The 57,671-nt window shown below is 55.1% G+C and carries 49 protein-coding genes (2 of these 49 cut by a window edge); 30 read left to right on the top strand and 19 right to left on the bottom strand.

The features are described from left to right. On the bottom strand, positions 1-609 hold the 5' portion of the coding sequence (locus M9H61_RS07555; protein WP_101247393.1) for a type III PLP-dependent enzyme. The gene continues 525 nt to the left of window position 1, outside the view; only the first 609 of its 1,134 coding nucleotides appear in the window; it begins with the start codon at positions 607-609; the stop codon falls past the left edge of the window. Between the two features lie 597 nt (positions 610-1,206). On the opposite strand from M9H61_RS07555, the gene M9H61_RS07550 reads away from it, so the two are divergent. From M9H61_RS07550 to M9H61_RS07540, 3 genes are all read left to right on the top strand, one after another. Further along, a complete protein-coding gene (locus tag M9H61_RS07550) occupies positions 1,207-2,433 on the top strand; it encodes an SLC13 family permease (protein WP_250284253.1) in 1,227 nt (408 codons plus the stop codon). A gap of 8 nt (positions 2,434-2,441) precedes the next feature. Next, on the top strand, positions 2,442-2,855 hold the full coding sequence (locus tag M9H61_RS07545; RefSeq protein ID WP_250284250.1) for a DUF3830 family protein: 414 nt from the start codon (positions 2,442-2,444) through the stop codon (positions 2,853-2,855). Between the two features lie 85 nt (positions 2,856-2,940). Next, complete coding sequence (locus tag M9H61_RS07540; RefSeq protein ID WP_068517960.1) at positions 2,941-3,534, top strand: DedA family protein; 594 nt, start codon at positions 2,941-2,943, stop codon at positions 3,532-3,534. Positions 3,535-3,595: 61 nt separating this feature from the next. On the opposite strand, the gene M9H61_RS07535 is transcribed toward M9H61_RS07540, so the two are convergent. Beyond that, entirely contained in the window at positions 3,596-5,242 is a 1,647-nt protein-coding gene (locus M9H61_RS07535) for a U32 family peptidase C-terminal domain-containing protein (protein ID WP_250284247.1), read from the bottom strand. A gap of 245 nt (positions 5,243-5,487) precedes the next feature. Here M9H61_RS07535 and M9H61_RS07530 point away from each other — a divergent pair, with 245 nt between their 5' ends. From M9H61_RS07530 to M9H61_RS07520, 3 genes are all read left to right on the top strand, one after another. Next, positions 5,488-6,039, top strand: coding sequence for a MarR family winged helix-turn-helix transcriptional regulator (locus M9H61_RS07530; RefSeq protein WP_250284245.1), 552 nt, complete (start codon positions 5,488-5,490; stop codon positions 6,037-6,039). Positions 6,040-6,108: 69 nt separating this feature from the next. After that, entirely contained in the window at positions 6,109-7,239 is a 1,131-nt protein-coding gene (locus tag M9H61_RS07525) for an HlyD family secretion protein (RefSeq protein WP_305879853.1), read from the top strand. After that, a complete protein-coding gene (locus tag M9H61_RS07520; RefSeq protein WP_250284240.1) occupies positions 7,236-8,789 on the top strand; it encodes a DHA2 family efflux MFS transporter permease subunit in 1,554 nt (517 codons plus the stop codon). The genes M9H61_RS07525 and M9H61_RS07520 overlap by 4 nt, the downstream gene beginning before the upstream one ends. Before the next feature lie 70 nt (positions 8,790-8,859). Here the strand turns inward: M9H61_RS07520 and M9H61_RS07515 are convergent, their stop codons facing one another. Continuing rightward, positions 8,860-9,279 (bottom strand): acyl-CoA thioesterase, encoded by a 420-nt coding sequence (locus tag M9H61_RS07515; RefSeq protein WP_250284239.1) that lies wholly within the window; start codon positions 9,277-9,279, stop codon positions 8,860-8,862. A 530-nt stretch (positions 9,280-9,809) separates the two neighbouring features. Between M9H61_RS07515 and M9H61_RS07510 the strand changes: the two genes are divergently transcribed. The 3 genes from M9H61_RS07510 to M9H61_RS07500 are packed head-to-tail and all read left to right on the top strand — an operon-like array spanning position 9,810 to position 13,778. Beyond that, positions 9,810-11,174, top strand: a complete 1,365-nt coding sequence (locus tag M9H61_RS07510; protein ID WP_250284237.1) for an NAD(P)-dependent oxidoreductase — start codon at positions 9,810-9,812, stop codon at positions 11,172-11,174. A gap of 24 nt (positions 11,175-11,198) precedes the next feature. Continuing rightward, the gene (gene preA, locus M9H61_RS07505; protein ID WP_250284235.1) at positions 11,199-12,476 is read left to right on the top strand and encodes an NAD-dependent dihydropyrimidine dehydrogenase subunit PreA; all 1,278 of its coding nucleotides are present in this window, start codon (positions 11,199-11,201) and stop codon (positions 12,474-12,476) included. A gap of 24 nt (positions 12,477-12,500) precedes the next feature. Next, positions 12,501-13,778 (top strand): Zn-dependent hydrolase, encoded by a 1,278-nt coding sequence (locus M9H61_RS07500; protein ID WP_250284234.1) that lies wholly within the window; start codon positions 12,501-12,503, stop codon positions 13,776-13,778. Between the two features lie 174 nt (positions 13,779-13,952). Here M9H61_RS07500 and M9H61_RS07495 read toward each other — a convergent pair whose 3' ends face one another. Both M9H61_RS07495 and M9H61_RS07490 read right to left on the bottom strand, forming a co-directional pair. Continuing rightward, on the bottom strand, positions 13,953-14,792 hold the full coding sequence (locus M9H61_RS07495) for an ABC transporter substrate-binding protein (RefSeq protein ID WP_250284232.1): 840 nt from the start codon (positions 14,790-14,792) through the stop codon (positions 13,953-13,955). 86 nt (positions 14,793-14,878) lie between these two features. After that, a complete protein-coding gene (locus M9H61_RS07490) occupies positions 14,879-15,556 on the bottom strand; it encodes a TetR/AcrR family transcriptional regulator (protein WP_101247382.1) in 678 nt (225 codons plus the stop codon). A gap of 455 nt (positions 15,557-16,011) precedes the next feature. On the opposite strand from M9H61_RS07490, the gene M9H61_RS07485 reads away from it, so the two are divergent. The 7 genes from M9H61_RS07485 to hydA all read left to right on the top strand — a co-directional run bounded on the left by M9H61_RS07485 (position 16,012) and on the right by hydA (position 24,227). Continuing rightward, the gene (locus M9H61_RS07485) at positions 16,012-17,343 is read left to right on the top strand and encodes an aspartate aminotransferase family protein (protein WP_068517971.1); all 1,332 of its coding nucleotides are present in this window, start codon (positions 16,012-16,014) and stop codon (positions 17,341-17,343) included. Between the two features lie 242 nt (positions 17,344-17,585). Continuing rightward, on the top strand, positions 17,586-18,452 hold the full coding sequence (locus M9H61_RS07480) for a nitrilase-related carbon-nitrogen hydrolase (protein ID WP_068517972.1): 867 nt from the start codon (positions 17,586-17,588) through the stop codon (positions 18,450-18,452). Between the two features lie 259 nt (positions 18,453-18,711). Further along, a complete protein-coding gene (locus M9H61_RS07475; RefSeq protein WP_250285037.1) occupies positions 18,712-19,503 on the top strand; it encodes an ABC transporter ATP-binding protein in 792 nt (263 codons plus the stop codon). Further along, positions 19,493-20,422, top strand: a complete 930-nt coding sequence (locus M9H61_RS07470) for an ABC transporter permease (RefSeq protein ID WP_250284230.1) — start codon at positions 19,493-19,495, stop codon at positions 20,420-20,422. Before M9H61_RS07475 ends, M9H61_RS07470 begins: the two co-directional genes overlap by 11 nt. Continuing rightward, positions 20,419-21,576: an ABC transporter permease gene (locus tag M9H61_RS07465; protein ID WP_068517974.1), complete on the top strand. Its 1,158-nt coding sequence runs from the start codon at positions 20,419-20,421 to the stop codon at positions 21,574-21,576. Before M9H61_RS07470 ends, M9H61_RS07465 begins: the two co-directional genes overlap by 4 nt. 61 nt (positions 21,577-21,637) lie before the next feature. Further along, positions 21,638-22,624 carry an ABC transporter substrate-binding protein gene (locus M9H61_RS07460; RefSeq protein ID WP_068517975.1) on the top strand — a complete coding sequence of 329 codons (987 nt, stop codon included), beginning with the start codon at positions 21,638-21,640 and terminating at the stop codon, positions 22,622-22,624. A gap of 151 nt (positions 22,625-22,775) precedes the next feature. Continuing rightward, a complete protein-coding gene (hydA, locus tag M9H61_RS07455; protein ID WP_068517998.1) occupies positions 22,776-24,227 on the top strand; it encodes a dihydropyrimidinase in 1,452 nt (483 codons plus the stop codon). 93 nt (positions 24,228-24,320) lie between these two features. Here hydA and sugE read toward each other — a convergent pair whose 3' ends face one another. Continuing rightward, positions 24,321-24,641, bottom strand: a complete 321-nt coding sequence (sugE, locus tag M9H61_RS07450; protein ID WP_068517976.1) for a quaternary ammonium compound efflux SMR transporter SugE — start codon at positions 24,639-24,641, stop codon at positions 24,321-24,323. A gap of 291 nt (positions 24,642-24,932) precedes the next feature. On the opposite strand from sugE, the gene M9H61_RS07445 reads away from it, so the two are divergent. Next, positions 24,933-25,550, top strand: a complete 618-nt coding sequence (locus M9H61_RS07445) for a molybdenum cofactor guanylyltransferase (RefSeq protein WP_250284228.1) — start codon at positions 24,933-24,935, stop codon at positions 25,548-25,550. Positions 25,551-25,552: 2 nt separating this feature from the next. Here M9H61_RS07445 and M9H61_RS07440 read toward each other — a convergent pair whose 3' ends face one another. The 9 genes from M9H61_RS07440 to glpD form a co-directional block, all read right to left on the bottom strand. Beyond that, the gene (locus M9H61_RS07440) at positions 25,553-26,404 is read right to left on the bottom strand and encodes a transporter substrate-binding domain-containing protein (RefSeq protein WP_250284226.1); all 852 of its coding nucleotides are present in this window, start codon (positions 26,402-26,404) and stop codon (positions 25,553-25,555) included. 85 nt (positions 26,405-26,489) lie between these two features. After that, on the bottom strand, positions 26,490-27,374 hold the full coding sequence (locus M9H61_RS07435) for a tetratricopeptide repeat protein (protein WP_250284224.1): 885 nt from the start codon (positions 27,372-27,374) through the stop codon (positions 26,490-26,492). A gap of 232 nt (positions 27,375-27,606) precedes the next feature. Then, complete coding sequence (locus M9H61_RS07430) at positions 27,607-29,361, bottom strand: ABC transporter substrate-binding protein (protein ID WP_250284223.1); 1,755 nt, start codon at positions 29,359-29,361, stop codon at positions 27,607-27,609. A gap of 139 nt (positions 29,362-29,500) precedes the next feature. Further along, positions 29,501-29,773 (bottom strand): DUF2160 domain-containing protein, encoded by a 273-nt coding sequence (locus tag M9H61_RS07425; protein ID WP_068517979.1) that lies wholly within the window; start codon positions 29,771-29,773, stop codon positions 29,501-29,503. Positions 29,774-29,797: 24 nt separating this feature from the next. Beyond that, positions 29,798-30,601 carry a carbohydrate ABC transporter permease gene (locus M9H61_RS07420; RefSeq protein WP_068517980.1) on the bottom strand — a complete coding sequence of 268 codons (804 nt, stop codon included), beginning with the start codon at positions 30,599-30,601 and terminating at the stop codon, positions 29,798-29,800. A gap of 1 nt (position 30,602) precedes the next feature. Then, positions 30,603-31,475: a carbohydrate ABC transporter permease gene (locus tag M9H61_RS07415; protein WP_250284219.1), complete on the bottom strand. Its 873-nt coding sequence runs from the start codon at positions 31,473-31,475 to the stop codon at positions 30,603-30,605. Positions 31,476-31,489: 14 nt separating this feature from the next. Beyond that, a complete protein-coding gene (locus M9H61_RS07410; RefSeq protein ID WP_250284217.1) occupies positions 31,490-32,584 on the bottom strand; it encodes an ABC transporter ATP-binding protein in 1,095 nt (364 codons plus the stop codon). A 14-nt stretch (positions 32,585-32,598) separates the two neighbouring features. Further along, positions 32,599-33,699, bottom strand: coding sequence for an ABC transporter ATP-binding protein (locus M9H61_RS07405; RefSeq protein ID WP_250284216.1), 1,101 nt, complete (start codon positions 33,697-33,699; stop codon positions 32,599-32,601). Continuing rightward, entirely contained in the window at positions 33,696-35,252 is a 1,557-nt protein-coding gene (glpD, locus tag M9H61_RS07400; RefSeq protein ID WP_250284214.1) for a glycerol-3-phosphate dehydrogenase, read from the bottom strand. Before glpD ends, M9H61_RS07405 begins: the two co-directional genes overlap by 4 nt. 472 nt (positions 35,253-35,724) lie before the next feature. Between glpD and M9H61_RS07395 the strand changes: the two genes are divergently transcribed. The 6 genes from M9H61_RS07395 to M9H61_RS07370 all read left to right on the top strand — a co-directional run bounded on the left by M9H61_RS07395 (position 35,725) and on the right by M9H61_RS07370 (position 44,129). Then, positions 35,725-36,276: an RNA polymerase sigma factor gene (locus M9H61_RS07395; RefSeq protein ID WP_250284212.1), complete on the top strand. Its 552-nt coding sequence runs from the start codon at positions 35,725-35,727 to the stop codon at positions 36,274-36,276. A gap of 195 nt (positions 36,277-36,471) precedes the next feature. Continuing rightward, positions 36,472-37,362 (top strand): FecR family protein, encoded by an 891-nt coding sequence (locus M9H61_RS07390; protein ID WP_250284209.1) that lies wholly within the window; start codon positions 36,472-36,474, stop codon positions 37,360-37,362. A 186-nt stretch (positions 37,363-37,548) separates the two neighbouring features. Continuing rightward, positions 37,549-39,960, top strand: coding sequence for a TonB-dependent siderophore receptor (locus tag M9H61_RS07385; RefSeq protein ID WP_228194115.1), 2,412 nt, complete (start codon positions 37,549-37,551; stop codon positions 39,958-39,960). Position 39,961: 1 nt separating this feature from the next. Beyond that, positions 39,962-41,185: an MFS transporter gene (locus M9H61_RS07380; RefSeq protein ID WP_250284207.1), complete on the top strand. Its 1,224-nt coding sequence runs from the start codon at positions 39,962-39,964 to the stop codon at positions 41,183-41,185. A 1-nt stretch (position 41,186) separates the two neighbouring features. Continuing rightward, complete coding sequence (locus M9H61_RS07375) at positions 41,187-42,317, top strand: ABC transporter substrate-binding protein (RefSeq protein ID WP_250284205.1); 1,131 nt, start codon at positions 41,187-41,189, stop codon at positions 42,315-42,317. A 351-nt stretch (positions 42,318-42,668) separates the two neighbouring features. After that, a complete protein-coding gene (locus tag M9H61_RS07370; RefSeq protein ID WP_068517985.1) occupies positions 42,669-44,129 on the top strand; it encodes an NAD-dependent succinate-semialdehyde dehydrogenase in 1,461 nt (486 codons plus the stop codon). 86 nt (positions 44,130-44,215) lie between these two features. Here M9H61_RS07370 and M9H61_RS07365 read toward each other — a convergent pair whose 3' ends face one another. Both M9H61_RS07365 and M9H61_RS07360 read right to left on the bottom strand, forming a co-directional pair. Then, positions 44,216-44,758 carry a hypothetical protein gene (locus tag M9H61_RS07365; RefSeq protein WP_068517986.1) on the bottom strand — a complete coding sequence of 181 codons (543 nt, stop codon included), beginning with the start codon at positions 44,756-44,758 and terminating at the stop codon, positions 44,216-44,218. Between the two features lie 36 nt (positions 44,759-44,794). Next, the gene (locus M9H61_RS07360; protein WP_250284203.1) at positions 44,795-45,001 is read right to left on the bottom strand and encodes a hypothetical protein; all 207 of its coding nucleotides are present in this window, start codon (positions 44,999-45,001) and stop codon (positions 44,795-44,797) included. A gap of 55 nt (positions 45,002-45,056) precedes the next feature. Here M9H61_RS07360 and glpK point away from each other — a divergent pair, with 55 nt between their 5' ends. Continuing rightward, positions 45,057-46,553: a glycerol kinase GlpK gene (gene glpK / locus M9H61_RS07355; RefSeq protein WP_068517987.1), complete on the top strand. Its 1,497-nt coding sequence runs from the start codon at positions 45,057-45,059 to the stop codon at positions 46,551-46,553. A gap of 166 nt (positions 46,554-46,719) precedes the next feature. Next, positions 46,720-47,664, top strand: a complete 945-nt coding sequence (locus M9H61_RS07350) for an AEC family transporter (protein WP_068518001.1) — start codon at positions 46,720-46,722, stop codon at positions 47,662-47,664. Here M9H61_RS07350 and M9H61_RS07345 read toward each other — a convergent pair whose 3' ends face one another. Continuing rightward, complete coding sequence (locus tag M9H61_RS07345) at positions 47,665-49,809, bottom strand: bi-domain-containing oxidoreductase (protein ID WP_250284202.1); 2,145 nt, start codon at positions 49,807-49,809, stop codon at positions 47,665-47,667. A gap of 138 nt (positions 49,810-49,947) precedes the next feature. On the opposite strand from M9H61_RS07345, the gene M9H61_RS07340 reads away from it, so the two are divergent. The 5 genes from M9H61_RS07340 to M9H61_RS07320 all read left to right on the top strand — a co-directional run bounded on the left by M9H61_RS07340 (position 49,948) and on the right by M9H61_RS07320 (position 56,818). Next, positions 49,948-52,362 carry a glycosyltransferase gene (locus tag M9H61_RS07340; protein WP_250284200.1) on the top strand — a complete coding sequence of 805 codons (2,415 nt, stop codon included), beginning with the start codon at positions 49,948-49,950 and terminating at the stop codon, positions 52,360-52,362. A 195-nt stretch (positions 52,363-52,557) separates the two neighbouring features. Beyond that, entirely contained in the window at positions 52,558-53,454 is an 897-nt protein-coding gene (locus M9H61_RS07335; protein ID WP_068518479.1) for a dihydrodipicolinate synthase family protein, read from the top strand. 190 nt (positions 53,455-53,644) lie between these two features. After that, positions 53,645-54,928: an FAD-binding oxidoreductase gene (locus M9H61_RS07330; RefSeq protein ID WP_250284198.1), complete on the top strand. Its 1,284-nt coding sequence runs from the start codon at positions 53,645-53,647 to the stop codon at positions 54,926-54,928. Positions 54,929-54,942: 14 nt separating this feature from the next. Then, positions 54,943-55,944: a 4-hydroxyproline epimerase gene (locus M9H61_RS07325; RefSeq protein ID WP_250284195.1), complete on the top strand. Its 1,002-nt coding sequence runs from the start codon at positions 54,943-54,945 to the stop codon at positions 55,942-55,944. A 205-nt stretch (positions 55,945-56,149) separates the two neighbouring features. Beyond that, entirely contained in the window at positions 56,150-56,818 is a 669-nt protein-coding gene (locus tag M9H61_RS07320; protein WP_068518476.1) for a GntR family transcriptional regulator, read from the top strand. Between the two features lie 113 nt (positions 56,819-56,931). Here the strand turns inward: M9H61_RS07320 and M9H61_RS07315 are convergent, their stop codons facing one another. Further along, positions 56,932-57,671 carry the 3' portion of a proline racemase family protein gene (locus tag M9H61_RS07315; protein ID WP_250284194.1) on the bottom strand. 331 nt of this gene lie beyond the right edge of the window, so only the last 740 of its 1,071 coding nucleotides appear in the window; the start codon falls outside the window, past its right edge; its stop codon occupies positions 56,932-56,934.

Below are 57,671 nucleotides of genomic sequence, written 5' to 3'. Positions count from 1 at the left end.
GTCAGCCAGGGTACGGAAGATCATCGAGGCTTCTGCAAGGGCAGTGTTCCAGGCATCAAGGTTGCACTGCTGCGAACCGACATGGAACGACACGCCATAGGCATCCAGACCCATGTGATGGGCATGTTCAAGAACTTCGAGCGCCATCGAAGGCGCGCAACCGAATTTGCGCGACAGCGGCCATTCTGCGCCAACGCCATCGGTCAGGATGCGGCAGAACACACGCGATGCCGGTGCAACACGGGCAATTTTTTCGACTTCTTCGACGCAATCAACGGCGAACAGGCGAACACCCATTTCATAAGCGCGCGCAATGTCGCGTTCTTTTTTGATGGTGTTGCCAAACGAAATACGGTCCGGGGTGGCACCAGCGGCCATCGCCATTTCGATTTCGGGCACGGATGCGGTGTCGAAGTTGCTGCCAAGATCGGCAAGCAGGCTCAGAACTTCCGGGGCCGGGTTTGCTTTGACCGCATAGAAAATGCGGGAGTCAGGAAGCGCACGGGTAAAGGTCTCGTAGTTGCGCTGAACAACATCAAGATCCACAACAAGGCACGGGCCTTCCGGTCGGTTCTGTGCGAGAAAATCAATAATACGCTGAGTTGCCATTGGGGCGTTCTCCCATTCCACGAATATGGCAGCGTGCGGGTACCTGATGCGTATGGGCGCGGTGGAGGCGCGTGACGCGGACTACCTGCGTGCTGATAAGCTCCGGGGCCAACCGGAACTGCGAAGTTAAGTCTGCCTCGCTATGGAATGGGATTTCCCGTTCCGCACGTGGGCAATGATGGTGTGCCTCTTTAGTGTCGGTGGATTTGGACGCCACCTGAGACCAAAAAAGCCCTACACCGTCGTTGCTTTAAGTAAGTCCTACGGGTTCCAGTAAGCAGGACCACCACAGGCACGTGCGACTTTGGGCAAGGCGGGATTTACGCCTGTTGCTTTCCCGGCGCAAGTGAAATTTTCATCCCTTTTGTCCTGAAACAATCGCAGGATCGTCGAAGAACATATGCCGCAACGCAAAAAATGGCTCAAAAGGCCGTGTTTTTACCGGGCCGGGGCATGAGTTAACGCATTTTGGTATGGGGCATTGCAATTTGTGCATATCCTGTCACCCGATTGATCGTGTCCCCGGACCGGTTTGACGATACATATCGCTTTGAATTGCGCACGCGTCGCGCATCAATTTGAACAGGACGGCCTGGTGTGGACTGGTTGATTGTTGCTGTATTCGGGGGAGTCTATTTCGGCATGGCGCTGGGGCGCTGGCCGGGACTTGCGATCAATCGTACCGGCATTGCCGTGATCGGGGCGCTGATCCTGTTGCTGGCCGGGGCGATTGATGGTGATCAGGCCCTTGCCGCGGTGGATTTCGCCACCCTGTCGGTTTTGCTGACCCTGATGGTGTTGTCATCGCAATATGCCGCCAGCGGCTTTTTTGACTGGATCGGGGATCGCATCATTCATCTTGATCTGACACCGCGCGGGTTGCTTGCCGGGGTGATCATGGTGTGTGGCGGCCTGTCAGCCGTGATGACCAATGATGTGGTGGTCTGGGCGGTCACACCGATTCTGATTGCCGGGGTGGTGGCACGCGGTCTTGATCCCAAACCGTTTGTGATTGCGGTTGCCTGTGCGGCCAATGCCGGATCGGCCGCGACCCTGATCGGCAATCCGCAAAACCTGATGATTGCCGAATTCGGCCAGCTTGATTTCATGGCCTTTCTGCTGGCCTGCGGGGTGCCGGCGCTGATCGGGCTTGTGGTGGTTTATCTGGTGCTGGTTTACGGGCCGGCCACGCGCGACCTGTTGCGCTTTGCCAATCCCGGGCCCCGTATCGATGCGGACCAATCAATTACCCTGGATCGTGCCATGCTGACCAAGGCGGTGGTGGCAACGATTGCGGTGATCCTGATCTTTGTCTTTGTCGAAGAACGCGCACTTTGGTGTTTGCTGATTGTTGCGATGCTGTTGCTCAGTCGCAAGCTGGGCACCGATCAGGTGTTGGGACGTGTTGACTGGCATTTGCTGGCGCTGTTTTGCGGCCTGTTCATTGTCACCGGCGCGATGTCGGGCGATGATGTGATTGCCGCATTCTTTCGCGATCTGCTGATTGGTCTTCGCATTGATCAACCCGCCGTCCTGCTTGGCGTGTCGCTGGCGGGATCCAATACCATCGGCAATGTGCCGCTTGTGATGATGTTGCTTTCCCTTGGGCCGGACTGGTCGCAAAGCATGTTGCATGCCTTGGCGGTTTTCAGCACATTGTCGGGTAATTTTCTGATTGTCGGCTCGGTTGCCAATATCATTGCCGTTGAACAGGCCGCCAAGGCCGGCACGGTAATTTCCTTTGCCGATTACGCCCGCATCGGCGTGCCCGTCACCCTGATCAGTCTGGGGATGGCGCTGGGCTGGATATTATTGATTGCGTAGGACCAAACATGACCAAGATTAAAATCACCGCCGGCCCGTTTACCTTTGACGGTGTGCTTGAAACCGCCAAGGCCCCTGAAACCTGCAAGGCGTTTCTTGAACGCATGCCGTTTGAAAGCAAAGCCGTCCATGTGCGCTGGAGTGGCGAGGGTGTGTGGATGCCGCTGGGCGATTATCAGTTTGGTGTTGGCTATGAAAACCACACCAGCTTCCCTGCACCGGGCCAGATCATCCTCTATCCCGGCGGGATCAGCGAAACCGAAATCCTGCTGGCCTATGGCGGGGTCCATTTCGCCTCCAAGGTCGGCCAGCTTGCCGGCAACCATTTCATCACCGTGACCAGCAATCTTGAAGACCTTGAAAAGCTCGGCAAGATGACGCTCTGGGAAGGGGCGCAACCGATCCGGTTTGAACTGGCCTGAAGATATACTGTGAACCGGCACACTCGCCTCTTGAGGTCGATTGACCTAGAAGGCTTGCAATCTTCATCATTCAGGCGGGAAAGCCGTGTTCGAGACAATCAATCTGTGGATTCAGGATCACCAGCAGCTGGTCTATAGCCTGATCTTTACCTATTGCGTGAGCAAGGCCAGCATCCTGCCGGTTTTCGTCGGTGTGTTTGTGGTGTCTGAAAGCCTGCTTTTGGGGCCATCCATGATCGCGATGATTTCCGGGTCTGTGGCCGGTGATCTTTTGCGGTTCTGGCTGGGGCGCAAATATGGCGATGCGATTGTCCGCAAAATGCCCGACGCCCTTTCGAAATGGATGGGCAAGACATTGCGCCTGTTCGAACATTATGGCGTCGCCTATATCCTTTTGTGTCGGTATCCCAACACCATCCGATCGATCAGCGTATTTCCGGTCGGCATGAGTTCGATGTCATTCATGCGGTTCCTGCCGCTTAGCATCGCATCGATCCTGATCTGGATCGGGATCTATTTTGCGCTGGGGTATGTTCTGGGCGAAGGGATGTCGGAACTGCTTGAACGCAATCTGACGCTGTTAAGCCCGGTCTTGCTGATTGTGTTCCTCGGGCTTGGCTGGTTCGGGCTTAAACGCATCGACAAGCTTGAACAGCAGGCCGAAAAGGCAATCAAATAATCAAACAAAAACGGCAGCCCCATGGGACTGCCGTTTTTTCATGTTTGGACAAGTGGGCTGCTTATTCAGCGGCAATCGTCTTGCCGTCTTTTTCCAGCATCTCGCCCTGTTTGCGTTTGGCAAGGATTTCACGCGCCTTGGCATAGGTCGGGTCGTGCCAGAAGATCAGGCAACCGTTACAGCCTCGGCCACAGCACCCCTTGGTCCCAACGCGCGGGGTGCGGAACGAACGTTCCTTCTGGCGGTCATCAAGGGCGGTCTGAAGCGCTTCGCGTTTGGCGTCATAGCGGTCTTCGTTGCCTTTGCCCATTTCGATCTTGTGGCCTTCCTGATCAAGTTTCAGGCGTTGCCATTCATCCTCAGACAGGGCCTTTTCCTTGCGCACGATGGTCATCGGAAGCACTTCACGACGCAGGAATTCCGGGTCTTCCTGTTCAAACAGGCTGAACGGAAGACGGATGCGCGGATGGGTATTGGCATGGACCGCTTCGCCGACCTTGCCGGTTTTGGCGTCGATGAATTCATACATGCGGATGAAAATGGTCTGGCGCGACCGCGGCGGGACGATTTCAATCACGTCACCGGGCAGCATGCGGTTTTTGACCGACATGATAAAGGCGTCGTCTTCGACTTTCTCGATCATTCCGGCAAATTCCCAGTCCGACACGTTGGTGTTGCTGTCATAGCCGTGCGCATAATTGGTCAGACGGCCATCATGGAAGGCCAGGGTGTAACCCCGGTTCGGAATGGTCGCCAGTTCCTTCATATATTCTTCGGCTGACCAGTTTTCCGGGTCTTCATACCAGTCATCAATTGCCATGCGGTACGCACGGGCAACAAGGCCCGCGTAATAGGGGCTTTTGCCACGGCCTTCGACTTTGAGGCTGTCGACACCGATTTTCAAATAGTCCTCAAGCTTCGGCATGATGCAAAGATCGCGCGAATTGAGGATATAGGACCCGCGCTCGTCTTCCTGAATTTCCATCAGCTCGCCCGGACGCATGTCTTCTTCAAGGAAGAAATCGAACATCTCAAGGTTTTCTTCGGTCAGTTTGAGTTCCTTGACCGTACCGTCCTTAAGCTTCATGTGGACCTTGTATTTCCAGCGGCACGAGTTTGCGCACGCCCCCTGGTTCGCACCGCGTTCGGCCATGAAGTTCGACAAAAGGCAACGACCGGAATAGGTCATGCACATCGACCCATGCACGAATGCCTCGATCTTGATATCGGGGCATTTTTCGCGGATCTCGGTCAGTTCGGCATAGGAAACCTCGCGGCCCAAGACCACAAGCTTGGCGCCGATGCTTTGCCAGAATTTGACCGACTGCCATGAACAGACATTGGCCTGGGTCGATACATGCAAATCAAGTTCCGGCGCATGTTCGCGCACAAACATGAAAACACCCGGATCGGCCACGATCAGGCCATCGGGCATGCATTTGCGCACCGTATCGACATATTCCGGCAGCTTGTCGATATCCTTGTTATGCGAAAACAGGTTCAGCGTCAGATAAACGCGAACACCGTGGCTGTGGGCAAATTCAATGCCTTCGACCACGTCTTCAAGCGACATCTGGCTTTTGACCCGCAATGACAGGTCCGGCGTGCCCATGTAAACGGCGTCTGCACCGTACAGCACAGCCACTTTCAGTTTTTCGAGCGAACCTGCTGGCATCAGCAATTCGGAACGGCGCGATTGATCACTCATCACTTGCGGGTCTTTTCTATTTGGTCGTCTGCGGGAAATCTCTCTGGCGCGGCTTCTATCACAGCCTGCTGCCTGTGCCGATTAAAATCGCATATTTGCCCCTGCTTGCATAGAGACCCGTGATGATCAGCAGCCATGTCATTGCCGCAGGGCGGGGATGATGGCAACTGACTTGAAGTCACCAAGGTGATATAGTATATATTGCTTATTATATATCAACCATGCGACTTTGACAGAGTTGGCAGATGCCAAAATTCACCGACCCCAAACAGAATATCGGCTTTTTGATGAAGGACGTGACCCGTCTGATGCGGCGCAATTTCATGCGTCACGCGGACGAGTTCGGCCTGACCCAGGCCCAGATGCAGGCACTTGTCTATGTCGCGCGTGGCGAAGGCATGCGTCAGGTTGCCTTGGCGGAAATGCTTGAAATCCAGCCGATTACAGCCGCACGCCTGATTGACAAGCTTGTCGAGGAAGGGCTGGTCGAACGCCGGCCCGATCCCGATGACCGGCGCGCCTTTCAGCTTTACGTGACCGATGCGGCCAAACCGCTGCTTGATCGCATTTATGTGGTTGCGGCTGCGGCGCGCGAAGATGCCATGACCGGGATCACCCCGGATATGCAGCAGATGCTGATTTCTGTTCTGGGCCGGATGCATGACAACCTGACCGCTGTCGAACAGGGCAGCAAGTATACCGACACCGACGCGCCAACCGACCCAAAGCCAGCCAGCTCAAAGCCAGCCAGCTCAAAGCCAGCCAGCTCAAAGCCAGACAGCTCAAAGACCGCATAAATCAAGGCCCCGAAAATCATGTCAGATCAAAATCAGAATGCTGCCCCGTCGGCAGCGAACGAAAATCCTGTGTCAAAACCAAGAAAACGCTGGTTGCGTCCGGTGCTGTTGCTGGCCGGGCCGCTTGCCGTGGTGGTGGGCGGGGCCTACTGGTATTATACCGGCGGGCGGTTTGTCAGCACCGAGAATGCCTATGTCCATGCCGACATGGTGGCCATCGCCCCGGAAATTGACGGACCGGTCAGTGAAATTCTGGTCGACGAAAACCAGCAGGTTCACAAGGGCGACGTGCTGTTTCGCATTGATCCGCGCCCCTATCAGATCGCGGTTGAACGCGCCCATGCCAATCTGAATGCGATCAAGCAGGAAGTCGACGCCCTGCGTCACAGCTATGACGAACTGGCAGGCAGTCTTGAACTGGCCAAGATCAATCTGGATTACGCCCAGAAGAAATTTGATAGGCAGCAGGCGCTGCGCAAAAGCAATGTGGCATCACAAGCAGCCCTTGACGAAGCTCAGAACACCCTTCTGGCCGCCAAGCAGCGCATTGTCCTTAATCAGCGGGCGATGAAAACCACCCTGTCAAAGCTGGGTGGGGATGCCGATACCCCGATTGAAAATCTGCCGCAATATCAGCAGGCAAAATTTGATCTGGCCCGGGCCGAGCTTGATCTGAAACACACCGAAATCATTGCACCGTTTAATGGTGTGCTGAGCAACAAGCCCGAAGAAGGCGCCTATGTCAAAGCCGGTTCGGCGATGGCAAGTCTGGTTTCAAGTGACGTTCAATGGATTGACGCCAATTTCAAGGAAGTCGAACTGACCCATCTTGAGCCCGGACAGGAAGCCGATATCAAGGTGGATGCCTATCCCGATCATGTCTGGCACGGGGTTGTGCATTCCGTGGCACCGGCGACCGGGGCGGAATTTTCCGTGATCCCGGCCCAGAATGCGACCGGCAACTGGGTCAAGGTGGTGCAGCGCGTTCCGGTGCGCATCGCAATCAATCGTGCTGATGATTTGCCGCCGCTGCGCGCCGGCATGAGCACCGAAGTCGAAATAGACACCCATCACCAGCGCGAAGTCCCGGCATTTGCCGCCACCATGATGTCATGGATTGGCATCAATCAGGCCGAAGCCGGAACTGAAACCGTAACCGGAACTGGAACCGGTCATACGATGCCCGGGGCCGCACAATGAGTGCTGCCGCCACGGCGGCCAGCGAGACAACGCCGCTTGAACGCGGTCTGACCACCGTTTCGATCATGCTTGCAACCATCATGCAGGCACTCGACACCACCATTGCCAACGTTGCCTTGCCCCATATGCAGGGCAGCATGGCCGCGACCCAGGATCAGATTTCCTGGGTGCTGACATCCTATATCGTGGCGGCTGCGATCATGACGCCGCCGACCGGTTTTCTGGCCGCGCGCTTTGGCCGCAAGAAGCTGTTTCTGGTCTCTGTTACCGGCTTTACCATTGCCTCCATGCTGTGCGGGGCGGCGGTATCGCTTGAAGAAATGGTGGCGTTCCGTTTGTTGCAGGGCGCGTTTGGGGCGGGGCTTGTGCCGCTGTCACAGGCGGTGTTGCTTGATACCTACCCCAAGGAAAAGCATGGCTCGGCCATGGCGATGTGGGGGATGGGGGTGATGTTGGGGCCGATTTTGGGTCCGACACTGGGCGGTTATCTGACCGAATTTTATAACTGGCGCTGGGTGTTTTACATCAACCTTCCCATCGGGTTGATGGCGCTGTTTGGCATTATGGCCTTTGTGCCCGAAACCGATAAAAGACCCGGTTTGTCCTTTGACTGGTTCGGCTTTGCATTGCTGAGCCTGTCGATCGGGGCGCTTCAGATGATGCTGGATCGCGGTGAAAGCCAGAACTGGTTTTCATCGTGGGAAATCATCATTGAAACGGCACTGGCGGCGGTGTGTCTTTATATGTTCATCGTCCATATGTTCACCGCAAGAAACCCGTTTCTGGAACCGGGACTGTTTGCCGACCGGAACTTTGTCGTCGGGCTGTTTTTCATCTTTGTGGTTGGCGTGGTGTTGCTGGCGACTTTGGCATTGTTGCCGCCATTTTTGCAAAACCTGATGGGATATCCGGTGGTGACCGCGGGTATGTTGCTGGCCCCGCGCGGGGTGGGCACCATGATTGCCATGATGATGGTCGGGCGACTGGTCGGGCGGATTGATACCCGGCTTCTGATCCTGTTTGGTCTGTTTATGACGGCCTTGTCACTATATGAGATGATCGGATTTACCACCGATGTCAGCGAGTTCGTGATTATCCGGACCGGCATCATTCAGGGGATCGGGCTTGGTTTCATTTTCGTGCCGCTCAGCACGATTACCTTTGCGACCCTGAACCCGCATTACCGGACCGAAGGTACGGCGATGTTCAGCCTGATGCGCAATATCGGATCAAGCATCGGCATTTCGGTGATGACCACCATGCTGACCCAGAATACCCAGGTGGTGCATGCAAGTCTGGCCGAAAAGCTGACACCGTTCCGCATGGCGCTGCAAAGCCCGTGGTTGCCCGATCTTTGGGACTGGCACACACAGTCCGGGGCGGTGATGCTCAATAAGGTTGTCACCGCACAGGCCAGCACGATTGCCTATCTCAATGATTTTCAGGCGATGATGTGGATCGTGATCGGGGTCGTGCCGTTGCTGTTGCTGATGCAGGGGCCAAAACGGGCCAAGCCATCCGATGACGAACATATGGAAGTCATGGAATAGCGTTCCCGATATTCCAAAGCAAAACGCCCGCAAGCAATGATTTGCGGGCGTTTTTATTGTTCGGACAGGCTCAGGCGATTGGTGTTTCGGCCTCCGGATCAATCGGGCGCGGCCGACCCTCGTCATCAAGTGCGACAAAGGTAAAGACGCCTTCGGTGACTTTTTCCGATGTTTCTTCAAACCGGGTCTGGCGCCAGGCTTCGACATTGATGCGAAGCGACGTACGGCCTTCATGGATGATTTCGGTAAAGAATGAAACTTCATCCCCGACATGGACCGGGCGCAGGAACGACATGGTATCGACAAAGACCGTGGCGGTTCTGCCCTTGGCGCGGCGTGCCGCCGCGGTCCCGGCCGCCAGATCCATCTGCGACATCAGCCAGCCGCCAAAGATATCGCCGCTCGGATTGGTGTCCGATGGCATGGCAACGGCCCGAACCGATGGTTGACGATCGGGAAGGGTGTCCGTGGCAGTTTCGTTTGATGTCATCACGCGCGATCCGAAATGGGCTTATGACATAACGTTACTTTAGTTCATCGGATTAAAGCCAGCGTAAAATATCGCCAAATCAATGTGATGGCGGATGTTTCAGAGCAGTAAGAAATCCAAGTGCCAGCCGGTTGCAGATGGCGGTTTCCGTGGGGAAATCAGCCGATTTGACGCAGGAATAACAATTCGGATTTTTAATCTTGACCAAATGATCAGGATTGGACATGCTGTAACCGTCAGAGAGAGGCATCTGTACGTGTAATCAACCGGGGATAACCCCGAAATCATAACCGCACGACAGATTAGATACTGGGAAACAGTTCAGCATTTGCTGAACGGATACGCCAAGAATGTTCAGAACAGAAAGACCCAGAGTTGGTCGGGCCCGCCCCGTCCGCGCACGCCATAATTCCATCTTCAATCCCGATACGGGATTACCGTGCCGATAACGGTCAGACTGTTTTTGCATTCTTGTTTTGTCTCTCGACGACATCAGGAGAGGACGCCTTTTTGGCAGGGAGACAAAACCAATGACCACCTTGCAGGCCAAGCAAGTTTCCAAATCCGGTGCCCATCATGGCGGCATCGGCCACAATGACGCAGATGACGGTTTTTCCGATCTGCATCCGCCATATTCCACCCTTCAGGCAATGGCAGAAAGCAACCGCTGTCTTTATTGCTATGACGCCCCTTGTGTCACCGCATGCCCGACATCGATTGATATCCCGACCTTCATCCGCAAAATCAGCACCGGCAACCCGGATGGTGCGGCAAAGACCATTTTGTCAGCCAATATCATGGGCGGCACCTGTGCCCGTGCCTGTCCGACCGAAGTGCTGTGCGAAGAGGCCTGCGTACGTAACGTCGCCGAAGACACGGCTGTTGAAATCGGAAGTTTGCAACGTTTTGCCGTTGATCATTTGATGGCGCGCGATCTGCCCCATCCGTTCAAACGTGCGCCGGAAACCGGTAAATCGATTGCCGTGATCGGGGCCGGACCGGCGGGGCTTTCATGTGCGCATCGCGCGGCGATGCTGGGCCACAATGTCACGGTGTTTGAGGCCAAGGCAAAACCGGGCGGTCTGAACGAATATGGTTTGGCCGCCTATAAGATGACCAATGACTTTGCCCAGCGCGAAGTTGAACTCCTGCTTGGCATCGGTGGTATTCGCATCGAATACAACAAGGCACTTGGCCGCGATATCAGCATCGAGGCGCTGAAAGATTCCTATGACGCCGTGTTTGTCGGTGTCGGTCTTGGATCGACCAACAATCTCGGCCTTAAGGGCGAAGAATTCCCCGGCATTGATGACGCCATCAGCTTTATCGAAAAGCTCCGTCAGACCGAACCCAAAACCGACATGCCGGTTGGTGACAAGGTGATTGTCATTGGCGGTGGTAACACCGCAATCGACGCCGCGGTTCAGGCCAAGCGCCTTGGGGCAGATGAAGTAACCCTGGTGTATCGCCGTGGTGCCGAACATATGTCGGCGACCGAATTCGAACAGGATCTGGCGAAAACCAATGGTGTGGTTGTCCGCTATTGGGCAAAGCCGGTTGCGATCAAGGCCAATGGCAAGCTGATTGGCATGGAGTTCGAAAAAACCGAACTTGATGCCAGTGGCAAGCTGGTTGGCACCGGCGAAACCTTTGAAGTGCGCGCCGATCAGATTTTGAAAGCCATCGGACAAAAAATCAAAACCGATGACCTTGCCGGAATGGAGATCGCCGGCGGCAAAATCGTGGTCGATGAAAACTATCAGACAACAGCCCCGGGCGTGTTCGCCGGTGGGGACTGCATCAAAAGCGGCGAAGACCTGACGGTTCAGTCGGTCGAGGACGGCAAACAGGCCGCCATTGCCATTGATGCATTCCTGAAATCTGCCAGCGCATAACCGCCAGTCAAAGGGAGAGAGAAAATGGCTGATCTAAGTTGCAAAATCGCCGGGATTGATTCGCTAAACCCGTTCTGGCTGGCATCTGCACCGCCGACCGATAAAAAATACAACGTCGTTCGTGCCTTTGAGGCAGGCTGGGGCGGGGTTGTCTGGAAGACGCTGGGCATTGATCCGCCCGTAGTCAACGTATCGTCGCGCTATGGTGCCCATCATGACCAGAACCGTCGTTTGCTTGGCATCAACAATATCGAACTGATTTCCGATCGTCCGTTGTCCGTGAACCTTCAGGAAATCCGCGAATGCCGTGCGGAATATCCCGATCACGTCATTATCGGATCGATGATGGCCCCGATCGAAGAACGCGCCTGGAAGGACCTTGCCCAGCAGATCGCCGAAAGCGGCGTGCATGGCATCGAGCTTAACCTTGGTTGTCCGCATGGCATGTGCGAACGCGGCATGGGATCGGCGATCGGGCAGGTGCCGGAAATGGTCGAACAGGTCACGCGCTGGGTCAAGGATGCGGTCGATATCCCGGTCTTTACCAAGCTGACACCGAACATCACCAATATCCTGTGGTCGGCCGAGGCCGCCTATAAGGGCGGGGCGGATGCGGTATCGCTGATTAACACCGTTAACTCGATCATTTCGGTCGATATCGATCAGATGGTCCCAGAACCGATGGTCGATGGCAAGGGAACGCATGGCGGGTATTGCGGATCGGCGGTCAAGCCGATTGCACTGAACATGGTGGCTGAAATTGCCCGCACGCCGGAAACGAAGAACCTTCACATTTCTGGTATTGGCGGCATCACCACCTGGAAAGATGCGGTTGAATTCATGGCGCTGGGCTCCAACGCGGTTCAGGTTTGTACCGCTGCCATGATCTATGGCTTCCGTGTGGTTGATGATCTGATCGACGGCATGAGCCAGTGGATGGATGACAAGGGTTACACCAGTGTCGAACAGTTTACCCGTGCTGCCGTGCCGCAGGTGGCGAACTGGAACGAGTTGAACATGAACTTTGACACCAAAGCCGTGATCAACCCCGATAACTGCATCGAGTGCGGTCGTTGCCACATCGCATGTGAGGATACCTCACATCAGGCGATCACCATGACAGCCAAGCCCGAAGGCGGCCGCCTGTTTGAAGTGGTCGACGAGGAATGTGTTGGCTGCAACCTTTGCTATCACATTTGTCCGGTGCCCGATTGCATCACCATGGAACCGGTCAAAACCGACAAGCCGCCCATGACCTGGCCGGAACATCCGTTGAACCCGATGCGCCTTGCTGCGGAATAAGCCACCAACCAAAAGGACTGAATAATGACTCTTCAACCCAGTGTCCGAAATCTGTCAATTGATGGTGACCGCCTTTGGGACAGCCTGATGGAAATGGCCAAGATCGGCAAAACCTCAAAGGATGGCGTGTGCCGTCTGGCGCTGACCGATCTTGACCGCGAAAGCCGCGATCTGTTCATCAAATGGTGCAAGGCCGAGGGATGCTCGATCCGGATCGACAAGATGGGCAATATCTTTGCCCGTCGCGAAGGCCGCAATCCCGATCTTCCGCCAGTGGTGATGGGAAGCCATCTTGATAGCCAGCCGACCGGCGGCAAATATGATGGTGTTTATGGCGTGCTTTCGGGACTTGAAGTGATCCGGGCGCTTAATGAAGCCAAATACGAAACCGAAGCCCCGCTTGAAGTCGTGTGCTGGACAAATGAGGAAGGCTCACGTTTTGCCCCGGCGATGGTTTCCTCGGGCGTTTTTGCCAAGGTGTTTGACCTTGAATACGGTCATTCACGGGCTGACGTCGATGGCAAAACCATGGGCGAGGAACTGAAACGGATCGGCTATATGGGCCCGGACGAGCCGACCATTGATGCCCATCCGATGGGGGCCTATTTCGAAGCCCATATCGAACAGGGCCCGATCCTTGAAGATGAAGGCAAGGATATCGGTATTGTCACCGATGCCCAGGGGCAGCGCTGGTACGAAATCAAATTCACCGGTGTCGAAGCCCATGCCGGTCCGACCCCGATGAAAACACGCAAGGATGCGCTTCTTGGGGCGGCCCGTGTGATCGATCTGGTCAACAAGATCGGTCTGGATCGATCGCCGTTGGCCTGTGCCACGGTGGGCATGATGCAGATCCATCCGAATTCCCGCAATGTCATCCCGGGCGAGGTCTTCTTTACCGTTGATTTCCGCCATCCCGATGATGCGGTTCTGGCCGATATGGACAAGGCCCTTCGTGCCGGTGTTGAAAAGATCGCCGATGACATCGGCCTGAAAACCGAGTTGGAGCAGATTTTCTATTACGCCCCGGTGCCGTTTGATCCGTCCTGTGTCGATGCGGTGCGCAAGGGCGCGGAACTTGGCGGGTTCTCGGCCCGTGAAATCGTATCGGGGGCGGGGCATGATGCCTGCTATCTCGCACAGGTCTGCCCGACTGCGATGATCTTTATCCCGTGCGTGGACGGGATTTCGCATAACGAAATCGAAGAAGTCCACAAACACTGGTCGGATGCCGGTGGTCAGGTTTTGCTGCATGCGGTTCTGGCCAAGGCCGATGAAACCGTGATGCAGAAATCGGACTAGGCATCGATCCGTTACAAACGATCACACACAATCAAAGCGGGCACTGACCATGCAGTGTTCCGGGGCGGGGCAGGGTATCTTGCCCCGCTTTTTTGTTTGTGGCGCTTTCGGGAAGTTTGGTTGTTGCGGTTCGCGGGTACTGCCGTGATTGCGGCGGGCGTTTGCCAAACTGCGTCAGGTCCCGCTTTCCTTGTCACTGGCAAGTTTGTGCAAATGTGCCGATGTCATGCTGGCAAGGGTGCCGCTTTCTTCAAGTTCGGTAATCAGCAGATTGATGGCGGCAATATCGTCAAGGCACGGGGTTGTGCGCGAAAACATCAGTCTTACGTCATTGCGCACCAGCGGCGGTTCGACGGCAAAAACCTCGTTTTCAAGTTTGTCGCGATAGATATTGGTTAATCCGTCATAGCGCCCCAGCAACACATAGGTCACCCGTTCGGTCAAAAGAACATCAAAAATCTTGTTGCCGGTCGGTGAATAGATCATGTCGAGATGATCGCGCGCATAGGTGTCGACAAAGTCACCATAACTGCCCCCCTGCGGGCGGGCACCACGCCGATTTACCAGATCCTCAATCCCGGAAAAGGCAAATTGCCGGTCCTTGTGCTGAAAGACCATGACCTCGTCATAGGCAAACGGGATGCTGTATCGGAAAAGATCATTGCGTTCTTCGGTGAAATAGGCCCCGGCAATGACATCAAGTTCGCCTTTTTCAAGCATCTGCAAGGACCGGGTCCAGGGAATATCAAGATGCAATTCAAGACGAAAGCCATGCTTGCGGGCATATTCCTGAAGGATGTCGATCCCAAGCCCGACCTGTCGCCCGTCCTTGTCGATATAGGTAACGGGTTCCCAGCCATCCGCCCCGCCGACCGATATGCTTTTGCATTCATCGCTGGCAGACACGCCTTGTGCATTGGCGCGATCATCGACCGACGCAAGCAGTAATCCAGATGTCAGCAATGCAGCAAACACGTTAGAGACGATGCGCACGCTGTGCGTGATGCGTATCATTTCCGGCCTCAGGCGATAACAGTGACCCAGTTTCTTAAGGTTTGATTTTATATTAGGGAATGCAACTATCCGAAGGAAGGGGAATATCAGTTAAGTCCGACGCCCTTTAGAATAATTCTAACAACATTTTCCTTGGCCTCGGCGAATTGTTGTTCGCTAAGCGGCTGGTTGTCGTTGAATATCTCGATCTGGCGACCAAAGTCCGCATAATGCTGCGTGGTGGCAAAGATCATATACATCAGCGAATAGGGCTCGATGTCATCCATCTTGCCTTCGGCAATCCAGCCGCGGATCACGCCGACACGGGTATCCAGCCAGTCCTTGACCGTGGTGGAAATATAGTCCGACGAAAATTTGGCACCACGAATGATTTCATGGGCCCAAAGCCGCGACCCATAAGGCCGGGCACGCGACAGATCCATCTTGGCTTCGATATAGCCGCGCAGGATGACTGCCGGGTCGGCACTGTTGTCAAAGGTCATTGCCGCTTCAAGCCAGTGGTCACAGACATCTTCCATGATCCGGCGATAAAGGGCTTCCTTGGTGCTGAAATAATAATGCACGTTGGCTTTTGGAACTTTGGCGATTTCGGCGATGCGGGCGGTGGTCGCCCCCTTGAAGCCGTAATCGGCAAAAACCCGTTCGGCAGCGGCCAGAATTTGTTCTTCGTTTTCCTGCCGGATTGCGGCCTTGTGTGCCCCGTTTGCTGCGGGTTTCGCACCAAACTGATTGTCCTGTTTAGAGCCGCTTTTAACTGAGGTCATTCATGCTCTCTGATTTGTGTCATTTATCTTGACCGTTTGGTCAGGTTAAAATAACCTCTACCATAAATATGCAAAAGAAACTTTTTTATGCGCGTCGTTCTTGATTGCGGTCAAGAGTCGGTTTTGTCCGAAATATCGAACAGCACCGGTGAAAGATAAACAGAAAATAGACGCCGTAAATAAAAATCAGGGTCGCTGAAATGGTGTTTGACGGTCGAATATTCGAAACAATTCCCCGGTGGTGTTAAAGCTCTAGTGCATGGGCGTGTCTCATGCTAACGATTTTTGCGTGCCTGTGAAACGGGCCGTTCCGGGTGTTGAATGTGCGACATATTGGTCACTTGATCGGACCTGCCAGACGATGCCGGAATGAAAGATGTCAGATGCCGGAAATAGGGGTGCCCGCCACCCGGCCGGTGTCAGGGAAGCAATAAAAAAGGTACGGGAGACCTTTTATGACAGCCACCACGAAAATTAGCCGTCCAAACGATCTTTCGGCGTTCTGGATGCCGTTTACGGCCAATCGCCAGTTCAAGCAGACCCCACGCATGCTGGTTTCTGCCGATGGCATGTATTACAAAACCGATGATAATCGCGACATTCTTGATGGGACTGCGGGGCTTTGGTGCTGCAATGCCGGTCACAAGCGTCCGAAAATCGTCGAAGCCGTCAAGGCACAGATGGACGAACTGGATTATGCTCCGGCATTCCAGATGGGCCATCCCAAGGCGTTCGAGCTTGCAAGCCGTCTGGCGCAGCTCATGCCCGGCGACCTGAACCATGTTTTCTATACCAATTCGGGTTCTGAATCGGTTGAAACCGCCCTTAAGATCGCGCTTGCCTATCACCGTGCACGCGGCGATGGCCAGCGCACCCGCCTGATCGGTCGCGAACGCGGCTATCACGGTGTTAACTTTGGCGGCATTTCGGTCGGTGGTATTTCGGGCAACCGCAAAACATTTGGCCAGATGCTGGGTGGTGTTGATCATATCCGTCATACCTATTTGCCGGAAGAAAACGGTGTTACCCGTGGCATGCCCGAACATGGTGCGTTCTTGGCCGATGATCTTGAACGCATTTGCGCATTGCATGATCCGTCAACCATTGCAGCCGTGATTGTTGAACCGGTTGCCGGTTCGACCGGCGTTCTGATCCCGCCAAAGGGCTATCTTGAACGTCTGCGCGAAATTTGCACCAAGCACGGCATTCTTCTGATCTTTGATGAAGTCATCACCGGTTTCGGTCGTCTTGGCGCCCCGTTTGCAGTCGATTATTTCGGTGTTCAGCCCGATCTGGTCACGACGGCCAAGGGCCTTACCAACGGGACGATCCCGATGGGGGCAGTGTTCGCGACCGATGCAATCCATGATACCTTCATGACCGGTCCTGAAAACATGATCGAGCTGTTCCATGGCTATACCTATTCGGGCAACCCGGTTGCCTGTGCGGCCGGCCTTGCGACCCTTGAGACCTATGAAGAAGAAGGTCTTTATGAAAAGGGCAAGGAGCTTGGCCAGTATTGGGAAGATGCGGTTCACAGCCTGATTGATCTGCCGCGTGTGAAGGATATCCGTAACCTTGGCCTGATCGGTGCGATCGAGCTCGAAGGGATCGAAGGTTTCCCGACCAAACGTGCGTTCAGTGCCTTCCTCAAGGCATTTGAAAAAGGCATCCTGATCCGTACAACCGGCGACATCATTGCGCTTTCTCCGCCGCTGATCATTGAAAAATCACATATCGATCAGCTGTTCGGAACTTTGCGCGAAGTGCTTAAAGAGATCGACTAACATCGATGACTGATACCCCTTCGCCCGTGCGGGCGAAGGGCGGCTTGCCGGACTGATAAAAACCAAATGGTTCGGCAACGCCACGGAGGAAACATCTGTTTCGCGATTTTTTCGATCGCGTCGCTTCTGGGAATAGACCCGCATAAAACAAAACAGGGTCTTTGGGGGCGCGTTCGGACATAAGTCCGTCAGACCACAAAAGTGGCAAGGACATAAAATATCAGATCAAGGAGGTATCTCGGATGTCGATGCTGAGAGGCGGCCTGATTCAAATGAGCCTTAAAGGTTCAACCGATCAGACGCCTGAAGAAATCCGCAAGGCCATGATCGAGGCACATCTGCCCCTTATTGAAGAGGCGGGCAAAAAAGGTGTGCAGGTCCTGTGTTTTCAGGAAGTTTTCACACAGCCCTATTTCTGTCCAAGCCAGGACAAGAAATGGTACGCCGCGGCGGAAAAAATCCCCGATGGTCCGACCACACAGCTGATGTGCGAACTGGCAGCCAAATATAAAATGGTGATCGTTGTTCCGATCTATGAGGAAGACATTACCGGGGTGTATTACAACACCGCTGCCGTGATTGACGCCGACGGTACCTATCTTGGGAAATACCGCAAAACCCATATCCCCCATGTCGCCGGATTCTGGGAGAAATTCTTCTTCAAGCCGGGGGCTTCGGACTGGCCGGTCTTTGAGACCCAGTATTGCAAGCTTGGCGTCTATATCTGTTATGACCGCCACTTCCCGGAAGGCTGGCGTGCGCTGGCACTCAATGGGGCGGAATATATCGTCAACCCGTCTGCCACGGTTGCCGGGGTTTCGGAATATATCTGGAAACTCGAACAGCCCGCATCGGCGGTGGCCAATGGCTGCTTTATCGGGGCGATCAACCGGGTCGGGCGTGAACAGCCATGGGATATTGGCGAATTTTACGGCCAAAGCTATTTCGTCAATCCGCGCGGCGAAATCGAGGCCCAGGCATCCCGCGACAAGGATGAATTGCTGGTCCATGACATGGACATGTCGATGGTGCGCGAAATTCGCAATAACTGGCAATTTTTCCGGGACCGTCGGCCGTCGACCTATACGCGCCTGACGGACGGAAACTGATTTCATGATACCGGCGAGCGGGCAAAGGCCTGCTCGCCGTTTTGCTTTGACCGACCGGCGGGCAATGCCCCGCAATCCCGGCAATGACCGGGCAGACGCAACACATCCGTCTGATCAGATGTCGGCAAGGTTCAGGGCAACGTCCCTGAGGGAGGCTTCCGTAAAGTTGTTCCAGAAGAGACATTTCTGGTTCCGAGAGAGACATACGATCAGGGGAAACCCCATGACGCTAAAACAAGTCGTCAATAATGTTGCCGAGATGCCCGCATCAAAGGACGCCGTTGTTGATATCAAAAATCTGTCGCTGACATTCCAGACGGCCGATGGTCCGGTTTATGCGCTTTCCGATGTTGATCTGACGATCAATGAAGGCGATTTCGTTTCCTTTATCGGCCCGTCGGGCTGTGGCAAGACCACGCTGTTGCGCGTGATTGCCGATCTGGAAAAGCCGACCGGCGGCGATATTTCCATCAATGGTGTTTCGCCCGAACAGGCGCGTGAAAACCGGGCTTATGGCTATGTGTTTCAGGCCCCGGCACTTTTGCCGTGGCGTTCGATTGAACGCAATGTGACCCTGCCGCTGGAAATCATGGAGATTTCCAAGGAAGAGCGCATCAAGCGCGCCCATGACGCGCTTAAACTTGTTGAATTGAACGGCTTTGAAAAGAAATTCCCCTGGCAGCTTTCCGGCGGGATGCAGCAACGTGCATCGATTGCGCGCGCGTTGTCATTTGATGCCGATCTGCTGTTGATGGATGAACCGTTTGGCGCGCTTGATGAAATCGTGCGTGACCATTTGAACGAACAGCTTCTGAAATTGTGGGCGCGCACCAACAAGACGGTGGCCTTTGTGACCCACTCGATCCCCGAGGCGGTCTATCTGTCGACCAAGATTGTCGTCATGTCGCCGCGCCCGGGGCGGATCATTGATGTGATCGAAACCGATTTCCCGCGTGAACGTAATCTCGATATCCGCGAAACGGCGGAATTCCTCGAAATTGCACATCGGGTTCGCGAAGGTTTGCGCGCGGGGCACAGCAATGACGAGTAACACCGCCACCATGACCGGGGCCCTTGCCGGACCGTCGATCTGGTCGCGCATGATGGCGGGACAGACCGGTCCGGTCTGTGTTGTTCTGATTGCGCTGTTTGTTCTTTGGTATATCGGGGCGGTCTTCATGAATGCGCCGACCCAGATCGACAAATATAACCGTGCCGATCAGACCTGGACCACCAGCCAGCTGATCGAAGATACCCTGGCACAGGAACGCCCGATCCTGCCGGCCCCCCATCAGGTGGCCCAGGAAATGTATAAAACCATCTTCGCTACCAAGATCACGTCAAAGCGTTCACTGGTCTATCACAGCTGGGTAACGCTTTCCTCGACCCTGCTTGGCTTTGGCATTGGCACCATTCTTGGCATCGTTCTGGCGGTGGGCATTGTCCATGTCATGACGCTTGAAAAAAGCCTGATGCCATGGGTGATTTCATCGCAAACCATCCCGATCCTTGCCATTGCCCCGATGATCATCGTGGTTCTGGGCGCCATCGGGATCAAGGGCGTGGTGCCCAAGGCGGTGATTTCGACCTATTTGTGCTTTTTCCCGGTGACCATCAGCATGGTAAAGGGCCTGCGGTCACCACAAGTCATCCAGCTTGATCTGATGCGGACCTATAATGCCTCGAAATGGCAGACCTTCTGGCAGCTTCGTCTGCCATCGGCGATGCCATACCTGTTTGCCAGCCTGAAAGTGGCGATTGCCATCAGTCTGGTCGGGGCCATCGTCGGTGAATTGCCGACCGGCGCACAGGCGGGGCTTGGGGCGCGTTTGCTTGCCGGCTCCTATTACGGACAAACCATTCAGATCTGGTCGGCCCTTCTGACCGCGGCCTTTGTTGCGGCGATGATGGTGGTGATTGTCGGGTGGTTTGAACGCCGGGTTCTGGCCCGCATGGGGGTAAAGTCATGACCCCGATGAAACTTGACAAATTCTGTCTGGTCGGCGCGATTGCAGCCCTTCTGGCGCTGATCTTTCCGCTGGCCGGGATTGATCCCGATACCGGTAAACAGGTTGCCTTTGTCGGCGATATTCCCGGCCTTGCCATTGCCATGGCGCTGTGTGTGATTGCCGGTGCGGCTTTCACATGGCTTGGCGTGCGCACCGTCATCAGCGGGGCAGTCATTCTGGCAGTGGCGGTATTTGGATGCAGCCAGGCGATCGCGACCCTGTATGATTACGGGGTGGCCGGATATGCCGGAACCGGGTTCTGGTTGTTCATCATTTCGCTGTGGGCTTTTGTCTGGCGCGGGATTGATGTGATTGCCAATTACCGTTCGCTTGAAATGGCCAAACAGCAGGCGGCCAATGTGATTGTGCCGGTGGCCTTCGGGGTCTGGTTGCTGTTTGTCTGGGAAGTTGTGGTATCGGGCTTTGGCGTGCCACAGGTTCTGTTGCCCCCGCCCAGCATGATCGGGGTCCGGTTTGTGACCTCGACCGATATCATGGCGGCGGACTTCTATCAGACCTTTGTGAAGGCGGTGCTAAGCGGCTATGTGCTTGGTTGCGGGTCGGCCTTTGTCATGGCGATTGCCGTTGACCGTGTGCCGTTCCTCAAACGCGGTCTGTTGCCGCTGGGCAATATGGTTTCGGCCCTTCCGATCATCGGGGTCGCCCCGATCATGGTGATGTGGTTCGGCTTTGACTGGCAATCAAAGGCAGCGGTCATTGTGATCATGACCTTCTTCCCGATGCTGGTGAATACGGTGACCGGGCTGAATGCGGCGGGGAAACTTGAACGCGACCTGATGGCGACCTACGCGTCGGGCTATTGGTCGACCCTGTTCCGGTTACGCTTGCCCGCGGCCATGCCGTTTGTGTTCAACGCACTTAAAATCAATTCCACGCTTGCGCTGATTGGCGCAATCGTCGCCGAATTTTTCGGCACCCCGATTGTGGGGATGGGCTTCCGTATTTCGACCGAGGTCGGGCGGATGAACATCGACATGGTCTGGGCAGAGATCGCTTTGGCGGCCCTTGCGGGGACCGCCTTCTATGGGGCCGTGGCTTATATTGAGAGAAAAGCGACGTCATGGCATCCATCATTCCGGGTACGTCGCCATTAAAGGCACAATCAAAGACGACCCGCCGGGAGGACTTGACTACAACCTGAGGAGACATCGACGAATGAAGAAATTGTTTGCGACTGCATTAGGGTTGAGTTTCGGTCTGACATCGTTTTCGGCGATGGCAGCAGATGAAGTAACCTTGCAGCTTAAATGGGTCACACAGGCCCAGTTTGCCGGGTATTACGTGGCCCTTGATAAAGGTTTCTACGAAGAAGCTGATCTGGACGTGACCATCAATCCGGGCGGCCCGGACATCGCCCCGCCACAGGTGATTGCCGGTGGTGGTGCCGATGTGATCATTGACTGGATGCCATCCGCACTTGCATCGCGTGAAAAGGGTGTGCCGCTGGTCAATATTGCACAGCCTTTCGCCAAATCTGGCATGATGCTGACCTGTCTTAAGGAAACCGGTGTCGAAAGCCCCGATGACTTCCCGGGGCGTACCCTTGGTGTCTGGTTCTTTGGCAACGAATATCCGTTCCTGAGCTGGATGTCGAAACTTGGCATTCCGACCGATGGCGGAGATAAGGGCGTTACCGTCCTGAAACAGGGCTTTAACGTTGATCCGCTGCTTCAGAAGCAGGCCGATTGCATTTCGACCATGACCTATAACGAATACTGGCAGGTGATTGATGCCGGTATTTCGGCAGACGATCTTAAGGTCTTCAAATACGAAGACCAGGGCGTCGCCACCCTTGAAGACGGCCTTTATGTTCTTGAAGACAATCTCAAGGACCCGGCATTTGTCGACAAGATGGCGCGTTTCGTTGAAGCCAGCATGAAGGGCTGGATGTATGCGAAAGAAAACCCGGAAGAAGCAGCCGGCATCGTTCTGGACAATGATGCAACCGGTGCACAGACCGAAAAACATCAGGTCCGCATGATGACGGAAATTGCCAAGCTTCTGGGCGACAGTGCTGCCCTTGACGAAGCTGCCTATCAGCGCACCGTCGACAGCCTGCTGTCGGGTGGGTCTGACCCGGTCATCACCAAGGAACCGGAAGGTGCCTGGACCCATGTCGTGACCGACAAGGCGTCGATGTAATCCGATCATGATCGGCCCGGCGGCGATGTGTGACCCGCCGGGCTGACCTCCCGATTTTGTGTTTGAACAAGGCCCGGACCCGTCCGGGAGAAGGGTGAAATGCCGGGATGGCCCGCAACTTTTCGCCAAACAGACAGACAAGGAGCCACCCATGTCCATGGTTATTCGTGGCGGAACCATTGTTACCGCCGATCTGACTTACAAATCCGACATCCTGATCGAAGACGGCAAGATTGCCGCGATCGGAGACAACCTGACCGGGGACAAGGTGATTGACGCCGATGGCTGCTATGTGATGCCCGGCGGGATTGATCCGCACACCCATATGGAAATGCCCTTTATGGGGACCTATTCCGAAGACGATTTCGAAAGCGGCACCAAGGCCGCGGTTGCCGGTGGCACGACCATGGTGGTGGATTTCTGTCTTCCGGCCCCCAACCAGTCGCTGCTCGAAGCATTGCAGGCCTGGGACAACAAATCTTCCAAGGCGGTATGTGACTATTCCTTCCACATGGCGATCACCTGGTGGAGCGAGCAGGTCTTTGACGAAATGAAGACCGTCGTGCAGGAAAAAGGCATCAACACCTTCAAGCATTTCATGGCCTATAAGGGTGCGCTTATGGTGGATGATGACGAGATGTTTGCATCCTTCTCGCGCTGTTCGGAACTGGGCGCGATGCCGCTTGTTCATGCCGAAAACGGCGATGTGGTCGCCACCCTTCAGCAGAAATTGCTGGCCGAAGGCAATAACGGCCCCGAAGCCCATGCCTATTCCCGCCCGGTGGATGTCGAGGGCGAGGCGTGCAACCGTGCGATCATGATTGCCGATATGGCCAATGTGCCGCTTTATATCGTGCATGTATCGTGCGAACCGGCCCATGAAGCCATCCGTCGCGCACGCGCCAATGGCAAGCGCGTGTTTGGCGAACCGTTGATCCAGCACCTGATCCTTGATGACAGCGAATACAAGAATGCCGATTGGGATCATGCCGCACGCCGCGTCATGTCCCCGCCATTCCGCAGCAAGGAACATCAGGACGGGCTTTGGAACGGTCTGGCATCGGGCAGCTTGCAGGTGGTGGCGACCGACCATTGCGCCTTCACCACCGAACAGAAACGCATGGGTGTTGGCGATTTCACCAAGATCCCGAACGGTACCGGTGGTCTTGAAGACCGCATGCCGCTTCTGTGGACCTATGGGGTCAATACCGGTCGTCTGACCATGAACGAGTTCGTTGCGGCAACCTCGACCAATATTGCCAAGATCCTGAACATTTATCCGCGCAAAGGCGCGGTTCTGGTCGGGGCGGATGCCGATCTTGTGGTCTGGGATCCCAAGGCCTCGAAAACCATTACCGCCGAACATCAGCAATCGGCAATCGATTACAACGTGTTCGAAGGTATCGAGGTCACCGGTCTTCCGCGCTACACCATCAGCCGTGGCCGCATTGCCGCCGAAGAAGGCGTGGTTCTGGCCAAATGCGGCGACGGCGAATTCATTGCCCGCGAACCTTATCCGGCGGTCAACAAGGCCCTTTCCAAATGGAAAGAAATCACATCCCCGCGCAAGGTCGAACGCAAAGGTATCCCGGCTGGCGTCTAGGCCGCGATTGGGCATGTTGAAACAGAAACGGGGCAGCCAGTGGCTGCCCCGTTTTGCATGTATCGAAAATGGATGTGCTGTTGGCGACCGCGATCAGGCCGGGCTGAACAGTTTCAGCATCACGATCCCGCCAAGGATCATGCAGATCGCAATCAGGCGGCCGACATTGGCCGGTTCACCGACCATGAGGATGCCAAAAATTACGGCACCAGCGGCACCTATACCGGTCCAGATCGCATAAGCCGTTCCAATCGGAATGGAACGCATGGCGATTGAAAGTAGCCAGAAGCTGGCTGCAATCGCGGTAATGGTCAGGGCACTTGGGATGGGCTTGGTGAAACCTTCAGTGTATTTCAGGCCAATCGCCCAGCAAATTTCCAGAAATCCGGCAATAACCAACGCTGTCCAGGCCATGGGGGCCTCCTGTCTTGCGGGGCCGTCCCCATTGATCGGATCAGGAATACCGGTCGTCCGGTATCGAGGTGGAAAGTCGAACTATCTGTAACCAGTCTAATTCAATGATTGCAGTGCGACAATTTAAAAATGATGCGATGCAGCATTGTTGTTTGGTCATGAATGTGCCTTTGTCACAATATGAAAGATGCATGCTGCCAAGCTCTGGATTATGATGAGGTCATCAAATTAATTGCCCCAATTCAAAGGTTTGCTGACGTTGTGACGAAATCTGATAAAACCCGCTTTCCTATGATCGCGATCGCCGGTCTTGTTCTGGCCGGTGGGGAAGGGCGGCGTATGGGTGGGGACAAGCCGTTTCGCCAGATTGGCGGGCGCCCACTGATTGCGATGGCCGTTGAAAATGCCGGGCGGCATTGCGACCCCGTGATGATTTCATCAAACCAGCCGCCCGAAACATTCGCCGCGTATGATGCAAGGGTGGTGGCCGATATCCCCAAGGCCGGGCAGGGGCCGCTTGGCGGGGTTCTGGGCGGTTTGACGGCATTGCCCGACGGGGTCGACTGGCTGGTGACTTTTCCGGTTGATTGCCCGGTGGTGCCCGATGATATGGCAGCCAAGCTGGTATCGGCGGCCCTTGATGCCGGGGGTCGGGCGGCTTTTGCCCGTCATGGCGATCGTGATCATTATCTGTCATCGGCCTGGCACCGCGAAAGTGCGCCGGTGATTGCAAAATTGCTGGCTGATGATGATCGCCGGGTGCGTGCCCCGTTGCAGGCACTGGACGCGGTTGCGGTGACATTTCCCCGTCAGGAAAGCGATCTTTCGATGTTTGCCAATGCCAATACGATTGATGATCTGGCCGAACTTGAAAAGATGCTGGCAGGCCGGTCGTCAAAAGGTATGTGACCTTAATGTGCGGGTTCTGACCAGCGGGTATAGAAAGCGTGAATTTCGCGGCGATTTTCCGGGTTGGACAGCAACAGATTTACCGCATCAATGATCTTTCGGGCCTGCTGTTTGTCGCCGCTGCATGAAACCGGCAGGGGGCGGCGCGGCACCCCGACAATCGGCACAGCCACAGTGTCACGGTCAAGCTGTGCAGTTTCGCGATAGTAATTCACATTGACCTCATAGGCGATGAACCCATCAATGCGGCGGACATCAAACAGCCGAACAACCATTTCGGTCGTGCCGGCACTTTGGGTCATATGGGCGTGTAAAAAGTCATTGATGCCGGGCACCAGTCCCTCGTCAAAGCGATAGCCCACCGATATGCCGATCGACAGTTTGTCCTGACCGGCCAGAAGACCCAGGTCAACCGCCCCGTCACGCATGGCAAAGCGCAAATCAGGCAGCTTTTCCGGGGCGATGAACAAGTGGATCGGATGCAATTCCATCACCGGGTCGGAGAACAGCATATATTCGCGGCGCAGCGCACTTTCGAACAGAAAGTTCGAACAGATGAATTGCCCCTTGGCCATTTCATCAAGGACCTTGGGCACCGGCATCACACGTATCTGATGGTGAAATTCGGGAAGATGGCTGATCAGCCAGTCGGTCGTGCGCTGCAAATAGCCTTCGCCAACGGACGGGCCTTCGGTGATTACTGCCGGGGCAGACGGCACCTGTTGCCAGATGATTTCAAGCGGAACGTGATCGGATGCCTTGGCATCCGGGCTTGAAACTGCACAGCTCATTGCCAACAAAAGACAGATCGCAGTCCATCTGAAAGTTACAATAAATCGTGCAAACCGTTCCACACCACATCCCCGGATAAATCTACCCGAAGTATGTGTGGATTCCGGTCATTTTATCAAGACAAGAGATGCCCGCGCCCCGACAAATTTACCTTACGGCACAGGGCTTCCACGGGGTCCATGGCTGATAGTTTTCAAAGAATGTGGCAAGGAACTGGTCGACCCGTTCGCGGTTGGCTGCGCGGTCCTGTTCGCCAAGGTCCTTGTCAAACTTTGCGCAGTTCTTTTCAACCGCATCTCCGATGGATTTCCAGTCGACATGTTCGTTATGACCGGGAAGGCCGGTGGCAATCGCACACCAGCCAACGGCCTCTGCAGTATCGTCAACCGACCGTGCTTCTTCGGCTAGATAGGCCGCGGCACGCATTTCACCACGCTGGGCGGCAGAACGAAGATATTGATACCGGCCGCTGTCAGTTTTGGTGAAACGGTTGGCCAGAAGGGTTGCCGCACGCGGATCGCCAAGTTCCCACGCCTTTTCGAGCAGGGCCTTGGCATCGTCCGGTTTACCCTGATCAAGCGCGTCAAGGGCCAGCCAAAGCATGGCCTGTGTTTCGCCCTGATGGGCACTTTGTTGATAAAGCGCCCGGATCTGGTCGGTCGGGGTGCCGGATGCTTCGAGTTTGCGGGCCATGATGATGCTGGCATCGGGATGCCGGTTGTCGGTGGCCTGTTGCATCATGTCCCAACCGGTTGCCTCATCGGCACTGACACCCGCCCCGTTGATCATCTGACAGGACAAAAGATATTGCGCGGTGGCATCGCCGTTCCGGGCAAGCGGGGTAAAAATTTTCGCCGATTTTTCGAAGTTGCCGTGGCGATAGGCCGAAACACCTTCATCAAGCATCGACCCGGCAAATGCCGGTGCCGACAGGGATACGTGTCCGGCAATAACAAGCGCCAAAGCGCACAGGGATCGGCGCAACAGTTTGGTTTGCGGCATCTTTGAAAATGGATCGGTCAGATATTTCATGAAGGTCGGGACCCTGTGCCTTGTTTGCAAATCCGGGCGGAAAAAGGCGGGACCGGCTTTCCGCCAAAAAGGGGAAAGTCAGTCCCGTAAGGTGCGCTCATTGCAGGGAGGTAAAAAGCATTGGAAATGTGAATGTGATGAAATGGATGGCTGAAAATCGATCAAACAATAAAGCGATATCGGGGACGGCCGGGGATGAAAAACACCCCCGGCACCCCCAGTAGTGTGGCTCTTAGTTCTTCTGAGCCGCACGCCATTCCGCGATCAGATCGTCATATTTGACGGTCTCACCCTGCGGTTTTTCGTTTGCGAGTTTCGCTTTCGGTGCACCGGGCTGGTCGTACCAGTATTGTGCATCACGTTCTTCGTTCAGTTTCGGTGCGCATTCGCCACCGATACCTGCACGTTCCAGACGCTGAAGAACACGGTCCATCGAGGTCGCAAGGTTATCCATTGCTTCCTGCGGGGTGCGTTCGCCGGTTACAGCTTCGGCAACGTTCTGCCACCAGAGCTGAGCCAGTTTCGGATAATCCGGGACGTTGGTACCGGTCGGCGACCACTGGACACGGGCCGGGGAACGATAGAACTCGACCAGACCACCCCAGTTCGGTGCGATATCGGTCATTTCCTGGGTGTCCAGGTCAGACTGACGGATCGGGGTCAGACCGGTCAGGGTCTTTTTCAGTGATACGGATTTCGAGGTTACGAACTGTGCATAAAGCCATGCAGCTTTGCGGCGCTCAAGCGGAGTGGACTTCATCAGCGTCCAGGAACCCACATCCTGATAGCCAAGCTTCATGCCTTCTTCCCAGTACGGGCCGTGCGGGGACGGTGCCATACGCCATTTCGGCGTGCCGTCTTCGTTCACAACCGGGGTACCTTTTTTCGCCATGTCGGCGGTAAAGGCAGTGTACCAGAAGATCTGCTGTGCGATCTGGCCCTGTGCCGGAACCGGACCAGCTTCGCCAAAGGTCATGCCAGCGGCTTCTGCCGGAGCATAGGCCTTAAGCCAGTCGATATATTTGGTCAGGGCGTAAACAGCCGCCGGGCCGTTGGCCGCACCACCACGGGTCACGCTTGAACCGGCCGGTGCGCAGCCTTCAACGCGGATGCCCCATTCGTCAACCGGAAGACCGTTCGGAAGGCCCTTGTCGCCAGCACCTGCCATCGACAGCCACGCATCGGTAAAGCGCCAACCCAGCGACGGGTCTTTTTTACCGTAATCCATGTGGCCATAGACTTTCTGACCGTCGATTTCACCAACGTCATTGGTGAAGAATTCGGCGATGTCTTCATAAGCCGACCAGTTGACCGGAACGCCAAGGTCATAGCCGTATTTGTCTTTGAACTGCTTTTGCAGGTCTTCACGCTGGAACCAGTCATAGCGGAACCAGTAAAGGTTCGCGAACTGCTGGTCAGGAAGCTGATAAAGCTTGCCATCCGGACCGGTGGTGAAAGACAGACCGATGAAATCTTCAAGATCAAGGGTCGGGGAGGTGACGTCTTTGCCTTCGCCGGACATGAAGTCGGAAAGCGGCACAACCGCGTCATAGCGCGAATGGGTACCGATCAGGTCCGAGTCATTGATATAGGCGTCATAGATGTTACGGTTCGACTGCATCTGGGTTTGCAGTTTCTCGATAACGTCACCTTCACCAATCAGGTCATGGGTCAGGTTGATCCCGGTGATTTCCGAGAAAGCCTTTGCCAGAACCTTGGATTCATATTCGTGCGTGGTGATGGTTTCGGACACCACGTTGATGTCCATGCCACGGAACGGCTCGGCTGCCTTGATGAACCATTCCAGTTCGGCCATCTGGGCATCCTTGCTCAGGCTCGACGGCTGAAACTCGCTGTCGATCCATTTCTTGGCCGCGTCAGTATACTGGTCAGCCATGGCCGGGTTGGCCAGTACAGCAAGACCAAGAGCGACTGCAACGGCACTGCCTTTAACAACGCTCGAAGCGCCTTTGGCTTTAACGATCATGTCGTTTTCTCCCTGGTTGTCTTCCTTTTTGCTCATCCGGATCAAACCCGGTCATCAACGGCAGGGGAAGACAGACAACCCGCCGCGACGAATATCAAGGGAACGGCACCGCGACAGATCACAGCGCCGTTCCCCGGGATCATCCCCAGCGCATCACAATGATGAGCCAGGCCAGTGCGATCACCGAACCGACCCAAAGGGCGATGTCGGTAAAGGCCAGCCATCCAAGATGGATATAGGCCGCACCCAGTAGACTGATGAAAAGGCGGTCACCGCGCGTGGTGGTCAGCGGCAAGAAGCCGCGCCGCGGGACGGTTGGTGATACCGCCTGCCAAATTCCCATTCCGATCAGCATCAAGATGATGCAGCTGAAAAACACAGCGGTAATCGGGGTCCAGGCCATCCAAGACATGTTGATATTCCTCCTGTTTGCCGATTACACGCGACCCATCGCGAAACCTTTGGCGATGTAGTTGCGCACAAACCAGATCACCAAGGCCCCCGGGACGATTGTCAAAACACCCGCTGCTGCCAGCACACCCCAATCAAGGCCCGATGCCGAAACCGTACGGGTCATGGTGGCGACGATCGGTTTTGCATCGACCGAGGTCAGGGTGCGGGCCAAAAGCAGCTCAACCCAGCTGAACATGAAGCAGAAGAAGGCGGTCACCCCGATACCGGACCGGATCAGCGGAATGAAGATCGTGGCAAAGAAGCGCGGGAACGAATAACCGTCGATATAGGCGGTTTCATCGATTTCCTTGGGAATGCCCGACATGAAGCCTTCCAAAATCCACACCGCCAGCGGCACGTTGAACAGGCAGTGCGCAAGGGCCACGGCAATATGGGTGTCAAACAGGCCGACACTTGAATAAAGCTGGAAGAACGGCAACAGGAACACGGCCGGCGGCGCCATGCGGTTGGTCAGAAGCCAGAAGAACAGATGCTTGTCGCCGGTAAAGTTGAACCGCGAGAATGCATAAGCCGCCGGAAGGGCCACAACCAGCGAAATGATCACGTTGATCCCGACATAGATCATCGAGTTGATATAACCCGAATACCATGCCGGATCGGTCAGGATCGTCGCATAGTTCGCCAAGGTCGGATTATCCGGGAACAGGGTCATGGCCCCCAGGATTTCCGTATTGGTCTTGATCGACATGTTGAACAGCCAATAGATCGGCAGCAACAGGAACAGGATATAAAGAAGAAGTCCGATATGACGTTTCTGGAAGTGCATTTTATTGTTCCTCCCGCTTTCCGGCGTTCATCACGACGGTATAGAAAACCCAGCAAACCAGCAGAATGATCAGGAAGTAGACCAGCGAGAAGGCCGCAGCAGGCCCAAGGTCAAACTGGCCGACCGCCATACGGGTCAGGAACTGGCTAAGGAAGGTTGTGGCATTGCCCGGACCACCACCGGTCAGGACGAACGGTTCGGTATAGATCATAAAGCTGTCCATAAAGCGCAGCAGAACACCGATCACGAGAACCGACTGCATTTTCGGAAGCTGGATAAAGCGGAACACGGCCCAGCGCGATGCGCCGTCAATTTTGGCCGCCTGATAATAGGCATCCGGGATCGAACGCAACCCGGCATAGCACAGCAGAACAATCAGGCTGGTCCAGTGCCACACATCCATGACAAGAACCGTGACCCATGCATCCATCGGGTTCTGGGAATAGTTATAGTCAATACCCAGAAGATTGATGACATAACCGCCAAGACCAATGTCGGCACGGCCGAAAATCTGCCAGATGGTGCCAACCACGTTCCATGGAATAAGCAGCGGCAAGGCCAGCAGAACCATTGATGCCGAAACACCCCAGCCCTTGCGCGGCAGGGTCAGTGCAACCGCAATCCCCAGCGGGATTTCGATGAACAGAACGCTGAGTGTATAAACGATCTGACGGATCAGCGCATCATGCAGGCGGCTGTCGCCCAGAACCTGTTCGAACCATTCGGTGCCAACAAAGAACCGGGTTTGCGGATCAAAAATGTCCTGAACGGAATAGTTCACAACCGTCATCAGCGGAATGATCGCACTGATGGCAACGATGAAGAACACTGGCAGGACGAGGAACCAGGCCTTGTTGTTGGTAATCTTGTTCATTTCCCCATCCCCCCTTACGCGACCAACTGACTGTCGGCGTAAAGCTTGGTCCATTCCGGGGCAAAGCGCAGGATGCCGGACTGTCCGATCACCTGTTCGTCTTCGCCAAGCTTGACCTTGATTTCGGATGCGCCAAACCGGGTGGTCGCGATCTTGTACTGGCCAAGGTCTTCGACCTTGATGATGTTGACCTCAACACCATCAGGTCCCTTGGCAGCAGTGCCGGTTTCAAGGGTCAGGAATTCCGGACGGATACCGAGTTCGATCTTGCCGTTTTGTTTGGAAACGGCATCAAGGTGACGGTCCGAAAGACCGATCCGTTGCCCGTCAATCCAGGCCGCACCATCATCGATCTTGCAATCCATGATGTTCATGCCCGGACTTCCGATGAAGTACCCGACAAAGGTATGGGCCGGATTTTCAAACAGTTCCTGCGGGGTGCCCAGCTGCACGACCTTGCCGCCATACATGACGACGACCTTGTCGGCAAAAGTCAGGGCTTCGACCTGGTCATGGGTGACATAAACCATGGTCGGGCGCAGTTTGTTGTGAATTTCCTTAAGCTTGCGGCGCAGAACCCATTTCAGATGCGGGTCAATCACCGTTAGCGGTTCGTCAAACAGAATGGCCGAAACATCATCACGGACCAGACCACGGCCAAGCGAGATGGTCTGTTTTTCATCCGCACCAAGGCCGCGGGCCTTTTGTTTGAGCTTGCCGGTCAGATCCAGCATTCCGGCGATTTCGCGCACACGTGCATCGACGCGTTTTTCATCGACACCACGGTTGCGCAGCGGGAAGGCAAGGTTTTCGTAAACCGTCATGGTGTCATAGATCACCGGGAACTGGAAAACCTGTGCGATGTTGCGGTCTTCGGGGGCCAGATGGGTGACATCCTTGCCATCAAAAAGAACCTGCCCGTGCGAGGGCGTCAGAAGGCCGGAAATGATGTTGAGCAATGTGGTCTTGCCACAGCCCGACGGGCCCAAAAGGGCATAGGCGCCGCCATCTTCCCAGACATGTTCCATGCGGCGAAGGGCATAATCCTCGTCCGATTTCGGCTCGGGGAAGTATGAATGCGCAAGGCTTTTAAGATCAATACGTGCCATTTTTCTAACTCACCTCACGCCGCTTTGCCGTTGGAAATCTCGACCGGCGGGGCGGCCACGAGTTTGCCGTTTGCATCAAAGGCAAACAGGCGTGTCGGATCGACATAGAATGACGTGGCTTCGCCAAGACGCGGGTTGTGAACACCTTCTTCCTGAATGACCCATGACACATCGTTGAAATGCACATGGACAAAGGTTTCCGAACCGGTGATTTCGGCCAGTTCGACCTGTCCCTGCATGGCGATCGTGTTATCCCCGGTCGGATCAACCGACAGGTGGTTGGCACGAATGCCAAGGGTGTAGGCGCCGTTCGAAAGCCCCGACAGATGACCGGCAAGCGGCACCTGATGACCCGATTTCATAAAGATCGCGCCATCGCGGACGTCGGCATCGACAAGATTGATCGGCGGATCGGAAAAGATCAGGCCGGTCTCGACAAAGGCCGGGTTGTGGTAAACCTGTGTGGTCGGACCAAACTGGGTGACGCGGCCTTCATGCATGACCGCACATTTCCCGCCCAGAAGCAGGGCTTCCATCGGTTCGGTCGTGGCATAGACAACAATGGTGTCGCGTTCCGCCAGAAGGTTCGGGATTTCTTCGCGCAGTTCTTCGCGCAATTTGTAGTCAAGATTGACCAGCGGTTCGTCAAGCAACAGCAATTTGCAATCCTTGACCATGGCGCGTGCCATGGCGGTGCGCTGTTGCTGGCCACCGGAAAGTTCCTGTGGCAGACGGTCAAGCAGATGTTCGATATGCATCAACTCGGCGGTTGAACGCACACGCTTGTCGATTTCGGCCTTGGCAACACCCTGAAGCTTCAGGGGGGATGCGATATTGTCATAGACATTCATCGACGGGTAATTGATGAATTGCTGATAGACCATGGCGACATTGCGCTTTTGCACGGCCATGCCGGTCACATCAACATTATCGACCATAATGCGCCCGCTGCTTGGCGGTTCAAGCCCCGCCATAATGCGCATCAAGGTCGTTTTGCCGGCCAGGGTCCGCCCCAAAAGGACGTTGAATGATCCCGGTTCCAGCGTCATCGACACATCGTCGATGTGGGACTCCCCTCCCACGGTCTTGGATATGTTTTCAAGCGTAAGGGTCATTTTCCACTGTTTCCTTCGCCCGTTTTCACGGTGTTTCTTGATTTCGGTTCCATTGCGAACCATTGGACAATGGCATTACGCGTCTCATCCGATACATGCAGCCCCAGCTTGGAGCGGCGCCACAAAACGTCCTGGGCTGTTTTGGCCCATTCACAATCCACCAGATAGCGCAATTCACATTCATAAACGTCATCCCCCAGATGCCTGCCAAGCCCCTGAAGATCAGACGCATCACCAACAATTCTGTTGGTGAGTGTGCCGTAGTTTTGCACGTAACGGTAGATTTGTGCGTCGGGAATCCACGGAAATTTCTTGTGCATCGCGGTAAGATACCGCTCGAAATCCGCGTCCGGCATGTCGCCCCCCGGAAGCGCGCTTGTCGCGGTCCAGCGGGTGTCTTTCTGCCCCAGCAAAGGGCAAAGCTTGGTCATGGCTGATTCAGCAAGCTTGCGATAGGTCGTGATCTTGCCGCCATAGATGTTTAGAAGCGGTGCACCATCCTGTTGCTGATCCCCGCGATCAATTTCAAGAACATAGTCGCGGGTGACCTGTGATGCGTCTTCGCTGCCATCGCCATAAAGCGGGCGCACCCCGGAATAGGTCCAGACAACATCATCGGTGGTGATTTTCTTTTCGAAATAGCTGTTGGCAAGATCGCAAAGATATTGCGTTTCTTCGTCGCTGATCGCGACCTTGGACGGGTCCCCCTTATAATCCCGGTCCGTCGTGCCGATCAGGGTGAAATCCTGTTCATAGGGGATGGCAAAAACGATGCGCCCGTCCGGATTCTGGAAAATATAGCAATATTCATGGTCAAACAGTTTGGGCACCACGATGTGGCTGCCCTGAACCATGCGGATGCCCTGTTTCTTTTTGGCCTCGACCCGGCTTTCAAGCAGTTCTGCACACCATGGGCCTGCGGCATTGACCAGTGATCTGGCCTTTATGACCTGTTCACTGCCATCATCGATATTACGGATCGTGACATTCCAAAGATCGCCGTCGCGTTTGGCCGACGCACATTCGGTACGTGTGCGAATATCGGCACCCTTGTCTCGTGCGTCCATGGCATTAAGAACCACCAGACGGGCATCCTGCACCCAGCAATCGGAATAGACGAATGCCTTGTCCATCCCCTTGACCAAGGGCTGGCCGGCCGGGTGGGATGCAAGACGGATGCCCTGCGATCCCGGAAGTTTTTCGCGCCCACCAAGATGATCATACAAAAACAGACCCAGGCGGATCATCCATGCCGGGCGCAGCCCCTTGACATGGGGCAGCACAAAACGCAGCGGCCAGATGATATGCGGGGCAGCGCGCAGCAACACTTCGCGTTCGATCAATGCCTCGCGGACCAGCCGGAATTCATAATGTTCAAGATAGCGCAGGCCGCCATGGATCAGTTTGGTGCTGGCCGATGAGGTGGCGCTGGCAAGGTCGTCCTTTTCACACAAAAAGACACTCAGCCCGCGGCCCGACGCGTCGCGCGCAATGCCCGTACCATTGATGCCACCGCCAATGATGGCAATGTCGAATGTTTCTGAACTGAGCAACCGCTGCCTCCCTGGTGCTCTTATTTGTGACGGCTGTTCTCAGATGCCGTTCCGTTATTTCACAAACGTTACGAGTGGCTAAAAATAATTGCAAGCGAAAATTATTACCGGGTTAAATTTTCGATAACGAACTTAATAGTTCGAAAGATAACGGTTTGTTATTGCGTGATGTTTTTGCGTGTTGAGCATCTCAGGCCGGCATGAATTCGATTTTTTCAATAAGGCACGCTCCGCCCGGAATGCTCAGAATCGGTAAAAAGTGAAAATCAGGTCAGAAGCGGCTGTAAAGGCGCAAAGCCCGGTGGTTGTTACGATTTCCAAGAGGAAATGGCGTGCGTTTATTTGCAATTGCAAATTATTATCATCGTTGATAGGTTGCGTGGGCTGGCCGTCGGGGGGCGCCGGTGCGGTTCGCAGTGATGCCTTTAGGCAATCCTTGGGGGAAATCCGCGAGGGCATTCAATGCCATGCGATGGCGTTAACATCTGAACATGAAGTTCTGAACATGAAGTTCTGGCAAAACAGGCTTGCAAAGCTGTTTGAAGATCATCGGCGACAGTTGGTTTCAATTGTCACGCGCCGGATCAGTGATCGCGAAACCGCGGTCGAACTGGTCCAGGATGTCTATGCCAGACTGATGAAGGCCGGTGACCGCAGCACCGAGGAAGAAAACACCAAAATCCTTTATGCGTCGGTGCGTAATGCGGTGATTGACTATCATCGCAGCAATGCCGGACGGGCCAATGTCATGAACGGGATTTTGCCCGTGCAGCTTTGGCAGAACGAATCATCATCGCCACAGGAACATGCTGAATCCCGTCAGGCGCTTGGCGCGCTGGATCAGGCATTGCTGGAACTGACCCCGAAAGCACGCGAGATGTTTCTTCTGCATCGTATCGAGGGCATTTCGAACGCCAAGCTTGCCAGGAAATACGGCATTTCGGTCAGTGCGGTGGAAAAACAGCTGGCACGCACCATGCGCCACTGTCAGGAACGATTGGCGGCCTATCGTGATCCCGAATGAAATGATCGGCCCCGGCCCTGAGGATGTTTCTTCCTCATTCGTTATTGTTTATAGAGATGACTTCACAACCGGGATGGCGTCATCCCCGCTGACCATGAGTGGACACCAGTAAAACCGATGCAAGGCCAACACATACCGACCGACGCACAGAAGGATGAGGCGGCACTCTGGCACGTGAAACGGGCTGGCGGATCCATGTCTGTCGCACAGGAAGGCGAATTTGACGCCTGGATCAATGCCGACCCGGGCAACCGGCTGGCATATGACCAGATGCGTGTGCTTTGGGCCCAGGTCGAAGAACCAGCACGTCGTATGTCCACCGCAATGACTGGCGAAAAAACCCGGTTTGACAAGGTCAGACAATGGTTTTCCCCCGGCCGGGCCTTTGCCGGGGTTGCCGGTGCGGTAGCGGTTGGCACATGTGTGTTTTTCTTCAATCCCGATATGGTCGAAAACATCCGGGCTGACATCGTGACTGAAAATGAAACGGTCACGGATGTTACACTGACTGACGGATCAATCGTCCATCTGGCCGCCAACAGCGCCATTGCGACCGACTTTACCGGCGGTCGACGGGATGTGGAACTTTTGCGCGGGCAGGCCTTTTTCGAGGTAACCCATCGCAATGGCGACCGGTTCCGGGTTCATGCCGGTCCGGCAATGATCGAGGTGGTCGGCACGCGCTTTAATGTCGATTACCTTAGCCGCAATACCGAAATCGCTGTCGAAGAAGGTGCTGTCCGGGTTTCTGGCAATGGCAACCCGCAAGGTGTCCTGTTGGGGGCAGGGGACCGGGTGGCGGTCAGCACAGCGGCATCGCTGGGTGACGTTGAAAAGACCGACCCGACAGCAATTCATGGCTGGATGCAGGGGCGGTTAAGTGTTCGCAATGTCACTGTCGGCGATCTTGTTGCGCGTCTGGACAATTTTGCGAGCGGTCGTCTTGTCGCACTTGGCGATGTTTCCGAACGAACCATTTCCGGCAGTTTCCCGACCACCGATGTGGTTGGATCGCTTGAAACTGTCGCGGCTGCTGTCGGTGCAAAAGTGATCAGAACGTCGCCCTGGTTAACCGTAATCTATTAGGATTTGATCTGAGATTGCGAAAAATTCGCAAAAAAGACGATCTTGATGTGAGGTGTTTTTCTTCCCGCACGTTTGTCCTTTCAGAAGCAGGGGGACCTGCCTGAATGAAAAGACGCATCATGGAGCGGGAAGTTGCATTCCAAACAGGCAATATCAAAAAAGAACGGCTTTATTTCGGGGTTGTTGGTGTCGTCATCGATTGCGATGTCGGGCTGTCTTATCACCACGATCGCAAGCGCCCAGGACCAATCAAACGATCTGGCCGGGCAGCAGGTCGAAATCGCCCAGGCACTTTACGACTTTGATCTGACGGTCAATTCGATTGCCGATGGCGTGGTCCGGATCGGGGACATATCGGGTTGGCGCATTGCCTATGCGGTTGATCTGCCCGATCTTGACGGTGCCCGCGAAATCCGCGGCACGATGTCGGTTCCAGCCGCAATTGAAATCCTGATCCGTGGAACGGGTCTTGCCTATCGCGATGCCGGCAATCAGTCACTGATCCTGGTGGCAACGGGTGCAGAAACCGGTGAAAACGGGTCAATCGCCCTGGACCCGGTGTATGTCGAGGCGATGAATGCGAACGCCGACCTTCCGGCTGCCTATGCCGGGGGGCAGGTTGCCTCGGGCGGGCGTCTGGGGATGCTTGGCAATACCGACATCATGGATGCCCCGGTCAGCATCACAAGCTACACCGCCGAACGTATTGCCGACCAGCAGGCCGAAACAATTGCCGATGTCTTGCAATATGATCCGTCCGTACGGTCGCCCAATGCCGAAACCGCCAATCTGGACACCTATCAGATCCGCGGGTTCGGGGTGAACCTGTTCAACACGGGGGAGGTATCCTTTAACGGTGCATACGGCGTTGCGCCGACCTATCGCGTGATGTCGGGTCTTGCCGAACGGATCGAGGTTGTCAAAGGTCCCAACGCACTTCTGAACGGCATGTCGCCGACCGGTGCGGTTGGTGGTGCCATCAATATCGTTCCCAAACGCGCCGGTGACGAGGACCTGAACCGGGTCAGTCTTGATTACGGACGGGGCGAACAGGGTGGTGGCAATGTCGATTTCAGCCGTCGCTACGGCGCGGAAGATGAATTCGGTGTGCGCTTTAACGGGGGCTATCACAACGGGGATACCTTCCTTGACCGTCAAACGCGTGAAACATCGCTGGGTGCGCTTGCCCTTGACTATAAGGGGGATCGGTTCCGGGCATCGGTCGATCTGATTGATCAGCGCGAAAACCTGAATGCACCGGCCCGCGAATTTCGCTTCAGTTCCGGTTTTGCCATTCCCGATGCACCGGACGGATCAACCAACCCGATCCAGGAATGGGAATGGTCCGATGCGGTTGACCGTTCCGGGATGATCCAGGCCGAATATGACCTGATCAAGGATGTTACCGTGTTTGGCAGTTTTGGTGGCGGGCGCACGGAACTTGATCGTCTGTTCGGAACGCCGACGGTTCAGAACGCGGCGGGTGATTATACCGATAGTGGCCTTTCCTATCGCCGGTTCCAGACCGATCGCTGGTCGGCAAGTGGCGGTGTTCGCACCGAATTTGAAACAGCCGAGATCAAGCACAAGGTAACCTTCGAAGCGACCCGTTACGAAGACGAACTGCGTCAGGGGATCAGCAATGCGGGATCAAACCCGTCGGCCAACATCTATACCACCCTTGCTGTGGCCCCGATTGCGGTCAGTGCCCCGACGAGCAAGCCGAAAACGTCTGAATCCCAACTGACCGGCTATGCGCTGGCCGATACATTGGGCTTCCTTGATGATCAGGTTCTGGTAACTGTCGGTGCGCGCCATCAAAGCATTTCTGTTGATAACTACAGCAGTGGTGCAGTCAGCAGCAGTTATAATGATGACGTGATTTCACCGATGGCCGGTGTTGTGTTCAAGCCGGTCGAAACGGTTTCGCTTTATGCCAACTATATCGAAGGCCTTAATCAGGGCGACATTGCCCCCAACACGGCGGCCAATGCCGGGGAGGCAATGGAGCCCTATGTCGCCAAACAGATCGAAGCCGGTGTAAAACTTGATTTCGGTACCATTGGCGGTTCCGTTGCGGCCTTCCAGATTACCCAGCCGGACGGTGAAACCGACGGGGCAACCAATATCTTCCGTGCTGATAATGAACAGCGCAACCGCGGGCTTGAACTTAACGTCTTCGGGCAGGTGACCAACGATGTTCGTCTGCTTGGCGGTGTGATGTTCCTTGATTCCGAAATCACCAAGGCGGTATCGGCAAGCAGCAAGGGCAAACGTCCGGTCGGCACACCGGAAATGCAGATCAACCTTGTTGGGGAATGGGACACACCGTTCGTTGATGGGCTGACGCTTAGTGGCACGGTGACCCATACTTCCAAACAATTTGTCGATACAGCCAATACCCAGACCATTCCAGATTGGACGACACTTGATATCGGGGCGCGTTACAAAACCGAACTGTATGGAACGCCGGTTACCGTGCGTGCCACCGTGCAGAACGTGACCGATGAAAAATACTGGTCGGGTGTCAACCAGTGGCGGTTTGTGTCACTTGGTGCACCGCGCACAGCCCTGTTGTCTGTGACTGCGGACTTCTGATGTGACAGCCCCGCGCTGGCAAATCCATCTGCTTTTTGTCACCCAGCTTGTTGCGATGGGGGCAATGGAAATGAGCGGGCCGTTCTGGCCCGTTCATTTGCGCATGTTGGTCCATTCTGATGATCTGTTCAGCTTTGCCAGTGTTGCGGTTTATGTCGGACCAATGGTCGGTATCATCCTGACCAGTACATTCTGGGGACGGATGGGCGACCGGTTCGGGCACAAATCCATGATGCTGCGCGCGCTTTTTGGGCTTGCGGCAACCCAGATGGCTTTGGCCTTTGCCGGGGATGTCTGGTCGATCCTGATCTTGCGGTTCTTACAAGGAGCGTGCGCGGGTTATATCGCGCCAGCACAGGCGTATGGCGTCAGTATCGAAAACCCGGCCAACAGAACAAAGCTTTTTGCCTATTTGCAGATATCAACCAATGTCGGGTCACTTGGCGGGGCCGTGGTCGGGGGCGTGATACTCGATCATGCCAGCTTTTTCTGGATCAACTTTACGGCGGGTCTTCTGTGTTTTGCCTGTCTGTTGCCGGTTGTGATTTTCCTGCCGTCGGTAAAGCACCGGCTGCCAGATACCCGGTTGTTTGATGCGGGGAATGCACGAAACCGGCAAGCCCGCCCTGCTGATGCATCCCGGATTGCCGTGGTTCTTCTGATATTGGGTGTGTTGCTTCTGGCCCGCATGGTGACCCAGTCGGGCTTTTCATTATTCGTGCTGGGCCGTTTCGAGGTTGAAAACTGGGTGGTCGGGGGCTGTTACGGGTTGCTTGCACTTGGCTTTGTTACCGCGGCATCGTTTTGGGCGCGCTATTTCGAAGCCCGAAGCCCCCGGGACATATTGAAACGCATGTGCCTGGTGATTGGTGGATGCGTCATCGTGACCCTGATTGCCGGGGCGACCGGGTCGATCTTTGTGTTTGCCGGAATGTATTTCGTCTGGGGCGGTTTGTTGGGTGCAACGACCCCGATTCTGACGGCGCTGATATCGCGTGTTGCCCCGGATCAGCAACAGGGGCGTGTTCTGGGACTGGCACAAAGTACGGCACAGATGTCAGCGATTTGCGGCATTGCGCTTGGTGGCTGGTTCGCGCAGGTCGCGGGACTTTCAAACATCTATTTCCTTGTCGGCCTTGTCTATCTGGTCGGGTTGTTTGCATGCGCGTTTGGATATGTGCGCATGCGCCCGCGGACACGGCCTGTTCAACATTCAGGAGACTGAAATGAAGCTGAAAATGACGGTTCAGTGGTTCATTGGAATGATTGCAGCCATGAGCCTGTATCATTCGGCGATGGCCGAAACCATCACCGTAACCGATATTGCCGGGCGTCAGGTTGACGTTACCTTACCGGTCAAGCGTGCTGTTTTGGGCGAAGGACGTCAACTTTATATCATTGCCGCCCTGGACCGTGAAAACCCGGCCGAACATATTGTTGGCTGGCGCAAGGATTTGATCGAAGCCGATCCGGCAACCTATCAGGCCTATCTGGAAAAGTTTCCGGCATTTGGCAAAATTCCGGCCTTTGAAGGATTGGAACAAAGTCTGATTGATATTGAAACCACCATCGCCCAGAAGCCCGATATTGTCTTCCTTAATCTTGAAACCAAGCGCGCAGTCGAAGAAGCGGCCTATATCGAAAAACTTGGCGGATTGAATATTCCGGTGGTTTATGTCGATTTCCGCAATGATCCGGAAACCAATACCGAACCGTCGATCCGCCTGTTTGGCAAGCTGTTTGGCAAGGAAGATCGTGCCGAAGAATTTATCGATTTTCGTGCAGCTGAAATCGCCAAGATCACAGACCGGCTGGCAGCGGAAAACCCGCAACGTCCGAAAGTTTTCATCGACCGTGCTGCCGGGTTCTATGAGGATTGCTGCCACTCATTTGGCAACAGCAATTTCGGCGCGATGGTCGAGTTTGCCGGTGGTAATAACATCGCCAAGGACCTGATCCCCGGAACATTCGGTCAGATCAACGCCGAACAGGTGATTGTTTCAAGCCCGGATCATATCATCATCACCAGTGCAATGTGGGATGCCTATGTGCCGGGGGGGCGATGGGTCCCGGTCGGGCCGGGCGCGGATCGCGATGAAATTCGCCAGAAACTGAAATTCTATCCGACGCGGCCGGCCTATCTTGGCATTGCGGCACAGAAAACCGGGGCGTTTCATGCGGTCTGGCACCAGTTTTACAACAGCCCCTATCAGTTCGTTGCCATTCAGCAGATGGCAAAATGGTTCCATCCGGACCTGTTTGCCGATGTTGATCCGGATGAAACATTCCGAACCCTGCATGATCGCTTTTTGCCAATCGACTATCAGCCGGGATATTTCGGGTCGCTTTCGGAATAACGGATCGCGTGAAACTGTGACCGCGTTTCGCGGACAGTCGTGATGATAATCGGGGACGGGAACCGCAGAACGGTTTCCGTCCCCTTGTTTTTGCAAGACAGGTGGCGGCGCCAAGCCGGCCGGTGAAATTGATCGCAACCGGCTGGGGAGACGGCCAAATATCGCATTTTCTGCCAAAAGATTCGGTCAATGGTGGATCGGTTGCAATCTTCTGGCAAAGGGCGTGGTCATGGTTGTTTGCGATTGCCAAGGCAGAAATATCTCGCGAAGATGTGGCATTGATCCCGGAGCAGACTAGATGTGGGATATCCGATCGAGTTGCTCCCAATAAAGAATTCCGGAGGCACTATAATGATATCGCTTAAAGACCCGTCACTTTTCACCCAGCAGGCCTATGTCGGCGGGGAATGGGTCGATGCCCCAGACGGGAAAACCGAACAGGTCACCAACCCGGCCACCGGTGAAGTGCTTGGCACTGTGCCGGTCCTTGGCCGCGATGCGGTTGCCCATGCGGTGAATGTTGCCGAAAAGGCCCAGAAGCTTTGGAAAAAGCGCACGGCGAAGGAACGTTCGGCCATTCTGATGAAATGGTACGACCTGATGATGGAAAATCAGGATGATCTTGGTGCCATCATGACCGCCGAACAGGGCAAGCCGCTTGCCGAGGCCAAAGGCGAAATCGCCTATGCGTCAAGCTTCCTGCAATGGTTCGCCGAAGAAGGCAAACGTGTTTACGGTGACGTGATCCCGACCTTTGCCGAAGGCCGCCGTGTGATGGTTCTGAAAGAGCCGGTCGGCGTTTGTGCCGCGATCACGCCGTGGAACTTCCCGACGGCAATGATCACGCGCAAAGCGGGCCCGGCACTGGCGGTTGGCTGTGCCATGGTGGTCAAACCGGCAATGGAAACGCCTTATTCCGCACTGGCCATGGCGATCCTGGCCGAACGTGCCGGCCTTCCCAAAGGGCTGCTGTCGATTGTCACCGGTGAAGCGGTCGAAATCGGTGCGGAAATGACCGAAAACCCGAAAGTTCGCAAACTGACCTTTACCGGATCGACCCCGGTCGGTCGTTTGCTGATGCGTCAATGTGCCGATACGGTCAAGAAAATCAGCCTTGAACTTGGCGGCAATGCGCCATTCATCGTCTGTGAAGATGCCGATATCGATGCCGCCGTCGAAGGTGCGATTGCATCGAAATACCGCAATGCCGGTCAGACCTGTGTCTGTGCGAACCGTCTGTTTGTCCATGATGCGGTCTATGACGAATTTGCCGAAAAATATGCCGCCAAAGTCGCCGAAATGCCGGTCGGTAACGGTTTTGAGGACGGCGTGGTCATTGGTCCGCTGATCAATGAGAAGGCGGTGGCAAAGGTTGAAAACCAGGTTGCCGACGCTGTGTCCAAAGGTGGCCGCATCCTGACCGGTGGCAAACGCCATGAACTTGGCGGGTCGTTCTTCCAGCCGACGGTGATTGCCGATGCCAACCGTGACATGACGGTCTTCCGCGAGGAAACCTTTGGCCCAATGGCGCCCCTGATCCGTTTCCACAGCGATGATGAAGTTCTGGAAATGGCCAATGATTCCGAATTTGGCCTGGCGTCATATTTCTATTCGCGTGACATTTCGCGCATCTGGAAGCTGGCCGAAGGACTTGAAAGCGGTCTGGTCGGTGTGAATGTCGGCGTCATGGCGACCGAGGTTGCACCGTTTGGCGGTTTCAAACAGTCCGGTGTTGGCCGCGAGGGTTCGAAATATGGCGTCGAGGATTATCTCGAAGTCAAATATGTCTGCATTGGCGGGATCGACGACTGATCCCGGACAGGACAGCAAGCAAAAGGGCGCTGCACATCGCAGCGCCCTTTTCGTTTGTGATTGTGCTGGTCTGTTGCCCGGGATGATCAGGCCGAAAACAGATCTTTTCGTGCGCCCGATGTCTGGGGATCGTCTTCTTCGCCGGTGATGGATTGTGACGATCCGGCCGGCAGTTCCGATTGCAGTTCGGTAAAGACATCAAACATGCGCGGGTTAAAGGCGATCTGTGCCTGCATCCGGTCGCGGCGTTCGCTTTCGGATTCCTTGCCGTCATTTTTACCGAGTTCCGCATTGGCAAGTGTATTGCCATTAAGCTGCTGTTCGATGGCATCAGCGATGGTTTTTTCGACCGCCTGACGATCTTCGGCATCCATTTTGGCCAGTGCTTCTTCGTCCAGCCCCATGCTTTTAAGGATTTTGGCGCGCAATTCTTCGATTTTGCGTTCCTCGATTTCCTTTACATAGGTGGTGAAGCCGTGTTCGCGGATATAGGCCAGCTCGGTATTTTCTTCCTTGTCGTCATCAGGCAGCGGCTGACTGTTTGAGGCAATCGTCATACCCTGCGAAGCCGCACTTTTGGCGCTATAGGCGGTTTTGGTGACGCTCAGCAATGTGTCATACAATCCCATAAGAGCCCTCCATGGGAAAAAGATGCCGGTTGGAATTCATTCTTGCCGGATTTGTTGCAATTCGCGTGCCGCGCGAAAACCGGCCATTTTTGCCGCATGCAACGTGTGATAGGCTTTCGCCCAACAGGGCTTTGCCAGAAAATCGGTGAAAAATTTTCGAAAACGAATTGTTTTTTGGTGCGATTTTTTTCTAAATAGAGCGATAAAGCCAACCGCCCGGTCGCAAAGACGGGCAGAACGCATGGCATCATGCAGGGTCAGAGGGCAGGGAAACTGCCGGCTCGGGAGGAAAACACAAATGACCGATACGCGTTACATCCTTGCCATTGATCAGGGAACGACAAGTTCACGTGCGATTGTTTTTGATGAAAACGGCCGATCCGTTTCCGTCGCACAACAGGAATTCCCCCAACATTTCCCCAATAGCGGCTGGGTCGAACATGACCCCGAAGATTTGTGGAACACGGTTGTTGCCGTCTGCAAAGAGGCATTGGCGCGCGTTGATATCAAACAGGTCGCAGCGATTGGCATCACCAACCAGCGCGAAACCACCGTTGTCTGGGATCGCAAAACCGGCAAGGCGATTTACAATGCCATTGTCTGGCAAGATCGCCGCACCGCATCGCTGTGCCATGATTTGAAAAAACGTGATCCGGGGCTTGAGGATGCGGTCAATGCACGTTCGGGTCTTTTGATTGATCCGTATTTTTCGGCCACCAAGGTGGCCTGGATCCTTGATCATGTTTCAGGCGCACGCGCTCGGGCCGAGCAGGGTGATCTTGCGTTCGGCACGGTCGACAGTTTCCTTTTGTGGCGTTTGACCGGTGGTAAATCCCACGCGACCGATGCCACCAATGCCGCACGCACCAACCTGTTTAACATCCGCGAAAACGCTTGGGACGATACGCTTTGCCAAATCTTCCGGGTGCCGCAAACCATGCTGCCCGAAGTCAAGGATTGTGCGGCCGACTTTGGCGCAACCGATCCCGATCTGTTCGGGGCCGAAATCCCGGTTCTGGGCATGGCGGGCGATCAGCAGGCGGCGGCCTTTGGCCAATGCTGTTTTGAGCCGGGCGATATCAAAAGCACCTATGGCACCGGTTGCTTTGTGATCCTCAATACCGGGGAGGAGGCCGTAACATCACAGCACCGTCTTTTGACCACGGTCGGGTATCGCATCAATGGCAAGACAAGCTATGCCATCGAAGGGGCGATCTTTGTCGCCGGGGCGGCGGTGCAATGGTTGCGCGATGGTCTTGGCATCATCAAATCGGCGGCCGAAACCGAAGGATTGGCAAAATCCCTTGATGACAATCACGGGGTTTATCTTGTCCCGGCCTTTACCGGACTTGGCGCACCCTATTGGGACCCGGATGCGCGCGGCGCGATTTTTGGCCTGACGCGTGATACCGGCCCGCGTGAATTTGTCCGTGCCGCGCTTGAAAGTGTTTGTTATCAGACATTTGACCTGTTCGAAGCCATGGCCGCAGATGGTGTGTCGCCCAAGGCGGTGCGTGTTGATGGCGGCATGGTTGCCAATGACTGGCTGTGTCAGATGCTGTCGGACGTTTTGGGCATTTCGGTCGAACGGCCCGAAGTCACCGAAACCACGGCCCTTGGTGCGGCCTATCTTGCCGGTCTTCAGGCCGGGATTTACCGCGATCTAGATCATATTTCCGCCAACTGGCATCTGGATGCCAGTTTCGAGCCGAAGATCGAAACATCGCGCCGCGATGGTCTTTTGGCAGGGTGGAAGGATGCGGTTCGCCGCGTTCAAACCGATCCCGAGGCCTGACGCGCATAGCTGCATTGTCCGGCATTCGTGCCGTAACACTGGTAAGCATTTAAATTGCTTTGTACTATTTCAGGACGGTATCGCTGATGCCGTCCTTTCTTTTTGCGCGATTTATGGAATTTGGGGTCCGATATCGCGCCTTGTTTACAGGGATGCCGGGGGGAATATGCTTGATCTGATCGTTGGAAAAGTTGGTCCTGTCTTTTTGACGATCATGTGCGGCTTTGTGCTGACCCATATCAAGATCATCTCCCGCCAGGGTATTCCGTTCCTTGCCAAAATCGCGATGAATGCCTTTATCCCGGCCATGCTGTTCCAGACTTTGTCGCAATCCGACATCAGTGCGCATTTCGATTTGCGCCTGTGGGGCAGCTATTATTCCGGTGTGTTTTTGAACTTTGCGGTGGTGTTTGTCATTGCGCGTTTGTGGCTTAAGGCCAGAACCGATGAATCCGCTGTGACCGCGATGGGCGGGGTGTTTTCCAACATCGTTCTTCTGGGCATTCCGCTGGTGCAGGCCGTATACGGTGAAGAAGGTCTGGTGCCGGTATTGATCATTTTGTCGATCCATCCGCTCAGTCTTCTGGGGATGACGATCATGATCGTCGAAGGATCGCGCAGCGGCGGTGACGGGCACTGGTTGCCGAAAGTCCTGCGCAGCGTTTTGCGGGTTTTGAAAAACCCGATCATCATCGCGATTATTCTGGGTGTGCTGGCATCCCTGCTTAAGATCCGGATGCCCGAAATGATCGACGGCACCTTTGAGCGGTTCCGCACAGCCGGACCGACCATTGCGCTTTTGCTGGTCGGTGCGGGGCTTTACGGGCAGTCGGTGCGCGGCAATCTGAGTGCCAGCTTGCTCTGTACGGTGGCCAAGATGTTTGTTCAGCCGCTTCTGGTCTTTTCGGTCGGGCATTTCATCTTTGATCTGCCGCCCTTGCAACTGACCATCCTGACCCTTGTCGCCGCGTTGCCATCCGGGGCGAATGTGGCGATCATCGCCGGCAGTTATAATGTCTGTATCGACCGGTCGGCCACGACCATTCTGATTACCACTGTGATCAGCATGATCACCTTGCCGTTGATTGTGCTTTATGCCGGCGCCTTCTGATCAATAACAGGCGGCATTGATCACGAGTGCCATCAGTTTGATTTCATCTTCAAGGCCCGGCATCAGCCGATCCTGCCTGCCGGATGCGATGGCATCGACAAAGGTTTCAATAGCCGATCTGTGGCCTTTATCCTGGCCGAAATATGTGCGCATCACGGTGCGTCCATTGATCGAAAGTTTGCGCCAGTCCGTCAGTTGCGCATCAAATCCCGGTGCATCGATTTGAAGGATTTCCTTGGGTTCGCGACGGGTGCTGTGCTGATAGCTGATGTCACCTTGTGATCCGTCTTCGAACCGGATTGTCCAGATGCTGTCACCGGCGCTGCGATCAAGCCACTGGCAACGGATATCGCTGATTTCGGTCCGGTTCAGACTGGCGATCAGGTCAATGAAATGGGTGATCTCGCCAAGTGTACGCCCGCCCTGTTCCGGATTGTTCAGCCAGTGCCGATCGCCAAGCGGGGTGACGCGCACCCGGTATCGGAAATGCTTTGGCCCGTCGGGCAGGGCGTCTTTCAGTTTTGCGGTCATGCCGGCATAACGGCGATTATGCCCGATCATAAAAATCGCATCAGGCGCCATTGCCGACTGGCAATCGTGCAAAAGCGCAAGCCCGTCGCGGGTTATGGCAATCGGTTTTTCAAGCCAGACATGTTTTCCGGATTTCAGTGCGTCGGCGGCAAGGGCTGCGTGGCTGTCATGGCGGGTGGCGATCATGACACTGTTGATTGCGGGGTTTTCGAAAATCTCGTTGGCGGCTGTCAGCGCGCGGGCATTGCCAAACTTGCGCGCAACAGCCATCGCAGACAGCCCGTCACGGGAACAGCATGCGACAATATCGGCATTGCCACACTTCTTCAGATACGGGACCAACTGACTGCCAAGGTAATTTCCGGTGCCGATCAGACCAAGGGTCACGGGGCTTGCTTCGCGAATTGGTGGTTGTTGCTTGGAAGGTTGACGGGGCTTTGGGATTGAGTGCACCCGGGGATCGGTTGGCGGGGTTGGCGGGGTTGGCGGGATTTGTTCGGTCGGTTGCGATGCAATGTCATAACTTACCAGTGTCGCCAGTTGATCCTGCGAAGGACCTTTTGCGAAATGATCGGCGATATCGGCAAAGGCGATCTTGCTTGTGATCAGGGGGGATGGATCAAGTTTGCCATCCGCCATCAAATCAAGGGCGGCCTGCATATTGCGTTTGATTGTCCAGCGCACATAGCCCAGCGGATAGTCATGGCCCAGTTCTTCATAGGCGGGGTCATAGCGGCCCGGCCCGTATGAGCGGACCTGATGAATGCTGATTTCCTTGTCATAAAGGGTTTTGCGATGGGCACTGATATTGACATCGCCAAGGCAAATGATTGTGCCGCGATCCCGGCACATGCGTGCTGCCTGATCGATCAATGCATGCATGCCGCGCGCGGCAGCACAGATATAAACAGCATCAAAACTGTTGTCGGGGGCGTGGCGGCAATGATCCATACCGCCATGGGCACCGTTTTTCTGTGCAAGTTGCCGGCGCAACGGATTTGGTTCGATGATCGTGGTGCGCGCGCCGCTTGCACGGGCCGTTTGGACAAGCAACTGGCCGATCAGCCCCGCACCGATAATCGCGATCTTGTCGCCAATGGTTGTCTTCCCCTGTCGCAAGCCATGCAGTGCAAGGGCATAAAGGGTGGCAAAGGCCGCCTTGTGGTCCGGGACGCTATCAGGAACCGGGCAGGCCATATTGACCGGAACACGGTTCCATTGGGCATGGCTGGCATGGCCCATTCCGGCAATCGCCACCCGTTGGCCAAGATAAAAGCCGTCCGCCTTGGCGCCAATGCGTTCTATCCGCCCGATTGCCGAATATCCCAATGGCATCGGACGGCCAAGCTGATTGGTGACGCGCGAAGCGGTGGCCTTTGCACCGCTGGTTGCCAGTGATTTCAACGTCAGTGCAACAAGATCGGGGCGTTGCCATGCCTTTTGCCACAGCGATGCTGTTGCCTGACGCACCTGGGTGAATTCCGTGCCCGGGCTGATGACGCTAAAGCATGTTTGAACAAGGATGTCATGGTCACCCGGGATCGGAACCGGACAGTCGGCAAGGACGACTTTGCGCTCGCCAGGAAATCGCAACAGGGCTTTCATCTCTGCCATGATCATCCTTTTTCGATAACAGGTTGAATATCGCTGGGAAGATTAAACCACATGCGGGCCGGGTTGGTCGATCCGTGATTGACGCGGGCACGGTGCGGGTTTAGCAAGATGGCAGACTTCAATTTGGAACCGCTTATCATGCAACAATCTGTCCCGGCGCGGCATTGGCGCGACACTGTGCTCGGCCTTGCCGCTATCCTGTTTGGTCTTTCTGCACCGCTGTTTTTCTTTGGGCGGACGGCCTTGGGGATCGGGCTTGGACTGTCGCTGATTGCGGCACTTGCATCTGCTGATCATGGTGAAGCCTGGCGCAAAATGCGTGCTGATATTACGACGCCTATTGGCTTGCTTGTCTGCGCGGCACTGGCGGCCTTTTTCGTGTCTGCTGCTTGTTCGATCATGCCGGGAAAATCGCTTGAAACCTGGACCGGGCGTTTCGCAATGATGGCGGGTATCTGGTATCTGATGCGCCTGATCGAACCAAAAGCAAGGCTTGCGTGGGATGCATGTATATATGGTGCGGTTGCAGTTGTCGGTTACTGCATGTTTTCCATTCTTGTGTATCCGGAATTATTATCGCTCAAGGCGCTGCGTGAACCGGACTTTGCGTTCGACATCACCCGTCGCCTCAAACCGCTTGGCAGTTTCCTGATTTTCGGGGCGATGATGCTGGTCATTGATGCCATCGACCATAAGGGATTGCGTCGATATGTTTCGGTGCTGGCGGCAATCTGCATTCTTCCGATCCTTGAGGTGTCGCATGGTCGTGCCAATGTGGCAGCGATGATGGCTGCGGCCTGTGCGGTTGGTTTTTGTGCGGTGCTTCTGATCAAGTCCCGCGTCCTTAAAATCGGTGTGTTGGTCGGCGTGGCCGGTATTTGCGTCATTGCCCTGACATGGTTGAGCGGGGTGACAAGCAATTCAAGCAGCCTGATGGGCTTTGACACCTATCTGCCGACCTGGCTTGTTGATATTCACCGTCAGATGATCTGGAAATTTGCCTTTAGCCACGTCTTTGATCATCCCCTGATCGGCTATGGGATCAATGCATCGCCCTGGGTTCCTGGTGCCGATGAAATGGCGGGAACATCCAGTCAATCTGTGTTGCCCGGACATCCCCATAGCTGGTTCATGGAAATCTGGCTTGAAGTCGGGCTGGTGGGGCTTGCTGTCGTTGTGCCGCTGGTGCTGTTAATTGCAAAGACCGCGATCACGGATGTGTATTGCAACGGGCTAAGGGCGGCGGCTTTGCCGCTCATGATGCTGGCCGCATACTGGTTTGCCGGACTGTTCAATTACTCGTTCTGGACGTCATGGTGGTTCGGGGTCTTCCTGTTGTCATTGTCGTTGGCGCTGTTGCGCCGTGAAGCGCTACTTGCGACAAGAAACCCCAAGTCCCGCCGCAAAACCATGATTGTCTGTGCTGAAGACTGGTCTTTCGTCTCGCACCGGATCGGACTGGGGCGGGCGGCATTGGTGCGTGGTGACGAGGTTGTCGTTGCCTGCAATACCGGGGCCGCGACCGAGGCCCTGCGTGCCGAAGGTTTCCGCGTGGTCAATATTCCGATTGCGCGTGGCGGGCTAAGCCCGTTCAAGTCGCTTGAAACCGTTAAGGCATTGGCCTGTCTGATCCGTCGCGAAAACCCGGACGTGATCGTCAATGTTGCCATTCAATGTGTTGTTCTGTCGGTATTCGCCGGCATGCTGGTTGGTGCAAGGCGGTCGGTCAATATGGTAACCGGGCTTGGCTTTCTGTTCGTTTCGGGCGGGGCCAAGGCAAAGGTTGTCCGTACCATCGTCTCGATGATTTTGCGGGTTTATGCCCGCTTTGGTCCTGTTCATATAATCGTGCAAAATCAGGATGATCTTGCCCTGATGAAGGGGCTCGGTTTTAAGGAAAATCGTATCAGTCTGGTGCGGGGATCTGGTGTTGATATTTCGGCATATGCCCCTGCTGATAAGGCACCCGGTAATCCCAAAACGGCGATTTTTGTAGCCCGCATGTTGTGGTCAAAGGGGCTTGCAGAACTGATAGAAGCGGCCCGCATGCTTAAATCCCGCGGTCGTGATTATCGTATTCTTCTGGTTGGCGATGTTGATCCGGCCAATCCCGACAGTGCGAATGAGGCTGATCTTATCGGGTGGCAAAAAGACGGGCTTGTTGAATGGCTTGGTAAACGAAGCGATGTTGCGTCGCTTCTGCGCGATGCGGATCTGGCTGTTCTGCCGTCCTGGCGCGAAGGGTTGCCAAAGGCATTGCTCGAAGCAGCAGCTTGCGGGCTTGCGATGGTTGCAACCGATGTGCCCGGGTGTCGCGAAATTGTCCGCGATCAGGAAAACGGAATTCTGGTACCGCTACGTGATGCAAACGCATTGGCCAATGCCATCGAAACGCTGATGGAAGATGACGCAAAACGCGCAGAATTTGGCAAGGCCGCCAGAAAGCTGGTGGAGAATGAGCTGTGTGATGGCGTGATCATTGCCAAAACGCTTGCTGTCGTGACTGGCGAAACGATGCCGCCGCGGGTTCAGAAATTGCCATTCTTTGCCTGATATTATGCAGACATCACCACCAACCAAAGGGCCCGGTTTCGGGCCCTTTTCTTTTTGCGGAAGAAACCCGTTGCACCTGTGTTTTTAATTTTGTATACAATATACATGAATTGCATTTGGTCCCATGACCAAACCGTTTGAACATTCATGGCGGGGTAGGTGAATTATCCAGCCATATCAGGAGGTTACTTTCCCATGCAGGTAAACTGGACTGGCGTTTTCCCCGCCGTTGCAACCCAAATGAACGAAGATGGTTCTATCGATTTTGATATGACCGCAGAACAGATCGAAGCCCTGATCGAAGCCGGCGTTGACGGTCTGGTGATGCTGGGGTCGGTTGGTGAAAACACCGCCCTTGATCCCGAAGAAAAAGTCGCCGTTCTGAAGCTTGCTGTGGAAGTCACCAAGGGCCGCATTCCGGTTCTTTCCGGTGTTGCCGAAAGCTCAACCCGGGCGGCGATCCGCTATGTCCAGGAATGCGAAAAAATCGGTGCCGATGGGCTGATGCTGCTGCCGGGCATGGTTTACACCGCCGATCCGCGTGAAAATATCGAACATTTCCGCACGGTTGCCAATGCAACCAAGCTGCCGATCATGATCTATAACAACCCGGGTGCCTATCGCATCGACATCAAGCCCGAAGAATTCAATCAGCTTGCCGATGTCAAAAACCTGGTCGCGATCAAGGAAAGCTCGGGCGACCCGCGTCGTATCACCGACATCTATAATGCCTGTGGTGATCGTTTCGTTCTGTTCTGTGGCATGGATGACCTTGTCATGGAAACCCAGGTCCTTGGTGCGGTTGGCTGGATTTCCGGTTTCACCGATGCCTTCCCGAAAGAATCGGTCGCACTGTGGAAGCTGTTGTCTGAGGGAAAATACAAGGAAGCTCTTGAAATCTATCGCTGGTTCACCCCGGTCCTGCACATGGATGTTCATGCCAAACTGGTTCAGTACATCAAGCTGGCACAGGAAATGACCGGCGTTGGCAAACCGCATGTGCGTGCTCCGCGTCTGCCGCTGGTGGGGGAAGAGCTCGAAACCATCAAGGCAACCATTCAAAAAGCCATCGACACGCGCCCGTCGCTCTAAGGGCTTCGTTCCTGGTCCTTTGTAACGACCGCAATCACACCTCTCGCACCCGAAAACCGTGATTGCATTCAGGGTCGGTTTGATGAAACAGTAAGCTCCCCCGTGGCTCTTCATGGGGGAGTTTCCTGCCATCTGGCGACCATTTCACGACAAGAAACCAAACGCGCACCACATCAGGCGAGGCCCCGAAATGACCAATACCAAACCCGATACCAACACTCCGGCAAGTGATGGCAAAAAGGCCGTCGTCATTGGTGCTGGCATTGTCGGGGTGAATGTCGGTCTGGCTCTTTTGAAAAAGGGCTATGACGTTACCATTCTTGATCGCGGGGAGCCGGGCAGGGGGACTTCCTTTGGCAATGCCGGCGGGATTGCGGTTTCCGAATGCGCACCGATTGCGATGCCCGGAACGCTGCTGAATGTGCCGGGCTGGTTGATGGATCCCTATGGTCCGCTTTCAATCCGCTGGACCTACTTGCCCAAAATGATGCCCTGGCTGTTGCGCTTCATTGCCGCAAGCTCCAAAAGCCGGGTTGAACAGATCAGTACCGAACTGGCCGCGATCCTTAATCGCGTCTGGGAGGATTACGAGCCGGTAATTGCCGAGGCGGGGCTTAATGACGCAGTCTTTAAAAAGGAAGGCGCGCTTGGTGTCTATCGCTCGGAAAAGACCCGGCGTGATGCCGAATACGGCATTGATTTGCGTCGGCGCAAGGGGATCAAAATCCGCGATATCACACGTGACGAGATCATGGATCTTGAACCGGATCTGGCACCGATCTTCCCGTGTGGCGTAATCGAAGAAGACTGGGGCCGTGTGCTTGATCCCTTCAAAATCGTGACCGGTCTGTATAAACATTTCATCGAGCGCGGCGGCAAATTCCAGACCGCAGATGTCACCGATTTCGTCTATCGCGACGGGCAGCCACGTGCGGCCATGACCACATCTGGCGATCAGATCACCTTTGATACGCTGGTGGTTGCCTGCGGTGCGTGGTCGAAAACGCTGGCCAAACGTCTGGGCTCGCCCGTGCCGCTTGACACAGAACGCGGCTATAACACCACCGTTCCCTATCATGATGTCAAACTGTCGCGCACCATCATCAGTGCTGATGACAGCATCATCCTGACACCGATGGAAATGGGCATTCGCGTTGGCGGTGCGGTTGAACTTGGCGGGCTGATTGCCCCGCCCAACTATGACCGTGCCAAGGCCCTGTTTGCCAAGGGCAAGGAAGTCCTGCCGAAACTCAATGCCGAAGGCGGCACCGAATGGATGGGCTTCCGGCCGTCGATGCCCGATTCAAAACCGGTCGTTTCCAAAAGCCCGAAACACCGCAATGTCTTCTTCTCGTTCGGTCATGGTCATCTTGGCCTGACCATGGGGGCGACCACCGGTCGTTTGATTTCCGATCTTGTCACCGGATCGCAAACGCCGATCGACATGACGCCCTATCGTATCAATCGCTTCTGAGTGCAGGCCCCATAATGGCGAAAAACAGCTTCTTTTGCATAGACGGTCATACCTGTGGCAATCCGGTTCGTCTGGTTGCAGGCGGTGGACCAAAACTTGAAGGTGCCAACATGCTCGAAAAGCGTGCGCACTTTCTGGCTGAATATGACTGGATCCGCACCGGTCTGATGTTTGAGCCGCGCGGCCATGACATCATGTCGGGCTCGATCCTCTATGATCCGACTTCTGATGATTATGATGTTGCGGTGCTGTTTATCGAAACATCGGGATGTCTTCCGATGTGTGGTCACGGCACCATCGGGACTGTGACCATGGCGATCGAGGAAGGTCTGGTCAAACCGAAAACCCCGGGGCGTCTGCGTCTTGAAACGCCGGCCGGTCTGGTGATTGCCGAATATAAGGAGGTCGGCGATTATGTTGAATCAGTCAAGCTGACCAATGTGCCATCCTTCCTTTATAAAACCGATATCGAGGTCGATTGCCCTGATCTTGGTCCGATCAAGGTCGATGTTGCCTATGGCGGCAATTTCTATGCGATTGTCGAACCCCAGGAAAACTTCCGCGATATGGCCGATTTCACGGTGGGGGATCTGCAACGCATCAGCCCGGAATTGCGCCGTCGCCTGAATGCGGAAAACACCTTCGTTCATCCGCTCCATCCTGATATCAAGGGGCTTTCCCATATTCAGTGGATCGGCAAACCGACCCAGTCTGATAGCACCCATCGCAATGCGGTGTTTTATGGCGAGAAGGGTATTGACCGTTCACCTTGCGGCACCGGCTCCTCGGCCCGTCTGGCGCAGCTGGTCGCCAAGGGGCAGTGGGATCCGGCCGACGAGCTGGTGCATGAAAGCATCATCGGCTCACAATTCCGCGTTTCCGTGGTCGAGAAAACCAAAGTCGGCGAATTTGATGCGGTGGTCCCGGGCATCGAAGGCTGGGCGCGCAAGCATGGCTATAACACCATCTTTATTGATGACCGCGATCCCTATGCGCATGGTTTCATTGTGAAATAACCGGGGCACGATGGCGTTTGCGAGAAAGGGGGCTTTATGCCCCCTTTGTTGTATTTCGCCCGATCATGGGAAATTATACAGTATGCAATTATATTGCGACTTGCATGGGCCAGCGTTATGACTATTACCAGACGGGCTTGGCCCGTCTGGGCGGCACATCGACCCGCACGCCATGATTTCGGGTAACAGATTATAAAGAGCTGAAATGACCGCATCACCGCGATTTACCCGCCGTACCATCACCGATCAGGTGACCGAAGACCTTCGGGCACGTATCCTTTCGGGCGATTTCCCCGCAGGTTTCCAGTTGCGACAGGATGCCATTGCCGGTGAATATAACGTATCGCGTATTCCGGTCCGCGAAGCTTTGCAGCGCCTTGATGCCGAAGGGTTGGTAACGTTTCAGCCGCACAAGGGCGCAATTGTTTCCCAGCTTTCGCTTGATGAAATCGAAGAACTGTTCGAAGTCCGCAAGCTCCTTGAATGTGAATTGCTCCGTCATGCGGTGCCGCGCCTGACTCCGGCCGATCTTAAATCGGTCGAAGACATCCTGCTGGTCTATGATGAAGCTTTCCGGTCGGGGGATGTTGCTAAATGGGGCGAGCTTAACCGTGAATTCCATGACCGGCTTTACCGGGCATCGAACCGTCCCAAGACGCTCGAAATCATTCGCATGATCGGCAACAACACCGTGCGCTTTACCCAGGCGCAGCTCGCCTTGTCCGGTGCAACCGATCGGGCCGAACGCGAACATCATCAGATATTCGAAGCCTGCAAGGCCGGCAATACCGACGAAGCGGTCGAATTGCTTGCCGATCACATTCAAAGTTCGGCCGACAGCCTGATGGAATGCCTGCGCAAGGCCCGTGAATAGGCGATCATCGCACAGATTTCGCCAAGATAGAGTCAGATAACTAAAAAGGGATGCCAGATGCGGCATCCCTTTTTTGCTGTGATGGGCTCTGCGGCCTAGATGGGCTCAAGGACCTATCGGACAATAAAGCCGCGCCCGACATCATCACCATCCTCATACCAGAAACTGGCCTTGCCGCTGTAATGGGCCTGGCCGCTGACCGATGCGATGATGGCGGCGTGCGGACCGCAATTGGTAACATCGGCGACCGATCCTTCAAAACCTGATCCGATCACACTTTCAAATGGCCGCGGTTGACCGGGTTTGATCAGGCCCTTGGCATGCTGGATGGCAAGACGCGCACTCACACCTGATCCGGTCGGGCTGCGATCGACCTGGTTTTTGGCAAACACACATATATTACGTGTTGGTTGGGGGCTGAACGCATCGCGCCCGTCGGTCAGGATCGCGCCATACAGAAATGCCAGATCATCATGATCGGGATGGGAAAGCGTGATGCTGTCATTCACCGCCCGATAAATCTGTTCTGAAAGGGCGGTCAGACGGCCAACATTGTCAGGCGTAATCGCCATGCCAAACTGCCCGGCATCAAGGATCGCATAAAACGCACCGCCATATCCGATATCGGTTTTAAATGCCCGGCCATCGGGCAGGCAAAGCGCAAGATCACTGGCAAACATGAAGGATGGTACGGATGAAAAACGTACCTTGCCGGTTTTGCCATTGGTAACCTCGACCTCGGCGCGGACCAATCCGCACGGGCATTCGATATTGACCGGGGTGACGGGTTCGACGGCTTTGACCAGGCCGCAATCAATCGCGTAACGACCAAGTGCCAGAATCGCATGGCCAC

It is taken from the genome of Thalassospira sp. GO-4 (assembly GCF_023588965.1).
GTDB classification, from domain to species: domain Bacteria; phylum Pseudomonadota; class Alphaproteobacteria; order Rhodospirillales; family Thalassospiraceae; genus Thalassospira; species Thalassospira povalilytica.
This window is presented reverse-complemented; position numbering and strand designations above follow the sequence as displayed.

Excerpts from the sequence above, each read along its gene's own strand:
- M9H61_RS07545 (WP_250284250.1), top strand. The coding sequence starts at position 2,442 with ATGACCAAGATTAAAATCACCGCCGGCCCGTTTACCTTTGACGGTGTG.
- M9H61_RS07535 (WP_250284247.1), bottom strand. The coding sequence starts at position 5,242 with ATGAGTGATCAATCGCGCCGTTCCGAATTGCTGATGCCAGCAGGTTCG.
- M9H61_RS07530 (WP_250284245.1), top strand. The coding sequence starts at position 5,488 with ATGCCAAAATTCACCGACCCCAAACAGAATATCGGCTTTTTGATGAAG.
- M9H61_RS07520 (WP_250284240.1), top strand. The coding sequence starts at position 7,236 with ATGAGTGCTGCCGCCACGGCGGCCAGCGAGACAACGCCGCTTGAACGC.
- M9H61_RS07515 (WP_250284239.1), bottom strand. The coding sequence starts at position 9,279 with ATGACATCAAACGAAACTGCCACGGACACCCTTCCCGATCGTCAACCA.
- M9H61_RS07510 (WP_250284237.1), top strand. The coding sequence starts at position 9,810 with ATGACCACCTTGCAGGCCAAGCAAGTTTCCAAATCCGGTGCCCATCAT.
- preA (WP_250284235.1), top strand. The coding sequence starts at position 11,199 with ATGGCTGATCTAAGTTGCAAAATCGCCGGGATTGATTCGCTAAACCCG.
- M9H61_RS07500 (WP_250284234.1), top strand. The coding sequence starts at position 12,501 with ATGACTCTTCAACCCAGTGTCCGAAATCTGTCAATTGATGGTGACCGC.
- M9H61_RS07495 (WP_250284232.1), bottom strand. The coding sequence starts at position 14,792 with ATGATACGCATCACGCACAGCGTGCGCATCGTCTCTAACGTGTTTGCT.
- M9H61_RS07490 (WP_101247382.1), bottom strand. The coding sequence starts at position 15,556 with ATGACCTCAGTTAAAAGCGGCTCTAAACAGGACAATCAGTTTGGTGCG.
- M9H61_RS07485 (WP_068517971.1), top strand. The coding sequence starts at position 16,012 with ATGACAGCCACCACGAAAATTAGCCGTCCAAACGATCTTTCGGCGTTC.
- M9H61_RS07480 (WP_068517972.1), top strand. The coding sequence starts at position 17,586 with ATGTCGATGCTGAGAGGCGGCCTGATTCAAATGAGCCTTAAAGGTTCA.
- M9H61_RS07475 (WP_250285037.1), top strand. The coding sequence starts at position 18,712 with ATGCCCGCATCAAAGGACGCCGTTGTTGATATCAAAAATCTGTCGCTG.
- M9H61_RS07470 (WP_250284230.1), top strand. The coding sequence starts at position 19,493 with ATGACGAGTAACACCGCCACCATGACCGGGGCCCTTGCCGGACCGTCG.
- M9H61_RS07465 (WP_068517974.1), top strand. The coding sequence starts at position 20,419 with ATGACCCCGATGAAACTTGACAAATTCTGTCTGGTCGGCGCGATTGCA.
- M9H61_RS07460 (WP_068517975.1), top strand. The coding sequence starts at position 21,638 with ATGAAGAAATTGTTTGCGACTGCATTAGGGTTGAGTTTCGGTCTGACA.
- hydA (WP_068517998.1), top strand. The coding sequence starts at position 22,776 with ATGTCCATGGTTATTCGTGGCGGAACCATTGTTACCGCCGATCTGACT.
- sugE (WP_068517976.1), bottom strand. The coding sequence starts at position 24,641 with ATGGCCTGGACAGCGTTGGTTATTGCCGGATTTCTGGAAATTTGCTGG.
- M9H61_RS07445 (WP_250284228.1), top strand. The coding sequence starts at position 24,933 with ATGATCGCGATCGCCGGTCTTGTTCTGGCCGGTGGGGAAGGGCGGCGT.
- M9H61_RS07435 (WP_250284224.1), bottom strand. The coding sequence starts at position 27,374 with ATGAAATATCTGACCGATCCATTTTCAAAGATGCCGCAAACCAAACTG.
- M9H61_RS07430 (WP_250284223.1), bottom strand. The coding sequence starts at position 29,361 with ATGATCGTTAAAGCCAAAGGCGCTTCGAGCGTTGTTAAAGGCAGTGCC.
- M9H61_RS07425 (WP_068517979.1), bottom strand. The coding sequence starts at position 29,773 with ATGTCTTGGATGGCCTGGACCCCGATTACCGCTGTGTTTTTCAGCTGC.
- M9H61_RS07420 (WP_068517980.1), bottom strand. The coding sequence starts at position 30,601 with ATGCACTTCCAGAAACGTCATATCGGACTTCTTCTTTATATCCTGTTC.
- M9H61_RS07415 (WP_250284219.1), bottom strand. The coding sequence starts at position 31,475 with ATGAACAAGATTACCAACAACAAGGCCTGGTTCCTCGTCCTGCCAGTG.
- M9H61_RS07410 (WP_250284217.1), bottom strand. The coding sequence starts at position 32,584 with ATGGCACGTATTGATCTTAAAAGCCTTGCGCATTCATACTTCCCCGAG.
- M9H61_RS07405 (WP_250284216.1), bottom strand. The coding sequence starts at position 33,699 with ATGACCCTTACGCTTGAAAACATATCCAAGACCGTGGGAGGGGAGTCC.
- M9H61_RS07395 (WP_250284212.1), top strand. The coding sequence starts at position 35,725 with ATGGCGTTAACATCTGAACATGAAGTTCTGAACATGAAGTTCTGGCAA.
- M9H61_RS07390 (WP_250284209.1), top strand. The coding sequence starts at position 36,472 with ATGTCTGTCGCACAGGAAGGCGAATTTGACGCCTGGATCAATGCCGAC.
- M9H61_RS07375 (WP_250284205.1), top strand. The coding sequence starts at position 41,187 with ATGAAGCTGAAAATGACGGTTCAGTGGTTCATTGGAATGATTGCAGCC.
- M9H61_RS07370 (WP_068517985.1), top strand. The coding sequence starts at position 42,669 with ATGATATCGCTTAAAGACCCGTCACTTTTCACCCAGCAGGCCTATGTC.
- M9H61_RS07365 (WP_068517986.1), bottom strand. The coding sequence starts at position 44,758 with ATGGGATTGTATGACACATTGCTGAGCGTCACCAAAACCGCCTATAGC.
- M9H61_RS07360 (WP_250284203.1), bottom strand. The coding sequence starts at position 45,001 with ATGCGTTCTGCCCGTCTTTGCGACCGGGCGGTTGGCTTTATCGCTCTA.
- glpK (WP_068517987.1), top strand. The coding sequence starts at position 45,057 with ATGACCGATACGCGTTACATCCTTGCCATTGATCAGGGAACGACAAGT.
- M9H61_RS07350 (WP_068518001.1), top strand. The coding sequence starts at position 46,720 with ATGCTTGATCTGATCGTTGGAAAAGTTGGTCCTGTCTTTTTGACGATC.
- M9H61_RS07345 (WP_250284202.1), bottom strand. The coding sequence starts at position 49,809 with ATGGCAGAGATGAAAGCCCTGTTGCGATTTCCTGGCGAGCGCAAAGTC.
- M9H61_RS07340 (WP_250284200.1), top strand. The coding sequence starts at position 49,948 with ATGCAACAATCTGTCCCGGCGCGGCATTGGCGCGACACTGTGCTCGGC.
- M9H61_RS07335 (WP_068518479.1), top strand. The coding sequence starts at position 52,558 with ATGCAGGTAAACTGGACTGGCGTTTTCCCCGCCGTTGCAACCCAAATG.
- M9H61_RS07330 (WP_250284198.1), top strand. The coding sequence starts at position 53,645 with ATGACCAATACCAAACCCGATACCAACACTCCGGCAAGTGATGGCAAA.
- M9H61_RS07325 (WP_250284195.1), top strand. The coding sequence starts at position 54,943 with ATGGCGAAAAACAGCTTCTTTTGCATAGACGGTCATACCTGTGGCAAT.
- M9H61_RS07320 (WP_068518476.1), top strand. The coding sequence starts at position 56,150 with ATGACCGCATCACCGCGATTTACCCGCCGTACCATCACCGATCAGGTG.